The organism is Sorangium sp. So ce448, from assembly GCF_051520915.1.
Taxonomy (GTDB): domain Bacteria; phylum Myxococcota_A; class Polyangia; order Polyangiales; family Polyangiaceae; genus Sorangium; species Sorangium cellulosum_B.
Genome location: NZ_CP150343.1, coordinates 458,968 through 516,638 on the forward strand (window position 1 = coordinate 458,968; position 57,671 = coordinate 516,638).

The 57,671-nt window shown below is 72.8% G+C and carries 33 protein-coding genes and 2 tRNA genes (2 of these 35 only partly in view); 21 read left to right on the forward strand and 14 right to left on the reverse strand.

Going from position 1 to position 57,671, the window contains the following annotated elements:
- The 3 genes from WMF45_RS01790 to WMF45_RS01800 all read right to left on the reverse strand — a co-directional run.
- Positions 1 to 373, reverse strand: the beginning of a protein-coding gene (locus WMF45_RS01790) for a DUF4139 domain-containing protein (RefSeq protein WP_437715252.1). The gene continues 1,349 nt to the left of window position 1, outside the view; only the first 373 of its 1,722 coding nucleotides appear in the window; its start codon is at positions 371 to 373; its stop codon lies beyond the left edge, outside the window.
- Between the two features lie 19 nt (positions 374 to 392).
- On the reverse strand, positions 393 to 2,645 hold the full coding sequence (locus WMF45_RS01795; protein ID WP_437715253.1) for a DUF4139 domain-containing protein: 2,253 nt from the start codon (positions 2,643 to 2,645) through the stop codon (positions 393 to 395).
- A 74-nt stretch (positions 2,646 to 2,719) separates the two neighbouring features.
- Complete coding sequence (locus tag WMF45_RS01800) at positions 2,720 to 4,447, reverse strand: Eco57I restriction-modification methylase domain-containing protein (RefSeq protein WP_437715254.1); 1,728 nt, start codon at positions 4,445 to 4,447, stop codon at positions 2,720 to 2,722.
- A gap of 366 nt (positions 4,448 to 4,813) precedes the next feature.
- Between WMF45_RS01800 and acpS the strand changes: the two genes are divergently transcribed.
- From acpS to WMF45_RS01855, 11 genes are all read left to right on the forward strand, one after another.
- On the forward strand, positions 4,814 to 5,338 hold the full coding sequence (gene acpS, locus WMF45_RS01805; RefSeq protein WP_437715255.1) for a holo-ACP synthase: 525 nt from the start codon (positions 4,814 to 4,816) through the stop codon (positions 5,336 to 5,338).
- Positions 5,335 to 7,131, forward strand: coding sequence for an NAD(P)H-hydrate dehydratase (locus tag WMF45_RS01810; RefSeq protein WP_437715256.1), 1,797 nt, complete (start codon positions 5,335 to 5,337; stop codon positions 7,129 to 7,131). The genes acpS and WMF45_RS01810 overlap by 4 nt, the downstream gene beginning before the upstream one ends.
- A 258-nt stretch (positions 7,132 to 7,389) precedes the next feature.
- Positions 7,390 to 8,091: an RNA polymerase sigma factor gene (locus WMF45_RS01815; protein ID WP_437715257.1), complete on the forward strand. Its 702-nt coding sequence runs from the start codon at positions 7,390 to 7,392 to the stop codon at positions 8,089 to 8,091.
- Positions 8,092 to 8,195: 104 nt separating this feature from the next.
- Positions 8,196 to 9,539, forward strand: coding sequence for an NAD(P)/FAD-dependent oxidoreductase (locus WMF45_RS01820; protein WP_437715258.1), 1,344 nt, complete (start codon positions 8,196 to 8,198; stop codon positions 9,537 to 9,539).
- A 58-nt stretch (positions 9,540 to 9,597) separates the two neighbouring features.
- The gene (locus WMF45_RS01825) at positions 9,598 to 10,272 is read left to right on the forward strand and encodes a helix-turn-helix domain-containing protein (protein ID WP_437715259.1); all 675 of its coding nucleotides are present in this window, start codon (positions 9,598 to 9,600) and stop codon (positions 10,270 to 10,272) included.
- 159 nt (positions 10,273 to 10,431) lie between these two features.
- Positions 10,432 to 10,755 carry a DUF2325 domain-containing protein gene (locus WMF45_RS01830; RefSeq protein WP_437548971.1) on the forward strand — a complete coding sequence of 108 codons (324 nt, stop codon included), beginning with the start codon at positions 10,432 to 10,434 and terminating at the stop codon, positions 10,753 to 10,755.
- 35 nt (positions 10,756 to 10,790) lie between these two features.
- Positions 10,791 to 11,807 carry a sulfate ABC transporter substrate-binding protein gene (locus WMF45_RS01835; protein WP_437715260.1) on the forward strand — a complete coding sequence of 339 codons (1,017 nt, stop codon included), beginning with the start codon at positions 10,791 to 10,793 and terminating at the stop codon, positions 11,805 to 11,807.
- A 56-nt stretch (positions 11,808 to 11,863) separates the two neighbouring features.
- A complete protein-coding gene (gene cysT / locus WMF45_RS01840; RefSeq protein ID WP_437715261.1) occupies positions 11,864 to 12,718 on the forward strand; it encodes a sulfate ABC transporter permease subunit CysT in 855 nt (284 codons plus the stop codon).
- Complete coding sequence (gene cysW / locus WMF45_RS01845; RefSeq protein ID WP_437715262.1) at positions 12,718 to 13,623, forward strand: sulfate ABC transporter permease subunit CysW; 906 nt, start codon at positions 12,718 to 12,720, stop codon at positions 13,621 to 13,623. Before cysT ends, cysW begins: the two co-directional genes overlap by 1 nt.
- A 265-nt stretch (positions 13,624 to 13,888) precedes the next feature.
- Positions 13,889 to 14,689 (forward strand): hypothetical protein, encoded by an 801-nt coding sequence (locus WMF45_RS01850; RefSeq protein ID WP_437715263.1) that lies wholly within the window; start codon positions 13,889 to 13,891, stop codon positions 14,687 to 14,689.
- A gap of 246 nt (positions 14,690 to 14,935) precedes the next feature.
- Positions 14,936 to 15,007: transfer RNA gene (locus WMF45_RS01855), tRNA-Cys, on the forward strand.
- Positions 15,008 to 15,169: 162 nt separating this feature from the next.
- Here the strand turns inward: WMF45_RS01855 and WMF45_RS01860 are convergent.
- Positions 15,170 to 15,580, reverse strand: coding sequence for an SET domain-containing protein (locus tag WMF45_RS01860; RefSeq protein ID WP_437715264.1), 411 nt, complete (start codon positions 15,578 to 15,580; stop codon positions 15,170 to 15,172).
- Between the two features lie 213 nt (positions 15,581 to 15,793).
- Here WMF45_RS01860 and WMF45_RS01865 point away from each other — a divergent pair, with 213 nt between their 5' ends.
- From WMF45_RS01865 to WMF45_RS01875, 3 genes are all read left to right on the forward strand, one after another.
- On the forward strand, positions 15,794 to 18,457 hold the full coding sequence (locus WMF45_RS01865; RefSeq protein ID WP_437715265.1) for a penicillin-binding protein 1A: 2,664 nt from the start codon (positions 15,794 to 15,796) through the stop codon (positions 18,455 to 18,457).
- Between the two features lie 144 nt (positions 18,458 to 18,601).
- Complete coding sequence (locus tag WMF45_RS01870) at positions 18,602 to 18,964, forward strand: c-type cytochrome (RefSeq protein ID WP_437715266.1); 363 nt, start codon at positions 18,602 to 18,604, stop codon at positions 18,962 to 18,964.
- Positions 18,961 to 19,428: a hypothetical protein gene (locus tag WMF45_RS01875; protein WP_437715267.1), complete on the forward strand. Its 468-nt coding sequence runs from the start codon at positions 18,961 to 18,963 to the stop codon at positions 19,426 to 19,428. Before WMF45_RS01870 ends, WMF45_RS01875 begins: the two co-directional genes overlap by 4 nt.
- Before the next feature lie 54 nt (positions 19,429 to 19,482).
- On the opposite strand, the gene WMF45_RS01880 is transcribed toward WMF45_RS01875, so the two are convergent.
- From WMF45_RS01880 to WMF45_RS01890, 3 genes are all read right to left on the reverse strand, one after another.
- Positions 19,483 to 23,145, reverse strand: coding sequence for an AAA family ATPase (locus tag WMF45_RS01880; RefSeq protein ID WP_437715268.1), 3,663 nt, complete (start codon positions 23,143 to 23,145; stop codon positions 19,483 to 19,485).
- A 26-nt stretch (positions 23,146 to 23,171) separates the two neighbouring features.
- A complete protein-coding gene (locus tag WMF45_RS01885; protein ID WP_437715269.1) occupies positions 23,172 to 26,759 on the reverse strand; it encodes an AAA family ATPase in 3,588 nt (1,195 codons plus the stop codon).
- A gap of 72 nt (positions 26,760 to 26,831) precedes the next feature.
- Entirely contained in the window at positions 26,832 to 27,950 is a 1,119-nt protein-coding gene (locus tag WMF45_RS01890) for a cytochrome-c peroxidase (RefSeq protein WP_437715270.1), read from the reverse strand.
- 514 nt (positions 27,951 to 28,464) lie between these two features.
- On the opposite strand from WMF45_RS01890, the gene WMF45_RS01895 reads away from it, so the two are divergent.
- Together WMF45_RS01895 and rd are read left to right on the forward strand one after the other, a co-directional pair.
- The gene (locus tag WMF45_RS01895) at positions 28,465 to 29,304 is read left to right on the forward strand and encodes an SDR family NAD(P)-dependent oxidoreductase (protein ID WP_437715271.1); all 840 of its coding nucleotides are present in this window, start codon (positions 28,465 to 28,467) and stop codon (positions 29,302 to 29,304) included.
- 159 nt (positions 29,305 to 29,463) lie between these two features.
- Entirely contained in the window at positions 29,464 to 29,628 is a 165-nt protein-coding gene (rd, locus tag WMF45_RS01900; protein ID WP_437715272.1) for a rubredoxin, read from the forward strand.
- Between the two features lie 455 nt (positions 29,629 to 30,083).
- Here the strand turns inward: rd and WMF45_RS01905 are convergent.
- Both WMF45_RS01905 and WMF45_RS01910 read right to left on the reverse strand, forming a co-directional pair.
- Positions 30,084 to 30,156, reverse strand: a tRNA-Ala gene (locus WMF45_RS01905).
- A gap of 162 nt (positions 30,157 to 30,318) precedes the next feature.
- Positions 30,319 to 32,469, reverse strand: a complete 2,151-nt coding sequence (locus WMF45_RS01910) for a hypothetical protein (RefSeq protein WP_437715273.1) — start codon at positions 32,467 to 32,469, stop codon at positions 30,319 to 30,321.
- A gap of 194 nt (positions 32,470 to 32,663) precedes the next feature.
- On the opposite strand from WMF45_RS01910, the gene WMF45_RS01915 reads away from it, so the two are divergent.
- A complete protein-coding gene (locus WMF45_RS01915; RefSeq protein ID WP_437715274.1) occupies positions 32,664 to 32,954 on the forward strand; it encodes a hypothetical protein in 291 nt (96 codons plus the stop codon).
- Here the strand turns inward: WMF45_RS01915 and WMF45_RS01920 are convergent.
- Positions 32,906 to 33,382, reverse strand: a complete 477-nt coding sequence (locus WMF45_RS01920; protein WP_437715275.1) for a hypothetical protein — start codon at positions 33,380 to 33,382, stop codon at positions 32,906 to 32,908. The genes WMF45_RS01915 and WMF45_RS01920 overlap by 49 nt on opposite strands.
- Before the next feature lie 79 nt (positions 33,383 to 33,461).
- Complete coding sequence (gene argB / locus WMF45_RS01925) at positions 33,462 to 34,316, reverse strand: acetylglutamate kinase (RefSeq protein WP_437715276.1); 855 nt, start codon at positions 34,314 to 34,316, stop codon at positions 33,462 to 33,464.
- A gap of 209 nt (positions 34,317 to 34,525) precedes the next feature.
- Here argB and WMF45_RS01930 point away from each other — a divergent pair, with 209 nt between their 5' ends.
- Both WMF45_RS01930 and WMF45_RS01935 read left to right on the forward strand, forming a co-directional pair.
- Positions 34,526 to 35,641 carry a M20/M25/M40 family metallo-hydrolase gene (locus WMF45_RS01930; protein WP_437719480.1) on the forward strand — a complete coding sequence of 372 codons (1,116 nt, stop codon included), beginning with the start codon at positions 34,526 to 34,528 and terminating at the stop codon, positions 35,639 to 35,641.
- A gap of 174 nt (positions 35,642 to 35,815) precedes the next feature.
- On the forward strand, positions 35,816 to 40,876 hold the full coding sequence (locus WMF45_RS01935; protein ID WP_437715277.1) for a protein kinase domain-containing protein: 5,061 nt from the start codon (positions 35,816 to 35,818) through the stop codon (positions 40,874 to 40,876).
- Between the two features lie 22 nt (positions 40,877 to 40,898).
- Here the strand turns inward: WMF45_RS01935 and WMF45_RS01940 are convergent, their stop codons facing one another.
- The 3 genes from WMF45_RS01940 to WMF45_RS01950 all read right to left on the reverse strand — a co-directional run bounded on the left by WMF45_RS01940 (position 40,899) and on the right by WMF45_RS01950 (position 55,442).
- A complete protein-coding gene (locus WMF45_RS01940; protein WP_437715278.1) occupies positions 40,899 to 52,463 on the reverse strand; it encodes an amino acid adenylation domain-containing protein in 11,565 nt (3,854 codons plus the stop codon).
- A 554-nt stretch (positions 52,464 to 53,017) separates the two neighbouring features.
- Positions 53,018 to 53,599 (reverse strand): cupin domain-containing protein, encoded by a 582-nt coding sequence (locus tag WMF45_RS01945; RefSeq protein WP_437715279.1) that lies wholly within the window; start codon positions 53,597 to 53,599, stop codon positions 53,018 to 53,020.
- A 601-nt stretch (positions 53,600 to 54,200) separates the two neighbouring features.
- The gene (locus WMF45_RS01950; RefSeq protein ID WP_437715280.1) at positions 54,201 to 55,442 is read right to left on the reverse strand and encodes a class I SAM-dependent rRNA methyltransferase; all 1,242 of its coding nucleotides are present in this window, start codon (positions 55,440 to 55,442) and stop codon (positions 54,201 to 54,203) included.
- A gap of 30 nt (positions 55,443 to 55,472) precedes the next feature.
- Here WMF45_RS01950 and WMF45_RS01955 point away from each other — a divergent pair, with 30 nt between their 5' ends.
- The gene (locus tag WMF45_RS01955) at positions 55,473 to 56,558 is read left to right on the forward strand and encodes a hypothetical protein (RefSeq protein ID WP_437715281.1); all 1,086 of its coding nucleotides are present in this window, start codon (positions 55,473 to 55,475) and stop codon (positions 56,556 to 56,558) included.
- Positions 56,559 to 57,080: 522 nt separating this feature from the next.
- On the forward strand, positions 57,081 to 57,671 hold the 5' portion of the coding sequence (locus WMF45_RS01960; protein ID WP_437715282.1) for an FIST signal transduction protein. Its footprint extends 603 nt past the window's final position; the window shows 591 of its 1,194 coding nt (coding positions 1-591); it begins with the start codon at positions 57,081 to 57,083; its stop codon lies beyond the right edge, outside the window.

Sequence of the window (57,671 nt, forward strand, 5' to 3'; positions counted from 1 at the left end):
GCTCCTCGCGCTCGAGCGCGTCGATCGCCTCGCGACCGAGCGCCGCCTCCCTGTGCGCCCTCCACCGCACGCGCGCCGCCGTCACGCGCACCTCGCCCGCGCCCGCGCCCGCGCCCGCGCCCGCGATGCGCGCCTGCACGGTGCGCTCGTCGACGAACACCGAGACGCCGCCGATCGCGATCCACTGCGCCCCGGCCTGGATCTCGACGCGCGCCGCGCGCACGACCTCGGCGCGATCCTCGAACAGCGTCACCGCCCGCGCCACGCTCGGGTGCGGCGCGCGGGCGCCCTCGTGGCCGCCGCTCCCGTCGCCCCCTCCGCCGCCGCTGGCGCTCCGCCCAGCCCGGTCCGAACCGCTCGCATCCGTTGCCATGGTGCGCTCGTTTCCTTTGTTATTCCCGACGGTTACCGCCGACAATCTCGTTCTTGGACGAGAACACCACGCGGTAGGTGAAGGCGACGGAGGCCTTGCCGCCCGGCGCGATCGGGACGCGCCAGCGCAGCCCGCCGCGCACCGGCTCGCCGAGCTCTTCCTGCGTGTAGGGCTCGGCCTTCGGCTGCGACGAGAGGAGCTTGATCTCGACGTCCTTGTCGTCCGTCACCGGGATGCGATCGAGGACCTCGACCTCGACGCCCATCCCGAGCGACGAGGAGAGGTCGATGACGACCGCGTGCTCGACGGCGAGCGAGCCGCCGAGCAGGCCGGCGCTCGACTCGTCCACGCGCGCGTTCCTGGCGACCCGGATCCGCTCCTCGACGCCGAGGCCGGCGCGGAGGAGGCCGCCCCGGTCCACGCGGCCGAGCGCGGACTGCGCCGCGAGGGCGCCGTCGACGAAGATGTCGACCGGCCCCGCGAGCAGCGGGGCGTCGAACGGGTTCTCGACGCGCGCCTCGCGGTAGACCTCGGCTGCCTCGCGCGGCGCGGTCACGAACCGGGGCGCGGCGGGGGCGCGCGCGGCGCCCAGCGCGACGCGGTGGAGCCTGCCGTTCGACGGCACGTCGGCGGCGCTCTCGCCGACGTAGAGGTGGTCGAACTGCCCGCGTGAGTCGCGCGGATCCACGGCCCGGGGCGGGGCGCCGAGGTCCGCGATGTCCTGCTCCGCCCGACGCGCGTCGCGCCGCGAGGGCCCGGGCTCGTCGCGCGCGAGCCGGCCGCGCTGGTTGCCCGCGCCGGGGAGGTGCAGCGCGTCGAAGTCGAGCCACTCCTCGACCTGCGCGGGCTCGAGCGCCGGGGCGGCCCCGGCGCCCTCCAGCGCCTGCTCGGGAGCGAGCCATTCCTCCTCGAGGCTGGCCGCGGCGTCGACGCTCGCCGCGGAGCCCAGGGCGCTCCGGGGGGCCGGGGGCGCGCTCGCCTGGGGAGCCGGCGGGGGCGGCGCCCCGGAGCCGCCGAACGACGGGAGCGACAGCCCGCGCGACTTGCGCGCCGGCGCGGCGAGCGGCATCGGCGCGGCCGCCGGCATCGGGGGCGGCGGGGCGAACGCCATCGGCGCGGCGGCCTGCACCGGGGGCGGCAGCGCGCCCGCGACGGACGGCGCAGGCGGCGCCAGCCTCTTCATGGCCGCGAGGGGCTCCGGGCTGGCCCGGTTCCGCGCGGCCTCGTCGCCCCCACGCGTGCGCGGGAGCTTTCCAGGCGCGGCGGTGGTTCGCGCGGCCGGCTCGGGGAGGGCGGCGACGAAGCTGTCGAACCCCTCGAACATGGCGTCGAGCCCCTCCGGCGCGGGGCGGTAGCCGCGGCGCGGTGGGCGCTGCGCGCGGCTGAGCCGCAGCGAGGCGAGCTCCGGCAGCCGCGTGTCCTGCACGAGATCGGCTGTGGCGAGCGCGAGGCGCACGTCCTTCCAGTCCTCGCCCGAGGCCTGCGCGACGAGGGCGTCGAGCTGCAAGGCGACCTCGGTCGCGCCGCGCGAGAACCGCGCCGCGTAGGCGGGCCACCAGCGCGCGGCGAACACGGCGTACTCGAGCCGGAGCGCGGGCTCCCCGGCCGCGTCGCCGCGCTCCGGCGCGAGCCGCACGACCACGTCGAGGCGCGCCGGATCGCGCTCCTCGACCTCGCCGCTCGTGGCCTGGGCGGCGTCGATCTGGGCGGCCAGGAGCTCCTTCCGGGCGCGCTCGATCTCCGCGTCGAGCGCGGCGGCGCGGGCGTCGAGCGCGGCCAGCTCGTCCGAGAGCAGGCGGCTCACCGCGAGCGCGTCGCGGATGCGGGCCGCCGGGTCGCCCGGCCGGAAGCGCCGCGCGAGCTCCGGATCGAGCGCGACGGCGCCGAGCTGGTCGCGCCAGAGGCGAAGGTGGTCGCGCTCCGCCGACAGGCGCGCGATCGCGAGCTCGAGCTCGCGGAGCTCGGCGGAGAGCGCCGTCCTCGAGACGGGCGCCGGGGGCACGACGAGCCGCGCGCGCACGCCGATCACGTCGCGCACGTCGCGCGCGGGCCCGGAGGCCGCCGCCGCGCCCGCCGAGGCGCCTCCGGCGGCGTCGATGAGCGCGCGGAAGCTCCCCGGCTCGGCGAGCGGCGTGATCCCCGGCACCGAGATCTCGACCGCCCCCCGGGGGAGCGGCGCCGCGAGCTCGACGCGGCGGGTGACGATCGCCCCGCGCGCGTACACGACGACCCCCTCGATACGGCTAGCGCACTCGATCTTCTCGGCCGTCATCGCTCGTCCCCTCGCCCGCGAACGCCCCGTGAGAGCGCGACGGTATCACGCGGCGCGTGGGCCCGGATAGCGGGCTATCTCCTCGTGTCGAGGAAGCCGAACCCGGGGAGCGCGTCGATGCCGTAGGCGCGCAGCGCCAGCTCGTCGAGCTTGCCGAAGTCGCGCCGCCGGAAGGAGCTGCGGAGATCGCTCATCATCTCCTCCGCGACGCTCTCCGGCGGGGGCAGGCGGATCCGCCGCAGGTACTGGGCCTGGAAGCGGAGGTAGCCTCCGCGCATCTTGACCGCATAGGACCACACGAAGAAGAGGGCGACCCTGGAGGCGAGCAGCCCGCCGAGGGCCTCCATGTCCCAGCCCTCCGAGGTGATGAAATAGAGATTGTGGTGCGGATAGAACCTGCCCTCGTCATAGACCACCTCGTTGGAGCCCGCGATGTCGGGGACGAGCAGCTTCGGGGCGTCGGTCAGCCCCGGAACCACGCGATCGATGGTGCGGAACCAGCCGGCGCCGCCCCGCCGGGCGATGTAGCGCCTCCTGATCTCGGCCTCGTGCGCGTGCAGGTACCCGGAGAGCCGGGGGTACTCCTCGAGATTGACCACCTTGCCGTCGGATCCGAAGGGATTGATGACGAACCGCCTGGCGTCGCGGATGCGGCCGTCCTCGATATCGCCTCGCATGACGAGCGGCACGAGGCGATCGCGCTCGATATCCACCTCTTCGCCGACGATGTAGATCCTGTCGTTCCCGGTGGCGACGCCGATGCCGACGCGCGTCCCGCCGACCTCCTCGATCGGCGCGAACCGCGCCTCGAGCGCGCGCAGGGCCTCGAGGTGCTCCGGCGAGCCGAGGACCCACGGGTCGTCGCCCTCGAACCAGGAAGCGTACTCCGACACGGCGACGCCGGAGCCGCGCTCCGCCGCGCCCGCCTCCGCGCGCCCCTCCGTGCGTCCCTCCGCGTGTCGAAGCGCGGCGGAGGCGGCCTCGCACTCCTCCGGCGAGGCGGTGCGCAGCGTCGCGACAGGGACGCTCCCCGTCTTGCCGGGCGACACGGCGAATATCGACGGGTAGGCGACGACCTCGGACTCGAAGGGAGACGCGCCGCGCAGATCGACGTAGCACCGCACCCGGAACCACCTCGACAGCATCCGGCGGAGCGGCGCGCCGTAGCGGTTGAGGGTCCACCGGTCGGCGCAGATGAAGGAGAGGACACCGCCGGGCGCGAGGAGCTCGAGGCCGCGCTCGATGAACGCCACGTAGAGATCGGCGCGGTCGTAGAGCGACCTGTACCGGTGTCGATACTCCTCCTGGAGCTCGGGCGAGAGCTGTTCGATCCTGACATAGGGCGGGTTGCCGACCACCGCGTCGAACAGGCGTCCCTGGCCGGTGAGCAGGAAGTCGCCGTGGGCGATCCAGGCCTCGGAGAGGCGCGTCGCGTCGCCGTGCGGCAGCCCGAGCCGCGCGAGGGCCCCGGCGACCGCGAGGCGCGCGCGGTCGACGTGATCTCGCTCGACGTCGTACGACCGGATCGCCGGCTCGATCTCGAGGAGGTCGCGATCGTGGCGGCGCGCCGACTGGATCAGCCGCTCGGCGGCGGGGACCAGGAAGGCGCCGTGGCCGCAGGCAGGCTCGAGCAGCGACAGCGACGCGAGATCCCGGTCCGCGGTGTAGCCCGCGAGATCGAGGATGAGATTCACGACGTGGGGTTTGGTCAGCACCACGCCGTGGGCCTCGCCCGACGAGCGCTCCCCGTAATCGTAGGCGCTCTGCGGGAGCATGACCGTCAGATCGAGGGCTGTCTGCATTGGCGCCGCGAGCATGGTAGCCGCGATCGGCGCGCGCGGGCGACGCTCCACGGCCGCGCTCGCCGTGCGGTCGCAGCGCGCTCGCGACGCTTGAGCCCGCGGCCGGCCGCCTCGCGCCGGGCCTCTTCCCCGCTCGCGTGCCGCCGTCGAGGCGCTTTCTGCGTCTGCTTCTGCTTCTGCTTCCGCGCTCGGGGCGAGGCGCGGATCGCGTTTCAGGGGGCGTCGCCATCGAATAGGGTAGAGTCGCCACATGGCCTTCCCCGTGTCTGTCCGTCCCGCCAATCGCATCGCGGCGAGCGTCGCCTGCGGAGGCGCCGTGCAACCGCCGGCCGCCGGCCCGGACGCTGGGTCGAGCGAGGGGAGCGCGTGATCCTCGGCATCGGCATCGACGTCTGCGGCATCGGACGCATGGAGGAGGCGCTCGCGCGGTGGGGGGAGCGGTTCTGGGAGCGGGTGCTGTCCGAGCCGGAGCGCCGCTCGCTCGCGCACCGCGTGGACCGGGCGACGGCGCTCGCGGGCCGCTTCGCCGCGAAGGAGGCCGTGGTGAAGGCGATGGCCGGCGCGCCGGGCGTCAGCTGGCACCACCTGGAGGTGCGCGGCGCGCCGCGCATGCCGCCGACGATGGCGCTCCACGGTCCGGCGCGCGCGCTCGCCGAGCGCATGGGCGTCCAGCGGGTCCACCTGTCGATCACGCATGATGCAGGCGTGGCGGCGGCGGTGGCTATCCTGGAAGGGGACGGCGAGAGCCGATCCCCGACCGAGGAGGACGAGGACGGCGAGAGCCGATCCCCGACCGAGGAGGACGAGGACGGCGAGAGCCGATCCCCGACCGAGGAGGACGAGGACGGCGAGAGCCGATCCAGCCTGGACGAAGGGAAAGAGCGCTCGTGATTCCGGTCCTATCGCGCGCGCAGATGCGCGCCTTCGACAAACACGCGATCCACCAGTGCCACGTCCCCGGCGTGGTCCTCATGGAGAACGCCGGCCGCGGCGCCGCCGACGTGATCTCGGCGATCATCGAGGGGCGCAGCGCCGGGCAGCCCGGCGACGCCGCGCACAGCCCGCCGCACCCGCTCGCGTCCGGCCTTTCGCCCGCGCGGGCGTTCTGGCCGGCGACGTTGCCCTCCGGGGCGGGTCTCCGGGGCCGCCCCGGGAGCGTCCCGCCGCCGCCGAACGGCCGCCGCGACGCCGAGGAGGCCCGCGCCGCGCGCATCCGATCGTTCCCGGTCCGGCACGTCCCGAGCCCGGGGCAGCCCGCGACGTACCCCCTCCACGCCCGCGTCGTCGTCGTCTGCGGGGCCGGCAACAACGGCGGCGACGGGTTCGTCGTGGCGCGCCACCTCCTCGCCCGCGGCGCGGAGGTCCAGGTCTTCCTGGCCGCCCGGTCCGAGAAGGTCACCGGCGATAGCCGCATCAACCACGACGCGTACGTGGATCTCGGCGGCGCGCTGACCGAGCTCCCCCCGGGCGCGTCCCTCGCCCCGCTGGAGGTCGCGCTCGCGGGGGCCGACCTCGTCGTCGACGCGATCTTCGGCACGGGCCTCGACCGCCCCATCGAGGGCCACCTCGCCGACGTCATCGGCGTCCTCAACACGGCGACCTGCCTCTGCATCGCGCTCGACGTGCCCTCGGGCCTCGACGCCGACAGCGGCGCGCCGCTCGGCGCCGCGGTGCAGGCCGACGAGACCGTCACCTTCGGCCACCTCAAGATCGGCCTGCTCACGCCCGAGGGCGCGCGGCTCGCGGGCAACGTGCACGTCGTCGATCTCGGGGTCCCGGACCGGCCGATCCTCGCCCACGTGGGCCACGTCGCGGAGGTCCTCCGCAAGGAGACGATCGGCTCGTCGCTGCGCCCGCGCGAGGCGAGCGTCTACAAGCACCAGGCGGGCAACGTGCTCGTCATCGCCGGCTCGTCGGGCAAGCTCGGCGCCGCGCTGCTGACCGCGCGCGCGGCGATGCGGACGGGCGCGGGCCTCGTGACGATCTGCACCTGGGCCGACACCGCGCGCGCGATGGAGTCGCGCGTCGTGGAGCTGATGACGACCTCGATCGATCCGGACCGCATCGCGGCGTCGCTCGACGGCGCGCTCGCCGGGCGGCGGGCGGTCGCCATCGGCCCGGGCCTCGGCCTCGACGAGCGGGCGCGGGCCGCGGTGGATCACGTCGTGCTCGGCTGGGACGGCCTGAAGGTCGTCGACGCGGACGCCCTGACGCACTTCGTGGGCCGCCCGGAGGCGCTCGCGACCGCGCGCGGGAGCCTCATCATGACGCCGCACTCGGGCGAGCTCGGGCGGCTCCTGGGCCGGAGCGCCCGGGCCGTCGAGGAGGACCGCTTCGGCGCCGTGCGCGAGGCCGTGGCGCTCACCCGGGCGATCGTCGTGCTCAAGGGGGCGCGCACGATCATCGCGCTCCCGGACGGCCGCATGTTCATCTGCATGGCTGGCAACCCTGCGCTCGCCACCGCCGGCTCGGGCGACGTCCTGACCGGGATGATCGCGGCCCTCCTGTGCTCGATGGATCCCACCGCCGCGGCGAGCGCCGGGGTGCTGATCCACGCGCTCGCCGGCGATGTGTGGCGCGCGCAGACGGGCAGCGATCGGGGGCTGCTCGCGAGCGAGATCGCCGAGCTGGTCCCGGGCCTGATCGCCGCGCTGGCCGCCGGGAGCGACCCGCTCTCGACGTGACGCGAGCGCCTGCTCCACCGGACGCCCAGCCCGGCGCTCGCTCTGCTGGGCGCCTCGCCCGGCGCTCGCGCGGGTGGGGCCGCCGGGCCGGGCGCGCCGCGGGGCGGCTCGCCACCCTGGCGCGCCCGTGCTCCCTGCTGTCGATTTGACACGCGCCCGCGTGTCTCCGCCCGCGCCGTTCGGCGCGATCCGCGGCCTTCGCGAGGTCCGCGCGGTGGCACCTGCCTTGCCAGTACCGGTGACGCAGGAGGTCCCGTCATGCTCGTCCACGCCGCTCATGCCCCCGCCCGGTCCTCGAACCTAGCGCCGCCGCCCGGCGCGTCGCGCGCGCTCGGGCGCGGGCCGTCCTTCGGCGTGGCGCGCGTGGCGCGCGTGGCGCGCGCGGCGCGGACGGCGCCGGGAGAGGGCTCGCGGGGAGCGGTCGACGAGCTGCTCCGGGGCCTTGTCGAAATGACACCGGAGCTGTTCGGCCGCGCGCTGCGGCTCTCCCGGACGCCCGCGACGGCCGAGGATCTCGTGCAGGACACGGTGGAGCGCGCGATCCGGTTCGCGGGGAGCTACGAGCCCGGGACCAACCTGCGGGCGTGGGTGCACCAGATCCTCTTCAGCGTCTTCATCACCCGCTGCCGGCGCAGCCGTCGCGAGCGCAACGCCCTCGACGTGCTCGCGACCGACCCGTGCGCCTGGACGGCGCCGGAGCGCTGCGCCGACATGCACGCGCTCTCGCCCGGCGTGCGGCGCGCGCTCGCGACGCTCCCCCCGACCTTCCGTGACACCCTGGTGCTCGTGGACCTCGAGGAGATGTCTTACAAGGACGCAGCGACGCGGCTGGGCGTCCCGGTCGGCACCGTCATGAGCCGCCTGCACCGCGGCCGGAAGCTGCTCGCAGAGGTGCTGCGGGGCGAAGCGCCGGACGGCAAGACCGAGGCGAGGAGCGACGTGAACGCCGCGGCAGCATGAGCGATCGCGGCGCCGCGCCCGCGCGCTGCGCCTGCTTGCCGCGGTGATCCGCGCCCCCTACCATCGTCGTGCCACCGAGGAAGCGTTCCTCGCCAGGAGGCACCATGGCAACGACCGCGAGAGAGCCTCACGTCGTGATCGTCGGCGGAGGGTTCGGCGGCCTGAACGCGGCAAAGGCGCTCCGTGACGCGCCCGTCCGGGTCACCCTCATCGACAGGACCAATCACCACCTGTTCCAGCCGCTGCTCTATCAGGTGGCGACGGCCAGCCTCTCGCCGGCCGACATCGCGGTCCCGATCCGATCGGTCCTGTCGCGCCAGCGCAACGTCCGGGTCCTGCTCGGCGAGGTGACGGGCGTGGACCTCGCCGGCCGGCGCGTCACCGTCGACGGCGACCCGCTGGACTACGACTTCCTGGTCCTCGCCGTCGGCGCGACGAACAACTACTTTGGCCACGAGGAGTGGGCCCGGTTCGCGCCGGCGCTCAAGAACCTCGACGAGGCGCTCACCATCCGCGAGCGCATGCTGCTCGCCTTCGAGGCCGCCGAGCGCGAGGAGGACCCCGCGGCGCGGCGGCGGCTGCTCACGTTCGTCGTCATCGGCGGCGGCGCCACGGGCGTCGAGATGGCCGGCGCCTTCGCCGAGCTCGCGCGCTACATCCTCGCGCGCGACTTCCGCTCCCTCGACCCTTCGCTCTCGCGGGTGCTGCTCGTCGAGATCGGCGCCCGCATCCTCCAGGCCTTCCCGGAGAGCCTCTCGGCGAGCGCCGAGGAGCAGCTCACGTCCCTCGGGGTCGAGGTCATCAAGGGGCGCCGCTTCCGCAGCATCGACGAGTACGGCGTGCAGTTCGAGGACGGCGAGCGCCTCCCCGCCGCGACCGTCATCTGGGCCGCGGGGGTCCGCGGCACCCCGCTCGCCCGCGCGCTCGGCGTCGAGCTCGATCGCGTCGGCCGCGTGAAGGTCGGGCCGGACTGCTCCCTCCCCGGGCACCCGAGCGTCTTCGCGATCGGCGACATGGCCACGCTCCGCGACCGGAACGGCGTCGACGTGCCCGGCCTCAGCCCGGCCGCGATCCAGGAGGGGCGCTTCGTCGCGCGCTGCATCCTCGACGATCTCGAGCGCCGCCCGCGCGGGCAGTTCGCCTACCGCGACAAGGGGACGATGGCGACCATCGGCCGCTCGCGCGCCATCGCGAAGGTCGGGCGCCTGCAGATGTCGGGCACGCTCGCGTGGCTCGCCTGGCTGGCCGTCCACGTGCTGTTCCTTATCGGCTTCAGGAACCGCTTCACCGTCATGTTCGCGTGGATGTGGCAGTACATCACCTTCAAGCGCGGCGCCCGCCTCATCACCGGCCATACCTCGCCGGTGCTCCTGGCGGCGCCCGCGCCTTCGGTGCGCCGCCCGTCGCCCTCGAGACCGGTCGCGGAGGTGGTCTCCGGCGGCCCCTGAGCGCGCCCGTCCCCCGCTCGCTTGACGCGCGCCCTCCACCATGGCGGATACGCGTCCAGTGAAGGCACGCAAAGCCCAGACCCCCGCGCGATCGGCGGCTGCCGAGCCGCCGTCCCCACCCCCGCCCCCGGCGAGCGAGCCTGGCGGGGACGACCCGGCGTTCGACGACGCGTCGGACCTCACGCCGGTCGTCGCCTCCAACCTGAAGCGGTTCCGGGCCGAGCGGGGCCTGTCGCTCGAGCGGCTGGCGAAGGCGTCCGGGGTGAGCCGGGCGATGCTGGGGCAGATCGAGCTGGGCCAGAGCACGCCGACCATCAACGTCCTCTGGAAGATCGCGCGCGCCCTCGGGGTCCCCTTCTCGGCGCTGATGAGCCAGGCGACCTCGCCCGTCACGACCGTCATGCAGGCCTCGCACGCGCGCATCCTGCGGTCTCGCAACGGCGACTTCTCTTCCCGGGCGCTCTTCCCGATGGACCGGCCGCGCAACGTGGAGTTCTACGAGCTCCGCCTCGCGCCGCGCTCGGTCGAGCACGCCGACGCGCACGCCCCGGGCACCGCGGAGAACCTGATCGTCACCGAGGGCTCGGTGGAGATCACCGTGGCCGGCGAGCGGCGCCTGCTCGAGACCGGCGACGCCATCCTGTTCGAGGCCGACAGCCCGCACAGCTACCGCAACCCGGGCAGCGCCGAGGCCGTCATGTACCTCGTCATGACCTACGGATCGCGCGGGTAGCCCCGCCCGCTTTCCGGACCCCGCCGGCCACGTGTCCCTCCGGTATCCAAGACGTGTCCTCCGTTATTTTGGCAGATCTCCCTTGCGTCCTCTGCTTTAGCGTGAGATATGTCCGTTATAGCGGCGGTCACCCGCTGCGAGGAGCAAGGAGGCGGAGCGATGCGGATCACCTGGATTGGTGGGTTGGATCGCAACCAGGCTCAGCTGGAGCGGATGGCGCTGCAGGCGGGGCACCATCTGGAGTTTCACACGGGCAACACGGGCGGACGCGGGGCGTCCGAGCTGCGGGCGGCCATCGAGCGGGCCGATCTCGTGATCGTGCTGACCGACGTGAACAGCCACGGCGGCGTGCTCCTCGCCAAGAAGCTCTGCCAGAAGCTCGGCCGCGCGGCGTTCATGGCCCGGCGCATCGGCGCCTCGCGCTTCCAGCAGCTGCTCGACGCGCTCGCGCAGCGGGAATCGCGTTATCTCGCGACTGGCTAACGGAGTAGGAACGATCGATGCGATGCTTGATGACGATGCTTTGTTGTGTGCTGGCGCTGGCGCTCCCGGCGTGCTCGAAGGGCGACGCGGCCGGCGCCTCGAAGTCGGGGTCGGTGCAGATACTGAATGTCTCCTACGACCCCACGCGCGAGCTCTATGAAGAGGTGAACGCCGCCTTCGCGAAGCGCTGGAAGGAGCAGAGCGGACAGGACGTCACCATCAAGCAATCGCACGGCGGCTCGGGCAAGCAGGCCCGGTCGGTGATCGACGGGCTCGAGGCGGACGTGGTCACGCTCGCGCTCGCCTACGACGTCGATGCGGTCGCGTCCGCCGGGCTGATCAAGGAGGGATGGCAAGCGCGCCTCAAGGACAACAGCGCTCCTTACACGTCGACCATTGTCTTCCTGGTGCGCAAGGGTAATCCCAAGGGCATCAAGGACTGGGACGATCTCGTGAAGGAGGGCGTGGCGGTCATCACCCCGAACCCGAAGACCTCCGGCGGGGCGCGGTGGAACTACCTCGCTGCGTGGGGCTACGAGCTGAAGCGGGCGGGCGGCGACGAGGCGAAGGCGAAGGATTTCGTCGGCCGCCTCTTCAAGAACGTGCCCGTCCTCGACACGGGGGCGCGCGGCTCGACAACGACGTTCGTCGAGCGTGGGCTCGGCGACGTCCTGATCGCCTGGGAGAACGAGGCGCTGCTCGCGGTGAAGCAGAGCGGTAAGGAAAAATTCGAGGTGATCGTGCCGTCGATCAGCATCCTCGCCGAGCCGCCTGTCGCGGTGGTCGACAAGGTGGTCGACAGGCGCGGGACGAGGGCTGCGGCGGAGGCGTACCTCGCCTTCCTCTCCACGGAGGAGGGGCAGCGCATCGCGGTGAAGCACTTCTACCGCCCGCGCAACCCGGCGATCCTCGCGGCGGCAGAGTCGGAGGGTGTCTTCCAGAAGGTCGCGCTCTTCTCGATTGACGAGGTCTTCGGCGGGTGGCAAAAAGCCCAGAAGGCGCATTTCTCCGACGGCGGCGTCTTCGACCAGATCTACCAGGCCGGTAAATAGACTTCGTGGCTCTCCTCTGGCGACGACAGAGCGTTCTGCCCGGCTTCGGGCTGGCGATGGGGATTACGGTAACGTACCTGTCGCTGCTCGTGCTTGTCCCGCTGTCGATGATCTTCCTCAAGACGGCGACGCTCCAGCCCGCCGAGATCTGGGCGGTGGTGACCTCGCCGCGCGCCGTCGCCTCGTTGAAGATGAGCTTTGCCGCGTCGCTCATCGCGGCGGGCATCAACGCGGTCTTCGGCGTCCTCGTGGCGTGGGTGCTCGTCCGCTACAGCTTCCCGGGCAAGTCGATCGTCGACGCGCTCGTCGACCTGCCCTTCGCGCTCCCGACGGCGGTCGGCGGCATCGCGCTCACGGCCATCTATGCGCAGCAGGGGTGGGTCGGTCGGTTCCTGTACCCGCTCGGGATCCAGAGCGCATTCAGCCGCCTGGGCGTCGTCATTGCGCTCACCTTCGTTGGGCTCCCGTTCGTCGTGCGGACCGTCCAGCCGGTGATGGAGGAGCTCGAGGTCGACCAGGAAGAGGCGGCGGCGTCGCTCGGCGCGGGCCGCTTCGAGATCTTCCGTCGCATCCTCCTGCCCGCGCTCTGGCCATCGATCCTCACCGGGTTCGCGATGTCGTTCGCGAGGGCGTTCGGCGAGTACGGGTCGGTCGTGTTCATCTCCGGGAACATGCCCCTCAAGACGGAGATCGCGCCGCTCGTCATCATGACCAAGCTGGAGCAGTACGACTACGCGGGCGCGACGGCGCTCGCGATGGTGATGCTTCTCTGTTCCTTCGTGCTCCTCTTCCTGATCAACCGACTCCAGTCCTGGAGCGGCGCGCGCGGGTCGTCGCGGAGCCCTGTCGAGGCGCCCAAGCCCGCGCCCGAGCGGTCCGCGGGGGCCAGCGCGCCCGGGGTCGCGTCGTAGTGGCTGGCGCGGCGGGCAAGCTGCGGGTCAGGTCGCGCGGGGCGGTGCGCGGCGCGACGTCCGAGCCCCCGCTGGTGCGCTGGGCGCTGACGGCGGCGGCGCTCGCGTTCCTCGGGTTCTTCCTCTTCCTGCCGGTCGTCGCGGTGTTCATCGAGGCGTTGAAGGACGGCCTCTCGGGGTACTGGCGGGCGATCACCGCGCCGGACGCCATCGCCGCCATCGAGCTGACGCTCACGACCGCGGTCATCGCCGTGCCGCTCAACCTCGTCTTCGGCGTGGCCGCGGCCTGGGCGATCGCGCGCTTCGAGTTCACGGGAAAGAGCCTCCTCGTCACGCTCATCGATCTGCCGTTCGCTGTCTCGCCGGTGATCTCCGGCATGATCTTCGTCCTGCTCTTCGGGGCGCAAGGGGTGCTCGGCCCCTGGCTCATCGAGCACGACCTCCGGGTCATCTTCGATCGTCCCGGGATCATCCTCGCGACGACGTTCGTGACGTTCCCGTTCGTCGCGCGCGAGCTCATCCCGTTCCTGGAGAGCCAGGGGGCCGACGAGGAGCACGCGGCGCTGTCGCTCGGCGCGAGCGGGTGGAGCATGTTCTTCCGCATCACCCTCCCCAACGCGAAGTGGGGCCTGCTCTACGGCGTGGTGCTCTGCAACGCGCGGGCGATGGGCGAGTTCGGCGCGGTGTCGGTCGTCTCGGGGCATATCCGGGGGCAGACCAACACCATGCCGCTGCACGTCGAGGTGCTCTACAACGAGTTCCACTTCTCGGCGGCGTTCGCGGTCGCCTCGTTGCTCGTCCTGCTCGCGCTCCTGACGCTCGTGGCGAAGCGCCTTATCGAAGGCCGGGCGCAGCGAGACGCCGCTCCGGAGATCGACCCGGCGGCGAAGGCCGGCGCGGGGTGACGCGCGCTCTGTCCGGCGCTCGCGCGGGACAGAGCGCGCGCGGAGGCGCGAGGGCCGCCGGAGGAGTCGGCACGAGCGGCACGAGAGGGAGCGCCGGGGACGCGGCGCTTCCCTGGAATCGCCGTTGCGCGGGAGAACGGATGGCGCGCGGAGAACAGCAGATCTCGACGCCTCGACGCGGGTGAGCGCCGCGGGAGGGGCGCTGTCGGGTCGCGCCCAACTTGCGATTGGCCCCCGGCGCTCCAGGTTCGAGGGAGGGGTCACCATGCGGTTCTTCGAAGCGGTTGGGCGTGTGATCGGGGGAGCGCTGTCTCCTATCGCCGGGGGGGGCAGCTTCATCCGGAGAGCGAGGCTGTTCCATCCCGACGGCGTGGTCTACTGCGCGGGGGTGAAGGCGCTCGCGGTGGAGGGCGAGGTCGGCGCGCTGGCGCAGCGACTGGCGGGGCCGGCGCTCGTGCGGCTCTCGGGCGGGATCTGGCGGTGGCGGGACGGCAAGGGCGAGCGCCGTCCGGACGTGCTGGGGGTCGCGGTGCGCTTCCGGACCAGCGAAGAGGTGACGCCGGCCGCGAGCGCCGGCGATCAGGACCTCCTCTTCGTGAGCGCGCGCCGGCTTTTGCTGCTCCCGTTCGCCCTCTTCACGACGAAGAGGCACGACTTCCTGGACAACGATTACTACGCGCTGGCGCGGTTCGACGTGGCCGGCTTCGGTCGCGCGGAGTTCCGCCTGGTGCCGCTGCGCGCGGCGGTGGTGAAAGGAAACCGCGTGGAGAAGCTGGAGCGCGCCGCTGCGGCGGGGCTCGCGCTGCTGCGCCTCGAGGTGAGGCGAGGGGGCTCGCGCGCGCGATGGATGGCAGTCGCCGATATGGAGCTGTACGAGCCGGTGGACATCGACCAGCGCGCGCTCCGCTTCAACCCGTTCCAGACGGGGAAGGGGATCGTGCCGCGCGGGTTGATCCAGGCGACGCGGCGGGCGGTCTACACGGCCAGCTACATCGGGCGAGCCCTGGGGGGGCGGGAGAGGGTGCCGCGCGCGGGAAGGGCACGGCGCGGCGGGCGCGAACAGTAGGCAGCGCGGGTGTTCTGGAGGGCTGCGGCGGGAACGCGCCGGAGCCCCCTCCGCCGGCTCCGGCATCGGGACGGAGGGAGCCGGAAGCCGGAACGACGCCAGAACGACGCCAGAGCGACGCCAGAGCGACCGCGGCGGAGCGCCCGGCTGACGGGACGGCTCGGCCGCGTGAATGTCGACGGCGGTATCAAAGGCGTTGACAGCCGGGCAGAGATGAGGCATGACCTCCCGCCGCTTCGAACAGTCGGTGAGGTAGCCAAGTGGTTAGGCAACGGTTTGCAAAACCGTTATACGCGGGTTCGAATCCCGTCCTCACCTCCGCAACGACGACAGTCCGGCCCTGGCGTTGACCGAGATGCCGCGGCGCTCACGAGGCGAGCGCAGCGCGCCGGTGAAGCTGGCGGGCGCTCGCCGGCGTGCCGGTATCGTCGATGTGAGCCGGAGCGATACGGCCATCGCCGGGGCGCTGGCGTCCTCGCCTCAGCGAGGATCGAACCAGGTATAGCCGTAGTCGAAGCAGAGCTCCTCGCCCGCGTGGATGTCGCGGAGCGCGATGGCAGCCATCGAGTCCGGCACCGGACCGTCATTCATCTCGACGTTGGGTGTCGCCGAGTGGTTGTAGAGCGCGAGCAGCCCCCACGCATACGCCTTCTCCCGCCCCGGCTCCTCCCCCCACGTGAACACGTGATGGAGCGCCTGGCAGCCGCGGTGCTCCTCGGTCTTCAGATCCGAGGCCGGGAAGAAGCTGACGGCGGCCCACTCGACGACGGCGCCCTTCGGCAGGAACCGGCGAGCGAAGACGCCCCGGCCCTTCCCGGGGATGCGGCGCCACACGACGTTCGGATGGAACTGGTTCTCGGCGATGAAGGCGTCGATTTCCTGGTCGGTCATGGCAGGCGCCACCGACGCTATCACGCCCCGCCATCTCCGCGGCTGCTCGCGGGCAATTCCTTCGAGGACAAGCGGACGAGCTGCGAGCTGAACATCGATTGACCGGCGATTGACCGGCGCCCTCCGCGGCGCCCGTCCTCGTGATACCGTGGCGCGGCTGGAACACCCCCTCCGGACGCCGCGGTGGCGTCGCCGGCTCCGGCGCGCGGACGCATGGCCTCGGATCTCCCACGAAACCCAGCCGCGCCGCCTGAAGGACCCGGCCCACGATCCGCCCCGGCGGAGCCCGCGCTCCCGCGCGACGCGGGCGCGGCGAGCTCCGACCCGCCGCCGAGCGATCGCGCGCCGACGCGGCTCTGGTCGCCTCGAGGCCCGGCGCAGGCGCCGCCCCCGGAGCCTCCGCCCGACGCGCCGGGCGCGACCGTCCCGTGGTCGCCCGGGCCGCACCCGCCGGCGCCACCGGGCCGCCACGCGCAGAAGGGAACGCCGGGAAGAGCGCGCGCCCTCGTCAGGGCGGCGCTCGATCACCCGCGATGGAAGCGCGCGGGCGCCGCGCTCCGCGCGGCCTTCCGGCGGCGGCCCCGGGGCACCGGGCCGAGGCCGCCGCTCCGCGCCCAGCTCGCCCGCTGGGGCAAGGGGCTCGCGATCGCCCTCGCCTGCCTCCTCGCCGCCGCCGTGATCGCGTTCTTCCTCGTCGTCGGCCACTACGAGCGCGACCTGCCGACCACGGCGGAGCTGAAGAATTACAACCCGCCGCAGGTGACGCGGTTCCTCGCGCGCGACGGCACGGTGATCGGCGAGCTCTTCGTCGAGCGCCGCACGCTCGTGCCGGTCACCGAGATCCCGCCGGTGATGAGCCTCGCGGCGCTCGCGGCCGAGGACGCCAGGTTCTACAAACACGACGGCCTCAATTACCTGGGCATGCTCCGCGCGCTGATCGTCAATCTGCGCTCGGCGGAGGCGCGCCAGGGCGGCAGCACGATCACCCAGCAGGTCGTGAAGAACGTGCTGCTCACGCACGAGCGCACGATCGACCGGAAGATGCGCGAGCTCCTCCTCGCCCGCCGCATCGAGCAGGAGCTCACGAAGGACCAGATCCTCGAGCTCTACCTGAACCACATCTACTTCGGGCACGGGCGCTACGGGGTCGAGGAGGCGGCGCGGTTCTACTTCGGCAAGAGCGTCCGGCAGGTCACGCTGGCCGAGGCCGCGCTCCTCGCGGGCATCGTGAAGGGGCCGTCCATCTACTCGCCGCGCGTGAACAAGGAGCGCGCCGAGAAGCGCCGCGCCTTCGTGCTCGGCCAGATGCGCGAGAAGCGCTTCCTGCCCGCGGCGCAGATCGACGCCGCACTCGCGGAGCCGATCCGCCTCGCGCCCGAGCCGGAGCACCTGGACGAGCTCGCGCCCGAGGTCCTCGCCGAGGCCGAGCGCGCGCTGCGGAAGGCCGTCGGGCCCGACGCCAGGTACGGCGGCTACACGGTCGTGACCTCGATCGACCCGAAGATGCAGGCTGCGGCGCGCGCGGCGGTGCGCCAGAACCTCGACGCCTACGCCGCGCGGCACGGGCTCGTCGCGCCGTTCACCCGCGCCAAGGGGGATCCGGCGCCCTTCCAGGGCGCGCCCAAGGACGCGGGCCGCGCCTACCTGGGCGCGGTGACCGGCGCCGACGACGCGCGCGGCACGCTGGCCGTCCGCGTCGGCGCGGCGCAGGGCGCCGTCGATCTGCGCAAGGAGCGCCGGTACAACCCGCGCGGGCTCCCGCCGAGCCGCTTCGCCGAGGTCGGCAAGGTGCTGCGCGTGCGCTTCGAGGGCGACCCCGAGGCCGGCAAGCTCCGGCTCGACCTCGGCCCGCAGGGCGCGCTCATCGCGATCGACGCGCGCACGCGCGAGATCGTCGCGCTCGCGGGGGGCTACGAGGGCGCGCGCGGCGGCCTCGATCGGGCGAGCCGCGCGCTCCGCCAGCCGGGATCGACCTTCAAGGCGATCGTCTATGGCTACGGCATCCATTCGCGCAAGCTCACGGCCGCCTCGATGCTCGAGACCGACCCGGCGGCGCTCGATGGCTATCGGCCCGGCAACTACGACGAGAGCGAGGGGCAGAGCCCGAAGCGCCTGCGCGAGGCGCTCGCCCACAGCGTGAACGTGGCCGCTGTGTCGGCGCTCCGGGACGTCGGCCCCGAGGCCGTCGTCGCGTGGGCGCGCGAGCTCGGGATCACGTCGAAGCTCGGCGCCGACCTGTCCCTCGCGCTCGGCTCCTACGAGGTGACCCCGCGCGAGATGGCCGCCGCCTACGCGACGTTCGCCGCGGGCGGCGCGTACCAGGAGCCCGTCCTCGTGACGAAGATCACGGGCCCGCGCGGCGAGGCGCTGCCCCTGCCGGCGCGGCCCCCGCCGCGCCCTGTGATGACCGCGGCGGAGGCGTACCTCACGACGGACCTGCTCACCTCGGTCGTGAAGGTCGGCACGGCGAAGCAGGCGCTCTCGCTGCGCCGGCCGATCGCCGGCAAGACCGGGACGACGAACGACGCGAGGGACGCGTGGTTCGTCGGCTACTCGACCGACATCGCGTGCGCCGTGTGGACCGGCTTCGACGACGCCACGACGCTCGGCGCGCGCGAGGTGGGCGGCAGCGCCGCCCTGCCGGCCTTCATCGCGTTCATGGAGAAGGCGCACGCGGGGCGGCCGGCGACCGATTTCCCGGAGCCGCTCGGGATCGTGCGCCTCCCGATCGACCCGGAGAGCGGGATGGCGGCGTTTCCTGGCCAGGAGGGCGCGGTGGAAGAGGTGTTCCTCGAGGGCACCGAGCCGACCGGCATCGCGGTGCCGGACCCGGCCGCGATCGGGCAGGGGATCCTGGACCTCTTCAAGACGCAGTGATCGTCGCGAGGCGACCGCGCTTCCCCGGCGCCATACGCCGCGGGCTCCAGCTCGGGCTGGCCGGGCGCGCAGGGCCGTGGTGATCCTCGTGGCGCGACGCCGGCCCCACGCGGGCCGCCGCGCGCTATGTTCCGGCCCGCCCGCATGAAGTGGTCACCGATCCTCGCCGCCCTGCTCCTGCTCGCGGCCGCGTGCAAGAGGCCCGATCCCGCCGAGGAGGCGGTCGCGCTCTCGCCGCAGGCCGCGAAGGGCAAGGCCCTGTTCTCCACCCTCTGCGCGGCGTGCCACGCCCCCAGCGCCAAGCTGGTCGGCCCTCCGCTCAGCGAGCTCGCAGGGCTCTACAGGGACGATCCCGCGGGCATCGTCCGCTGGGCCGTGACCCCGGGGCGAAAGCGCGCCGACGTCCCCCCGATGCCCAGCTTCCGCGGCGTCCGGGAGTCGGATCTCGCCGACATCGCGCAGTACATCATCGAGGCCGGCACCGCGGCCGGAAAGCAAGGTCCATGATCTATTCGTTCGTCCTCGTCGCGCACTCGTGGCTGCGCTGGGTCGTCCTGCTGCTCGGGCTCCTGGCGCTCGCGCGGTCGATCCGCGGCTGGGCCCAGCGGGGGCCGTGGACGGCGGCGGATCGCAAGGTCGGCGCCGCGTTCGTGGGCTCGCTGGACGCCCAGTTCCTCCTCGGCATCCTGCTCTACACAGCGCTCAGCCCGCTCAGGCCCACGTCGCTGGCCGCGCTGAAGGCCGCCATGCCCATCGCGGCGCTGCGCTTCTTCGCCGTCGAGCACATCTTCGCCATGATCGTGGCGGTGGTGGTCGCCCATGTCGCCTGGGCCCGGGCGAAGCGAGCCCCGGACCCCACCGCGCAGCACCGGCGCCTGGCGATCGGCGTCGTCATCACGCTGCTCGTGATCCTCGCCGCCATCCCCTGGCCCTCCATGGTCTACGGTCGGCCGCTCTTCCGGCTGCCCTGAGAGGCCGCCCATCGTCGCCTGCGCGTTCCCCGAGCAGCAGCCCGGGGCGCCGGCTCACGCCACGTCCTCCCGGCTCATCCGGAGCAACCACAGCGGCGCCAGCGCCTGCGACAGGCTCCGCACCACCGACGACTCGGCATAGCCCATCACGTAGTCCTCGATCTCGATCGGCGACGTCGCGCCCGGGCGGCGCGGCGGGTCGAACCGGACCCGCCGCACCACCGGGAGGAGCTCGGCCGGGTTCGGCGGGAGCGCGCGCCCGCGCCGCGCCGCCTCGTCGAACGCCGCCTGCAGATCGAGGTGCTCCCGGACCGCGCCCGCCGGCGAGAGGCCCGGCCGGGCCGGCAGGACGCGCACCCGCACCACCTCGGGGCCGCGCGAGAGCGACGTCCAGACGTGCGCGCCCGTCTCGAGCTCGAAGAAGTCCATCACGCACAGGCCCACGACGCTCAGGACGAGGAGCTCCGCCCCGCGCCCGGGGGCGGCGAGCATCGCCTCGAGCCCCGCCGCCCCGCGGCCCTGCTCGACCACGCGCGCGCGCCCGTCGCCGTCGGACGCGCTGCCGAGCGGCGCGCACGCCCACCCCTCCACCTCGCCCCCTGCCTCGCTGTAGGCGCGCGCGAGCGCCTCGAAGAGCCCCTCCTCGGGCTCGTCGCGCGCGCCGGCCGGCCTCTCGTCGAAGCGCGCCGCGCGGAGCAGCTCGATGAGGACCGCGTGCTGGCCCGGCTCGTCCACCTTGCGGAGCGCGCGCCGGAGCGCGTGGCCCTCCGCGATGCACTCCAGGACCTCCTGCTTCGCCGGCCGGCGCAGCGGGCCCGGCAGCTGGCGCCGGTGGAACAGGCGCACCCGGGAGCGGCTCCACTCGTCCTCGACCGTCACGTAGCCGAACCGCCGCACCTCCAGGTCGAGGTGCTGCTGCTCGTCGTCGTCGCCGCTCCGCCGCCGGACGAGGTCGATCCGCTCGCGGAACGCCCGGATCGCGCCGCGCATGGCGTCGAGGTTGTAGACCGCCTCCGCGTGCTCGTGCGCCTCGGGCCCCTCCGCGGCGGTCCGGCCGTGCTCCGCGAGGTGGTAGCGGATCCGCTCGGAGAGGCGCGCGAGGCCGTCGCTCCGCTCGAGCGCGTCGACGAACTCGAGCAGCGGTGAGAGCTCCGCCGTGAGCGCGCCGAGCGGCCTCGCCATGAGCGGCGCGAGGGCCCACGCCGCGGCCGCGGGCTCGGCCTCCGCGAGCGCCTCGCGGTGCAGCGCAAACGTCGGTGGCGCGGGTGACGCGGGTGACGTCGCTGACGCGGGCGACCCGGGCGATCCGGGGAACGCGGCGCCGTCGCCCGCCGCGGCGGCGCCGTCGCCGCGCGCGGTCGTGAAGATGCGGATCACCTGCATCGCGGCGGGCGCGCCGCGGGTGAGCGCGTCGCTCAGCAGCGATCCGATCTCGTCCTCGATGAACCGCTTCACCGAGCGGGCGCCGTCCTCGGCCACGAACGCCTCGCGCGCGATCCGCTCGGCCACGCCGGCGCCCCGGCGCACGAAGACGCTCCGCTCGGCGAGCCCGCGCCGGCCGAGCAGCCGGTCGAGCTCCTTCTCGGCCACCCGCACCGCCACCTCGGGCGTCAGCGGGCGGAACGGCACGACGCGATCGATCCGGTTGAACAGCTCCGGCGGGAAGAAGTCGCGCACCGCCCGCGCGACCTCCTGGGCCGACTCCTCCGCGATCGCGAGCGCCCGCGCCTCCGAGAGCCCCGCGCCGCCGAAGCCGACCAGCGCCCGCGATCGGGCGCCCAGGTTGGACGTCATCACCACGACCGCGTGGTGGAAGTGCGCGGGCCTCGCCGCCGCGTCCGTGAGCCGCCCGTCCTCGAAGAGCTGGAGCAAGAGGCCGTGCACCGACGGGTGCGCCTTCTCGATCTCGTCGAGCAGCACAAGCGAGAACGGCTGCTCCCGCACCCGCTGTGTCAGGAGCCCGTCGGGCGCGTAGCGATCGCCGACGAGCCGCGCCGGCGCGTCCGGGCCGCTCTGCTCGCTCATGTCGAAGCGGAGCAGGCGCGACGCGCTGCCGTAGATGAGCTCCGCCATGCACCTGGCGAGCTCGGTCTTGCCGGTCCCCGTCGGCCCCGTGAACAGGTACACGCCGTACGGGCGCCGCGGATCCACGAGGCCCGCCTTGATGCGCGAAACGAGGTCCGCCGCGGCGCGCACGGCCTCCGGCTGGCCGATCACCCGCCGGCCCAGCTCCTCCTCCAGCGCCCCGGCGTCGAGCGGCTCGTCGCCGCCGAGGAGGAGCCGCGGTACGCCGGTCTTCTGCGACAGGAGCCGCAGCACGTCCTGCGAGCCGACCGGCCGCGGCGCGTGGCCGCGCGCCGGCCCCGGCTCCCCGGAGGGCGAGGGCGTCACGCCCGCGCGGACGACCTCGCGCAGGAGGTCGATGGCCTTGCCCGGCAGCGCCTGCGCCGAGAGCAGCGAGCCGCCGAGGTCGAGGATCGTCCGCAGCACGTACGGGCTCACGCGGGCGGCGTGGCGCTGCTCGAGCGCGCGGACCTCCCGCACCATGAGGCGGAACGTCTCGGAGGGCGTCGCCTCGGGGAGGAAGAGCGGCGTGAACAGGGCCGCGAAGGACGGGGACTCCTGCTCGAGGAGGCGGAACGCCTCGGGGGAGCACTCGCCGACCATCACGATCTCGCGGCGCGAGAGCGGGCCGCGGAAGAAGTCGGCGAGCGAGCGCTCGCTCTCGCGCGACCTGCCGATCCGGCCGAAGTGGTGGAGGTCGTCGATCACGAGGATCGCGCCGCGGCTGCGCGCGTCCTCGACGAGCTCGACGCACCGCTTCTCCCAGTCGCCGAGGTGGCTCATCCCGGCGATCAGCCTGCGGCCGCTCACGGCGAAGACGTCGCGGACGCGGTCGAGGTTCTTGTGCGCGCCGTACCCGTCGGCCGCGAGGAGATCGAGCACCGCCCGGTGGATCAACGTCGTCTTGCCGCAGCCCGGTGGGCCGACGACGACGACGGGCTGCGCCCTGCCCGCGCCGAGCAGCAAGGCGAGCTGCTCGCGCTGCGGCGATCGCGGCACGCCCGCGTCGAGGTTGCCCTGGGCCGCGCGCTGCGTGAGGCTCACGCCGAGGTTCGGCAGGACCTTGAGGCCCCGGCGCTTCTTCCAGCGGAACGCCGGATCGGCGCCGGTGTCGTCGTCGCCCGGTCGATCCGGCAGGTCCGCGAGCGCCGAGCGCGGGGCGCACGAGAACGAAAGCGCCGTGATGCGCTCCTTGCCCCGGCTCCAGAGCCGCGCGATCTCGTCGTCGTCGAGCGCGGCCCACGCGACCTGGAACAGCGCGCGGAGCTGCTCGTCCAGCGGGAGATCCTCGCGGATCGGCGCGGCCTCGCCCTGGCGGGCGGGGTGGTAGGCGAAGACGACGCGCTCGTGCTCCGAGGCCCAGCGCGGCTCGAGCACGACGGGGCAGAGCCCGCTCACCTTGCGCCGCTCGGAAGCGCCGGAGAGCGTGAGCTCGAGGCGCACCTTCTCGATCCGGATGCCGCGGGGGAACTCGAAGCGCGCGAGCTCGGCCGCGCGCACCTTCTCGAAGACGGCCCTGAGCTCCTCGGTGAGCAGGCGCCGGACGCGCTCCGCGTGCCGCCCCTCCCGCGAGCGCGTGCCCGGGCCGAGGCCGAGCGTCACGCACTCGACGTTCGTGGTCCGCCGTTCGAAGAGCGGGATCGTGAAGTGCACGGCCTCAGGGTAGTGGCTCTGCCAGGTCAGGCGTCGTGCAAATCATCCAGCGCCGGGCCGTCCCCGCCCGCGCTGAAGTACTCGCTCCGATCCAGCCCGCTCCCCTCGTCCTCGAACAGGAGCAGGTGCGTCAGCGCGACCTCGTCGAGCCGCTCCCAGTACCACGCCGGATCCATCGCGATCCGCGCCCTGCGCCCCGCGATCAGCGCCGCGCCCTCGACCTCGTCGAGCTCGCGCGCGGCCGCCCCGCGCCGCCGCGCCGCGGCCGATCCGGCCGGCGGCGGCGCCAGCGACCTGTGCTCCCACTGGTCCTCGGCGATGTCCGCCGCGTGCGCGACGAAGTGCACGAACACGTGCAGCCGATCATCGCCAGGCGCCTCGCCCGCGTCCCGCTTGCGCGCGACAACCCGGTGGAGCCCCCGCTCCAGCGAGAGGAACGCCCCGGCGTACGCGCCGGTGCAGCGGAGGAGCACGCTCCGGAACCCGCGCTTCGGCTTGTCGAGCGCGTCCAGCACGTCGCCCGCGGCGCGCGGCGGGCCCCACCGCCGGCTCGCGGGCCACGCGCCGTCGCCGGGCCCGGCCCGGTCGCCGTCGATGTGCAACGTCGCGCCCCACCCGCGCCGCGGGAGCTCCTTGAGGAGCGGCGCGAGCCACCGCTCGAACGCCCCCGCGTCGAGCTCCTCCAGGATCAGCGTGATCGCGTCGCGCCGCGACTCGGTCGCGACGAGCGCGCGGGGCAGCACCTTGCGCACGCCCTCCCACGCCGCGCGCGCCTCGCCCGCGAGCCCGCGCACCTCCTCGCCCTCGAGCAGCGCCATCAGGGCGAGCTCCTCGACGCCGTGCATCTCCTCCTGAGCGCGCTCGAGCTGCCCCCAGAGCTCGCTCAGCCGGTGGTGCTCGGCCTGCAGCGCCGCGGCGTCGATCTCCTTCCGCCGATCGCGCGATGGCCCGCTCGCGAGGCTCAGCTGCGTCAGCAGGAAGTCGAGCTGCTCCTTGAGCTGCTCGAGCGGCCCGAGGTTCATCCACCGGTCCACCTCGCGCCGGAGCTCACCGACCTGCTCGACGCCGAACGCCTGCTGCGCGGCCTTCGCCGCGCGCCGCCGCCGCGCCGCGAGGCGGAGCGCGGGCGTCTCGGCGCGGGCGACGACGGCGCCGTCGGCGGGCGCCGCCGCTTCAGGCTCGCCCGCCTCGGTCACCCACACCGTGAGATCCCGCGCGTCGCCCCCGAGCCTCGCCAGCAGCCGCGCGAGCGGCGCCGCGAGGTGCTCCTCCACGTGGCGCCGCAGCGCCCGCGCCCCGTACGCAGGCGCGTGGCCGTCCTCGGCGAGCCGCGCGAGCGCCCGCTCCGACACCTCGAGCGCGACGCCCGCCTCGGACAGCCCGCGGCGCTGGGCGAGGCGCTGCGCCGTGAGGCGCGCGACCTCGGCGAGCTCCGCCCGGGTCAGCGCCCGGAACGGCACCACGCGATCGATGCGGTTCACGAACTCCTGCCGGAACGCGCCCGCGACGACGCGCTGGTAGTGCGCCTCGTCGAGCGCGGCCTGCTCCTCCGGGGCCTCGGCGCCTCGCTCGCCGGCGAACCCCGCCCGCGCGCGCCGCTCCGCCGCGCCGAGGTTCGACGTCATGATTACGATCGCGTTGTGGAAGTACGCCGTCCTGCCGCGCGCGTCGGACAGGCGCCCCTCGCCGAGCACCTGCAGCAGCAGATCGAACACGGCCCGGTGGGCCTTCTCGATCTCGTCGAGCAGGAGCACGCAGAACGGCTGCTCGCGCACGCGCTGCGTGAGCAGCCCGCCCGCGCCGTCGGTCCCGCGGATCAGGCGATCGGCCGCGCCCTCGCTCGAGAACTCGCTCATGTCGAACCGCGAGAGCCGATCGGGCGAGCCGAAGAGCAGCCCGGCGAGCGCGCGGGCGAGCTCGGTCTTGCCGACGCCCGTCGGCCCCACGAAGAGGAACGCAGCGAGCGGCTTGTCCGGCGGCGAGAGCCCCGCCTTCACCACGGCGATCGTCTCGGCGAGCGCGCGCACCGCGCGCTCCTGCCCGACAACGCTCGCGCCGAGGTCGCGCGCCACGCGGCCTTCGCGGAGCGGCAGATCGTCGCGCAGCAGGAACGCCGGCATCCCCGTGCGCATCGAGAACAGCTCGTAGAGATCGCTCCGCCCGAGCGTCACCGGCTCCCCCTGCGCGGTCCGCTCCCGCTCGTGCACGGCGCGCAGGTCCTCGTAGAGGCGGACCGCCTTGCCCGGGAAGGCGCTGTAGGGCAGGTAGCGCTCCGCGAGATCGACGAGCGCCGTCAGCGCGTCGGCCGCGACCGCGGGGCGGTGCGGCTCGACGCGGCCGTCGCGCTCGGCGCGCGCGGCGAGCGCCTTCCGGGTATCGGCGGCCGAGAGCGGATCGATCCGGATGCGGCTCAGGCCCGCGAAGAACGCCCAGTGCCGCCCCTCCAGCGCGTCGAGCCGGTCGTCCCGGAGCTCGCACAGGACGCGCACCCGCCCCTCGTCGAGGTAGGGCCGCATCGCGCCGGCCAGGTCCACGTGGCCCCCGTCGACGCGCTCGGCCAGGAGATCGTCGAGGTTCTCGAAGTAGAGCACCGCGTCGAGCGCGGCGGCGGCCTCCATCACGCCGTGGATGCGCTCCTGCCACTGCCCGAGCCCGCTCATGCCCGCGATGAGCTGCGCGCCCGACGTCGCGTAGACGAGCCGCGTCTGGCGGGCGACATACGCCAGCGCGAGCGCGGTCTTCCCGGCGTGCTCCGGGCCCACGAGCAGCACGCCGAGGCGCTCCTCGCCGTCGAGCAGCGCCGCGAGGCGCGCGAGCTCCGCGTCGCGGCAGGCGAGCGGCGGCGTCGCGAGCGGGCTCCGCTGCGCCGCCACGTGGAGCGGCGTCGCCACCGCGACGAGCGTCTCCACGGCCTTCTTCCGCCGCGCGCGCTCCACGATCGACGCGCCGCGCGGCCCGTGCCCGCCCGCGCGCTCGGGCTCGGGCAGCGGCGCGTGGAGCACCTCGAGGCGGTGCGCGCTCCCGGGCAGGAGCCCCAGGTGCTCCCACGTCGACAGGACCTGCGACGCGAGCAGCCGGCGCACCTCGTGCCGGATCGCCGCCTCGATCGGCTCGCCCGCCTCCACGTAGAACGCGTGCCCGAGGCTCGGCACGAGCACCCACGCGTCGCTCTCGCCGCGCCCCGCCGCCGGCGTCTCCGTCTGCCCGCGCGCGTCGAGCTCGCCGGCCGGCACGACGACGCAGGGGAAGCTCACCGGCACCTCGTTCCGCAGCTTGCGCGGCAGATCGTCGCGCGGGACGGGGACGCTCACGGAGAGGAGCCCTGTCCCGCGCGGGAACGAGAGCCGGGAGACCGCCTCGGGCCGGGCGCGCGCTGCGTGCTCGCGCAGGAAGAGCTGCTGCTCGACGAGGACGTCCTCGTCGCGGCCGAAGCTCGCGACGCCCGGCGCCGCGACGGGGAAGGCGAGGCACGCGCCGTCGAAGCGCTCGCGCACGAAGACGAGCGCCCTCGCGGTGCGCCCGTCGCTCGCGTCGCGAGCCCCTTCCGCGGACGCGCCCGCTCCGTCCTCTGGAGCGGGCGCGGATCGTCCGTCGTCGCTGGAGCTCGTGCTCATCCGAGAGGGCGGAGCAGAGCCGATCCGCCCTCCCGGCGCAATCCGGTGATCAGCGTGATCCGCGTGATCAGCTCACGTCGGGTCGGCCTTGGGCGTGGTCGGCCCGCTCGGGGGCAGCTCGGGCTGCTTGATGTAGTCGGTCGGGAGATCGCCGGTGAGCGACTTGAGGAACGCGACGATCGCCTTCACCTCTTCGGGCTTGGCCTCCACGCCGAGCTGGTGCCACGCCATCTTGGTCACCGTCTCGTCGAGCGTCGCGATCGAGCCGTCGTGGAAGTACGGGAAGGTCTTCTCGACGTTCCTGAGGCTCGGGACGCGGAAGAAGAACTTGTCCTTCTCGTCCTTCGTGGCGTCGAAGCGCCCATTGTCCTTGAGGCCGGGGAACTCCTTCACGAGGCCGAGCTTCTGGAACGTGGAGCCGCCGACGGCGACGCCCGTGTGGCAGGTCGGGCACCCGAGCGAGATGAACTTGTGGAACCCGGCCTTCTCCTCGGCGCTAAGGGCCTTGTCGTCGCCGCCCAGGTACTTGTCGAAGCGCGACGGCGTGACCAGGCCGCGCTCGAACGCGCCGATCGCCTTGGCCATGTTGTCGTAGGTGATCGGCTCCTTGTCGTCGGGGAAGGCCGTCTTGAAGAGCTTCACGTACTCGGGGATCGACTTCAGCGTCGTGATGACCCGCTTCTCGTCCGGCATGGCCATCTCGACGGGGTTCAGGATAGGCCCTTTGGCCTGGTCCTCGAGCGTGGCCGCGCGGCCGTCCCAGAACTGGGCGATGTGGGGGCCCGCGTTGTACGCAGAGGGCGAGTTGCGGCCGCCGAGCTGGCCCTTGTGCCCGGAGGAGAACTGCTTGTTGTCGACGCCGTAGCTCGAGAGGCCATGACACGAGTTACAGGAGATATCGTGGTTCTTCGAGAGGCGCGTCTCGTACCACAGCATCCTTCCCAGGGTCACCTTGTCATCGGTGATCGTGTTCTTGTCCGTCTCAAATTTTGCGGGCAGGACCTTGAAGGACTTGACGTCCTTCTGATCGAAGACGAGCGGCTTCACGTCGCTTGTCGCCGCGGCGGTCGCGGCGGGCTTCGCCGTGTTCGAGGCCGGGGCGGCCTTGTGCTCGTACTCCGCGGATCGTTCGCAGGCGCCCAGCCCGGCGGCGATGAAGAGCACACTGATGAGAGATGAGGGCCAACGCATGAGGTCTCCTGGCTCGTGAGGACGCCGTCCACGGTATGAGAGAGCCGCCGCGGACGTCAACGCGCGCCGCGGGCGCACCGTCGCCGCGCTCGCCGGCCAAGGCGCGGTGCTGGGGGCGGTCGCGGGGGCGCCCCCGAGGTGATGCGTGTTACCGGCCGGTTGCGACTCGTGGTCTCGAAGGTAGCGCGATGGATGTCGAAGTGCCTCCTGCGCGCCTATCTCCCCCGAGGTGCGCTTCTCCGTTTCGCCCGATTTCTCCGAGGTGCTGCGCGGCGTGCTCGCGCGGCCTGCGGGGTAGCGGGCGAGCTGCGGTAGGGCGGAAGCGTGGAGGCGCGGAAACGCCGGAGGGCGGAAGCGTGGAAGCGCGGAAACGCGGGAGGGTGGAAGCGCGGAAGCGTGGAAGCGCGGAAACGCCGGAGGGCGGAAGCGTGGAAGCGCGGGGCGTGGACGATGGGAGGCCGACCGGCGAGGGGGCCCTTGCGCGCCCGGGGGGCGCCGGGCAACCCTTTCGGCCGTGCACTCGCCGATCGACAGCGGGGTCGTGCTCATCACCGGCGCGTCGTCGGGCATCGGCCGCGCGCTGGCGCTCGAGATCGCCCGGCGCGCCCGGGCGCTCGTGCTTGTCGCGCGCCGCAAGGATCGCCTGGAGGCGCTGCGCGCCGAGCTCGCCGCGGCGCGCCCGGAGCTCGCCGTGCTCGCCTTCGGCTGCGATGTCACCGATCGGGCGGCGGTCGACGCGATGCTGCTCGCCGTCGAGGCCGAGGTCGGGGGGGTCGACGTCCTCGTCAACAACGCCGGGTTCGGCGACATCGGCGTGTTCGATCTCTCCGCGTGGTCGCGCACCGAGCAGATGATCGCACTGAACGTGACGAGCCTCGCGTACCTCACGCACCGGCTCGTCGGCCCGATGGTGTCGCGCGGGCGCGGCGCGATCGCGAACGTGAGCTCCGGCTTCGGGATGACGTTCGGGCCCGGGATGGCCTCGTACGTCGGCACGAAGCACTTCGTCACGAGCTTTACCGAAGCGCTCCGCCTCGACCTCGCCGGCACCGGCGTGCGGGTGACGCAGGTCTGTCCGGGGCCCGTGCGGACCGAGTTCAACGAGGTGGCCGGCAACTTCACGGGCCTCGAGCCGCCCGCGCTCCTGTCGATCTCCCCGGAGCGCTGCGCGCGCGCGCTGGTCCGCGCGGTGGACCGCGGCCGCGCGCTCGTGGTGCCCGGGGTGGTGGCGTGGCTCGTCATCCATCTCGGCGTCATCTGCCCGCGGTGGCTGCTCCGGCTCGCCTACTGGCCGATCGCGCGCGTGCTGCGGAAGAAGCAGCTCGCGGTGCGCGACGCTCCGGCGCCGCCCTGAGGCGCGCGTCCTGGCGGCCACGGTCGCCGAGGCGGCGCGCCGGGGCGCAGGACATGGGCGCCGCGGCGAGAGCTGCGGACCAGAAGGTTCATCTGCGGCCGTGTCCGCCCTCGTGGTAGCGTCAGGCGCCTCTCGTCGAGCTCCTGAGGAGAACCACGGATGAAGAAATATCGGTGTCTGGTCTGCGGATTCGTCTATGACCCGGCGGTCGGTGACCCCGACACCGGCATTGTGCCGGGGACCTCGTTCGAGGACCTGCCCGACTCCTGGATGTGCCCGGAGTGCGGCGCGACCAAGGCCGATTTCGAGCCGATCGACGAGTGAGCGAGCCGCTCCTCCGCGCCGCCTCGGCGAGCCGAGCGCTGGACAGCGCGGAGGCGCCGGCAGCGTGAGCACATCGGCTGCGTGGTCGCCGCGCACCGATGTGCTCCTCGGGATCGCGCCACGCGCGGTCCCCGTGGGCTCTCCACCCCATCCACCGCGGATCGGCCTGACGCACGCGGCCGGGTGAGCGCCAGCCGCAGCCGTGCGGGCGCTCAGCGCAGCGAGGCACAGGGCGACGTCGATGAACGTCGCGGCGCGCGCTCAGCGCAGCGCGCTGCCCCGCGCACCTCATCGCAGTCACCTCGCGCCCGATCCAGGCGCTGGCCACGCGCCTGAACGAGCTCACGCGCTCTCCGCGGACCGCGTCTCATGCGGTCACACGCTTTCGAGAGCGTGGCAATGGCGTGGAGGAAGAAGAAGAACGGCTAAGAAAGAGAATTGAGCTGCTTCGAGGGTGGACCTGACAGGGATCGAACCTGCGACCTCTAGAGTGCGATTCTAGCGCTCTCCCAACTGAGCTACAGGCCCTCGCTTTCGAGAGCGCGGACTCTACTCGCCGGGGCGCCGCTGTCAAGCATGGATCGCGGTTTTCTCTCCGCCGCGTGCCTGTCGTTGGGGGGGGGACCCTGGGCGTGCCACCAGGTCCCCTTGCTTGCCTTGTTTCCCCTGGTCCCCCGCGTTCCCCGCGCCCTAGTTGGCAGGGCTCGGCGGCTCCGCGGGCGCGCCGGGCGCCGGCTCCGCCTGCGCGCGCGCCTGGGCCTTCGGGTTCTGGAAGACGAAGAGCTTCTCGCGCTCCTCGCCGTAGCTCTCCGTGCTGCCCCACTTCGGGTTCCAGTCCTTCACCCAGTACACCTCCCCGGAGACGATCGCGTCCTCGGGCCGGCCCGTGCGCTCCGGGTAGCGGTAGATGTACTCCTTCATCGCGTCCCGGTACGCGGTGTTCGCCGGCAGCTTGATGCGGGCGAAGTAGTCGCACCAGATCTGGGTGTACGCGAAGCTCTTCGTGTGCAGGAGGTCGAAGTTCGGCGGCTCGCCGGTGAAGGGGTTGATGTGGCGGCCGTCGACCGTGATGGCGTCGACGACGATCGTCCCGTCGTCCATCACGGGGTTCGGCGAGAACATGAACCAGCCCTGGAGGAACCGGAGCTTCTGCGAAAGGACACGCGTCGGCTCGGGGTGAGGCACCTTCCAGCGGTTCTTGATGACCCAGAGCTCGACCGCCGCCTGGTTGACCGCGCCGACGAACATCACGAGCACGGCGAGCTCGCGGAACGTCGCGAGCACCTTCCAGCCGGCCAGCCGGAGCGGCGCCGGCGGGGGCGCGATCTCGGAGCGCTCCGGGATCCGCGCGCCGAGCGCCCGGCCCAGGCTGCGGCGGTGTGCCGCCGCCATCGCCGCGGTCGCCGCGTCGCTCACGAGCGGCAGGCGGAGCGCCCACGCCACGGCGGGGCCGAGCGGGATCGCCGCGACGATGTCGGCGAGCGCCGCGGCCCCCTCGGCCGCCTCGCCGCCCGGACGCCGCACCGAGAGCCCGTGGGGCGCGGAGCTCGACGCCTCGAAGGTGAGCAGGCCGAACCGGTCCATCCGCTTCAGCAGGCGGCAGGCGAGCACGGCGCCCGGCGAGCGCGGGTCGAACAGCACGACGCGGGCCCGGTGCATGCGCCGCATCGTGCGCGCGGCGATCTCCCAGTCCTCGCGGCTGATGAGGAGCGTGGAGAACACGCAGAGCGCCCACGCGAACGGGCCCAGCACGAACGTCATGCCGAACCCGACGTGGAGCAGGTTCATCATCACGAGCGTGAGCCGCCGCGCCCACACCCGGCCTATCGGCGACAGCAGGCACACCGGGATGGCCGCCTCGAACGAGATGACCATCCTCGTCATGAACAGGATGAGGAAGTTCGGCGCGTAATCGCGGATGTCCGCCACGATCGGCGTCACCATCCGGTCGACGTAGAGAACGAAGTGGACCGCGGTCCCGTTCTTCCAGGCGGGGCCGGTCTTGTGCACAACGTTGAAGAAGTAGATCGCCGAGAGCTGGATCAGCAGGACGGGCCCGAGGACGGTCACGTAGGCGTCCGGCTTCCGGGGGTCGTCGAGCGTGGAGCGGTCGTTCAGATCGTCCGCGGTCCGCTCGCGGCTCCGCTTCATCGACGCGAGGAGCGCGTCGAGGGAGAAGCGATCGCCCAGCGGCAGGAAGCACGTCCAGAGCAGCAGCAGGTTGTGGACGACGTAGCCGCCGTTCTCGATGAGCAGGACGCGCCCGTTCATGCTCGTGACGAACACGAGCGAGAGCACCTGCATGAGCTTCGTCTTCCAGCCGAGGAGCAGGCAGACGTAGGTGGCGAAGATCACGGCCCAGAGGACCCAGAGCTCGCCCGGCGTGGAAAAGGCGTTGACGAGCGAGAAGTTCCCGCCGCCCTGCGGGCGCCAGAGGTTCACGTGGTTCGGCAGGACGCCGATGTCCGCGAACATGTCGGACCACGCCCAGCTGCGGCGGAACAGGTCGCCGATCAGGAAGAAGCCGAGCAGGATGCGCGTGAAGCCGAGCGTCCGCCGGTCGAACGTGAAGAAGGCGTCCCGGAGGATGTCCCACATCGACGGCCCGCGCGGCCGAGGAGGCGGCTCCGGCTCCGCGCCGTCTTCCTCGTCCTGCTCGCCCTCCGCGGCGCCATCGTCCTCGGCGGCCCCGTCGTGCTCCGCCACGCGCGCGGCGCCGTCGCCCGCGCCGGAGCCTCTCGCGGCGGCGGCCTCCGGGCCTGCTTCGCGGCTCTCGCCGGGGTCCTCGTTCCGGGGCGCGCCCTCGGGCCCACCCTCGTCGCGATCGTCTTTTGCGTTCATAAGGCGTCGAGATCGATGCTGCGCGAGCGGAGCGCTCGCCGTTCCCATCCCCTACCTACCGCAACCGCGCGGGCGCCGCACGAGGCGACCAGGGGCGCGACGGGCGAGCGCGCCCCGTCACGCCCTGTGGGCAGGATCGCGACCGCACGGCGCGCTTGATGCGCGCGGCGCGGGACGGTAACGAGGAGGGCGACGTGCGCCCCATGTCCAACGCGCCCGACGCGCCCGACGCGCCCGACGCGCCCGACGCTGAAGAGCGCCTCGCGCTCGCGAGCTGCGCCTTCGTGGCCGGCTGCATCCTGCTCGCGCCGCGCGAGTGGATCTCGGCGGGGCTCTCGCTCGCGCTCGCTGCGGCGCTCTTCGGGTGGCACCTCCGGCGGCGCGCCGCGACCCCGAAGGGAGGGCCGGCGGCGCTCGCGCAGGGCGCCCGCGGCGCTCAGGGCGCGCCGGGTGAGCCGGGTGAAGAGCCCCGGGCGCCCGCCTGAACGCGCAGCGGAGGGCGGCCGAAGCGGGCGCGCACGCGGTCGGCGACGGCGCGCACCCGCGGCGCCCCGAGGAGCCGCCGCTCCAGGCGCCGCTTGCCGGGGACGTCGAGGAGCATCACGCCGATCAGGATCACCAGCGCGCCCGGACCGGGGACGCCGGGCAGCGACAGCAGGATCCCGAGCGCGACGGCCATGACGCCGAGCAGGTTCTTTCCGACGCGCGCCGCCATGCGCACCCAGGCCGGGTGTCTTTCCAGGAAGGGCGCCTCCTCCTGCCTCTCCAGGTAGTCCTCGGGCAGACGGACGAGCACGACAGTGACGAGCGCCATGCCCGCGATGAAGCTGACGATGCACACGCCCACGCCGATGGCGAGCTGCTGGCGGTGCGCGTCGACGAACGCGCGCGCTGCTCGGGCGGCATCCGTCATCGATGAGGCGGGGAGCATACGGCGGTGAGGCAGGGAGCATACGGCGCGCGGCCGGCCCGGGCGAGTCGGGCCGCGCGGTTCAGGGGACGAGCACGGTGCCGATCGAGCCGGGCTCGCTCGCTTCACGCGCGAGATCGCCCGGCTTGAGCCGCCCCAGGATGTGGATGCGGCGAACCCCTTCGGCGAGCGCGGCGAACGACTCCTCGAGCTTCGGGATCATCCCGCGGGTGACGGCGCCGCTCGCGATGAGGGCGCGCCCCTCCGCGACCGTGAGGCTCGGGATGCGCGAGGCGGGATCGGCGACGTCGCGCAGCACGCCCGGCACGTCGCTGACGAGGAAGAGCCCCGCCGCGCCGAGCTCGATGGCGACCCGGTTGGCGACCGTGTCGGCGTTGATGTTGTACGCCTGCCCGTCCGCGCCGGCCCCCAGGCAGGCGAGGACGGGCAAGTAACCGCCGCTCCCGAGCAGCTCGAGCAGCGCGCGATCGACGCCCGTGATGTCGCCGACGAGGCCGAGGTCCACCGGCTCGGGCCCGGCGCCGGCGTAGACCTGCGGCGGCCGCTTGACCGCCGAGAGGGCGGGCCCGCTCGCGCCGTGGAGCCCCACCGGCCTCGCGCCCGCGGCGACGAGCGCGGCGCAGAGGTCGACGTTGAGCTTGCCGGCGACGACCATCTTCATGACGTCGAGCGTGTCCGCGTCGGTGACGCGCTGACCGGCGACCTGCCGGACGGGGATGCCGAGGCGCTCCTGCAGCCGGGTGGCCTGCGCGCCGCCGCCGTGGACGACGACAGCGCGCGCGCCCGCGCGGGTGAGCGCCGCGAGGTCGCTGGAGAGGATGGCGAGGGCAGGGCCGCCCACGACCTCGCCGCCGAGCTTGATGACGAGCGGGCCCGTCGCCGTGGTCACGGGTGCCTCCGCGCTGCTCTGGGACATTTCATGAAGGGCACACGTACCACTTCTGCTGCGGCCAGGGCAGAGGTCGCCGGGGCGCGCGAGGTGGTGGCGGCGTGGCGGCGGCGTGGCAGCGCGAGCGGGCGCCGGCGACCTCGGGCGGGGCGGCGCTCGGCCCTCCGTGGCTTTCGTGGCATGCTGGCGCGGTGATCCAGGCCCTCCGACAGGCGCTGTCCAGCCGCGCGGAGCCGATGCTCGCGCTCCTCGAGCGGCTGGTGAACCTCAACTCGTTCACGGACAACCCGCGCGGCGGCGACGCCGTGGGCGAGGTCCTTGCCAACGAGCTCTCGACGATCCCCGGCCTGTGCGTGCGGCGGTTCGCGAGCGCGCGCTACGCGGCGCACTGGGTGGCGGAGAGCGAGGCGGCCAAGGCGTCGCCGGCGGGGCACGTCGCCCTCGTCGGGCACCTCGACACGGTGTTCCCCCCGGGGGTCTTCGAGGGCTTCCGCCTGGACGGGGAGCTCGCGCGCGGGCCCGGCGTGCTCGACATGAAGGGCGGGCTCGTCGTGGTGATCGAGGCGCTCAGGGCGCTCGAGCGGATCGGCGCGCTGCCGGCGATCCCGGTGCGGTTCGCGATCGTGGCGGACGAGGAGGTCGGGTCGCCCGAGGGGCGCCCGCTGCTGCAGCGCGAGCTCGCGGGCGCCGCGTGCGCGCTCGTGTTCGAGGCGGGGCGCGAGGGGGACCGCATCATCACCGCGCGCAAGGGCACGGGGGGCGCGACGGTGAGGGCCACGGGCAAGGCGGCGCACGCCGGCAACGCGCACCGGCAGGGCGCGAACGCCATCTGGGCGCTCGCGCGCTTCATCGACCGGGCGCAGCAGCTCACCGACCACGGGCGGGGGGTGACCGTCAACGTCGGCAAGGTGAGCGGAGGGCAGGGCAGGAACACGGTGCCCGACGCGGCGGAGGCGCAGGTCGACCTCCGCTTCGTGAGCCGCGCGGACGGCGAGGCGATGCTGGCGGCGCTCGCCGCCGCGGCGCGCGAGGCGGCCGCGGAGGTGCCCGGCACCGCCGTGCAGGTCGACGGCGAGATCGCGCGGTCGCCGCTCGCGCGGACCGACGCGAGCGCGGCGCTCTGCCGTGAGTACGCGGCCTGCGCGCGGGCGGCGGGGCTCGGCGACGCCGAGGCGCCCCTCCTCGGCGGCGGATCCGACGCCAGCTCGACGGCCGAGATCGGGATCCCGTCCATCGACGGGCTGGGGCCGCGGGGGAGCGGCTTCCACACGAAGGACGAGCTCGTCGAGGTGGGAACGCTGGTCCCCAAGGCGGAGGCGCTGGCGGCGTTCCTGCTGGGCCGGCGCGCCTGAGGGCTGACGGGCGGCGCGCGCGACTCCGACGCTCGCCTGCCGCGGGCTGCCACGTGCGACCCCAGGGGCTCACCTGGGCGGCTGCCGCGTGCGCCGCGTGCGCCGCGTGCGCCGCGTGCTGACCCTGTCAGGGATCCCCTTGCTGTGATGACGCGAACCCGCGAGAATGTATTTATGGCAAGTGGGGCTGCTTACACATTGACCGGCGTCATCCACGAATCCTCGGCGACGACGGTCTACCGGGGAGTTCGAGAGAGCGACGGCTCGCCGGTGGCGATCAAGCGGCTCAGGAGCGAGCGCCCGCTGCCGGTCGAGATCGCGAAGCTCAGGTACGAATACGCCATCGCCCGAGACCTCGCGCTGCCCGGCGTCGTGAGGGTCTATGGGATCGAGAAGGTGGGCAGCGGCCTGGCGCTCATCATGGAGGACGCGGGCGAGCGCCCGCTCAACGAGATCATCGGCGCGAGCAAGCTGAAGCTGGAGGACGCGCTCCGTATCGCGATCTCGATCGCGGACGCCCTGGAGTCCGTCCATCGACGAGGCGTCACGCACATGGACGTCAAGCCGCACAACATCCTCGTCAACGCGGAGACGCTGGAGGCGAAGCTGACGGATTTCGGCAGCGCGACGCGCCTGTCCCAGGAAGCCCACAAAGCGAACCGCTTCGCGTCCTTCGAGGGGACGCTGGCCTACATGTCGCCGGAGCAGAGCGGGCGGCTGAACGTCGTCATCGATCGCCGCACGGACCTCTACTCCCTGGGCGTCACCCTGTACGAGATGGTGACGGGCGTCCTCCCGTTCCGGACGACGGACCTCATGGACCTCGTGCACAGCCACATCGCGCGGACCCCGCCGGCGCCGAACACCGTGTCGCCCGCGGTGCCGAGCGCCGTCTCCGACATCGTGATGAAGCTCCTCGCCAAGAGCCCCGACGACAGGTACCAGAGCGCCCACGGGCTCAAGCTCGACCTGGAAGAGTGCTCGTCGCAGCTCTCGTCCAAGGGCAAGATCGAGCCGTTCCCCGCCGGCCGCTACGACTACGTCGATGAGCTGCGGGCGCCTCAGAAGCTCTACGGCCGGGAGACCGAGGTCGCGCTCCTCTCCGACGCGTGGGTCCGCACGAGGCAGGGTGGGAGCGAATCCGTCCTGGTCTCGGGGTACTCCGGGATCGGCAAGTCGGTCCTCGTGAACGAGCTCCAGAAGAGCGTCGTTCGCGAGAGAGGGTATTTCGCGACCGGCAAGTTCGACCAGCTCAACCGCACGACGCCGTACGCGGCCGTCGCGCACGTCTACCAGGAGCTCATCCGCAACATCATGGCGGAGCCCGCCGAGGCGCTTGGGCAGTGGAAGCGCAGGCTCTCGGCGGCGGTCGGCTCGAACGGGCAGCTCCTCATCGACCTGATACCGGAGCTCGAGCTCCTCATCGGCCCTCAGCGGGCCGTCCCGGCGCTCGGCCCCACCGAGTCGCAGGCGCGGTTCCAGCTGACGCTCCAGAACTTCTGCCGCGCCTTCCCCTCCCAGGAGCGCCCCCTGGTCCTCTTCTTCGATGACCTGCAGTGGGCGGACGCGGCGTCGCTCAAGTTCCTCCAGACCATCGCGGCCGAGGCGCGGATCGCCTACATGCTCATGATCGGCGCGTACCGCGACAACGAGGTGGACGCGAGCCACCTGTTCTCCGTGGTCCTCGGGGAGCTCCGCAAGAAGGCGGCCGGGGTCAGCGAGCTGACGCTCAAGCCGCTCGTCTTCTCCGACGTGAAGCAGCTCGTCGCCGACACGTTGAGCTGCGATCCTCAGCGCGCGGAGCCCCTCGCGCGGCTCATCTTCGACAAGACCCGGGGCAACCCGTTCTTCATGAGCCAGCTCATGAAGAGCCTGCACGCCGAGAGGCTCCTCTCGTTCGACCCCGGCGGCTTCTCGTGGACATGGGATGTCGATCGCATCCGCGAGGCGAAGGCCTCGGAGAACGTGATCGAGCTCATGGTGGGCAAGATGCGCCGGCTGCCCGAGCGCGCCCAGCGTATCCTCTCCCTCGCGGCGTGCGTCGGCCACCAGTTCGATCTGACGACGCTGGCCATCGTGACGAGGCGGTCGCGCATGGAGGCGGCCCGCGAGCTCTGGGGCGTGCTCCGCGAGGGCTTCATCCTCCCCGTGGACGCGGAGTCCAGGTTCTTCGATATCGCCATGGACGGTGAGCTCGCCGTCGCCGAGGACGGCTCCGGCGAGGAGCTCAACGTCTCTTACAGGTTCTTGCACGATCGCGTGCAGCAGGCCGCCTACGCGCTCATGGACGACGCGGACAAGCAGGCGGCGCACCTCCAGGTCGGGCGGCTGATGCTGGAGGACAGCAAGCGAGATCAGTCCGAGGCCGAGCTGTTCGACATCGTGGGCCACATGAACAGGGGCGTCGCCCTGATCACGGACGAGCGCGAGAAGCGGGCGCTCTCGCGGCTGAACCTCGACGCCGGCAAGCGGGCGAAGCTGGGGGCGGCCTACGACGCCGCCGTCCATTACCTCGAGATCGGGACATCGCTGCTCGACGCCGAGAGCTGGAAGAGCGACTACGAGCTCGCGTTCGGGCTCCACGCCGAGCTCGCGGAGTGCAGGTGCCTGAGCGGCGGCTTCGAGGCGGCCGAGCCGCTGTTCGACGTCCTCTCGACCCACGCGAAGACCACGCTGGATCGCGCGAACGTCTGCGTGCTGCGCATGACCTTCTACCTGATGCTCGGCCAGATCAACCGGGTGATAGACCAGGGGCTGGAGGCGCTCGGGCTGCTCGGGGTCGAGCTCCCGCAGGCCGCCGAGGCGCGCGAGGCGATGCTGCGCGCGGAGCTCGCCGCCCTGCGGGCGAGCCTGGAGACGCGTGAAATAGCCAGTCTCATCGACCTGCCGCAGGCCTCCGGCGCGGAGACACAGATGATCCTGGGCCTCCTCGGCGAGCTGGCGACGCCGGCGAACGCCGTGGATCCCACCCTCGGCCTGCTCGTGGTGGTCAAGCAGATCAACCTGTCGATACAGCACGGCAACTCGGCCATGTCCGCCCTGGGGTACGTCTCGTTCGGCAGCATGCTAGGGAACGATCTGCCCCTGTTCCGGGACAACCCTCAGCGCTACGAGGAAGGGTACGAGTTCGCGAAGCTCGGGATCGCGCTCAACGAGAAGTTCAACAACGTCCGCCTCACCTGCAAGCTGCTGATCTACTTCGCGGCGATACTCCACCTGTTCGAGCATCTCTCGGAGACGATCGACTGCTTCGGGCGTTCCCGCCAGGCCGGGCTGGCGAGCGGCGACCTGGTCTATGCGTCGTATTGCTGCATGCACATCGCGGCGGCGAAGCTGAACCTCGGCGACGACCTGGACGCGCTCGCGGACGAGATCGAGCAGAACCTCGCGCTCGTGCGGCGGATCGGCGATCTGACCACGATCCACGCCCTGGTCTGCGCGAAGCAGGTGGTCGCGAACCTCACGGGTCGAACCGAAGGGGGGCACTCCCTGAGCGGCGGCTCGTTCGACGAGGCCGAGTTCACGAGGTCGATCGAGGGGTCGGAGCTCGCCTATGTGGTCAGCTGGTACAGCGCCTTCAAGCTTCAGCTGAGCTACCTCCACGGGGACCACGCGTCCGCGCGCTCGTTCCTGGCCGCGGCCGAGCGGCAGAGCGTGGGGTGGTCGAGCCACGCCTGGGCGACGGAGATCGTGTTCTTCGGCTGCTTGACGCTCGCGGCGTCGTGCGACACGGCGCCGGCGGACGAGCGGGAGCAGCACATGGAGGCGATCGCGAGGCTCGAGGCGAAGCTGAACCACTGGGCGGAGCTGAGCCCGTCCAACTACGCCCACAAGAGCACCCTCGTGGCGGGCGAGGTGGCGCGCCTCTCGGGGAGGACGCGGGACGCGATGATGCTCTACGAGAAGGCGATCGACGGGGCGAGGGCGAGCCGGTTCGTGCGCGACGAGGCGATCGCGAGCGAGCTCGCGGCGAAGCTGTACGAGGCCGAGGGGCTGCTCCGGTCCGCCCGGGCCTTCATGACGGACGCCTACCACGCGTACCTCCTGTGGGGGGCGACAGCCAAGGTGGAGAGCCTGGCGCGGGTCGCTCCCCACCTCGTGCCCGCCGACGGAGGGCTCCTCGGGCCGCGCAGCGTTGTCGCCTCCTCGCGCTCCGGCAGGGCGCAGACAACGTCGACGACGCGGCTCAGCACCAGCATCCTCGACGTGGAAGCGGTCATCCAGGCTGCGCAGGCGCTCGCGGGCGAGGTCGTCCTGGAGAGCGTCGTGAGCCGGCTGATGGAGATCGTCATCAAGAACTCCGGCGCGCAGAAGGGCGCCCTCATCCTCGAGCGCGAACAGCACCTGCTCGTCGAGGCGGTCGTCACGGCGGAGCCGAGCTCGCTCCGGGCAGGCCTGGCCGCCCCGCTCGAGGGGAGCGCGGACGTGCCGATCTCCATCGTGCAGTACGTCGCGAGGACGAAGGAGCCCGTGATCCTGGCGGACGCGACCCAGGAGCCCCGGTTCGCGGGCGACCCGTACATCGCCGCGTGCGCCCCGAGGTCGATCCTGTGCCTGGCCATGGTCCACCAGGGCCGGACCAAGGGGATCATCTACCTGGAGAACCGGCTCGCCCCGAGCACCTTCAAGCCGGCGCGGCAGGAGCTCGTCAGGCTCCTTCTGACGCAGGCCGGGACGGCCGTGGAGAACGCGCTGCTCTACGAGCACCTGGAGCACCGCACGGCGGCGCTCCAGGAGGCCGAGCAGCGGCTCGGGGTCGAGTTCGCCGGGCGAGAGCGGAGCGAGCGGGAGCGCCTGTCCCTGCAGGAAGAGATCATCCGGGTGCAGAACGACCGGCTCGCGGAGCTGTCCACCCCCATCATCCCGATCACCGACCGGATCATGGTCATGCCGCTGATCGGGATGATGGACAGCGCCCGGGCCCAGCAGGCGCTCAGCACCGCCCTGCACGGGGTCGAGTCGAACGGCGCCGAGGTCGTGATCATCGACATCACCGGCGTGAAGCTCGTCGACAGCGACGTCGCGAGCACGCTGATATCCACGGCGAAGGCCCTCCGGATGCTCGGGGCGCAGGCGGTGCTCACCGGCATCCGCCCCGAGGTCGCGACGACCCTCACGGGCCTGGAGATCGAGTTCAGAGAGATCGTGACGCGGGGGACGCTCCAGAGCGGCATCGCGTACGCGCTGCAGAGGACGGGGAGGACCGACGGCCTCGTGAAGAGCGCCGCGCGCTGAGCGCGGCGCCGGCTCGACCGGCTCAGGTCCTCGCCTGTCCGCTGTCGGGGCTGCTGTCCGGGCCGCTTCTCCGGGAGCTCCATCGGCTCAACCCCGAGCGCGCGGTGCTCTCGGGGATCCTGGCCCGCACGCGGCTCCGCGACGTGATGTGCGCCCGGACGACGCGGGCCACGGACGCGACCTGAGGCGGCTCCATCATGGTGAAATGGTTGCCCGGGACCTGGTGCGTGACGAACCGCCCGCGGGTGAGGTCCCTCCAGTAGTCGACGTCGTCGGGCCCGCTCGCGCCGAGCTGATCGCGCGCGCCGACGAACAGGACGCTGGCTTCCGTCGGGCGCGGCTCGTAGCGCGTCATGGCGCGCCAGGTGCTCAGCACGATGGCGCGGAACGGCGCGTCCTCCCGGAGCGCGGCGACGAAGCCCTGGTACGCCTTGGGGGCCGCGTCCTTGAGCCCGATCAGCTGCCGGAGCACGTCGTCGGCGCTCTCGATCGACGCGCCCCGCACCGACGCCAGGGATCCGGTGTCCAGCAGGAGGAGCTGCACCTTCTTTCCTTCCGCCAGGAGCTGCTGCGCCATCTCGTAGGCGATCACGCCGCCGGCCGAGTGGCCGCCCAGGAGGTACGGGCCCTCCGGCTGGACGGCGCGCAGCTCTTGAACGTACCGCGCCGCCATGGCGGGGACCTCGGTGAAGACGGGCTCGTCGGGCTCCATCCCCGACGCCCGGATCCCGTAGATGGACAGCTCGGCGCCCATCTGCCGCGCCAGCTCGCGGTAGATGAAGATCGTGCCGCCGATGGGCTGCACGAGGAACAGCGGCGCCCTGCGGTGCGACCCGACGTGGAGCGGGACGATGAGCCGGCCGCGCCCGCGCCCCGACGCGACGCTGGCGCTCCTGTAGGTGGGCGGCGCGGAGGCGCTGGAAGGCTGGCTCTCGTGGATGTGCTCGGCGAGCGCCGCGACGGTGCGGAGCTCCAGCAGCGCGTGCACCGGGAGCTCGACCTTCAGCCGCTCCTTGATCAGGGTCCGCACCGCGATCGCGCTCAAGGAGTCCCCGCCGAGGTCGAAGAAGTTGTCGTGCGGCCGCACCTTGGCCACGCCGAGCACCTCCCTGAAGATGTCCGCGAGCGCGCGCGCCGCGTGATCCGCGGGCGCCCCCGCCCTCGGATCGGAGCTCGCGGCGCCCCGGTCCGTCGCAGGCGCCGGGAGCGGCGCCGCGTCGGCGCTGTCGAGCGCCGACGAGGGCGCCGCCATCGTCGCGGGCGCCGGGCGCGAGGCGCCGAGCATGTACGGCGTGCGCTTGAACGGGTACGTCGGCAGCGGGACGCGCCGGCGCCGCTCGTCCCGGGAGAACGCCGCCCAGTCGACGTCGGCGCCGGCGCACCAGAGCTGGCCGACGGCGGCGAGCAGCGCCTCCAGGTCCGTCCGATCGGAGCCCGAGCTCGCCATCGTCGTGAGAATGAGCCGCCCCGCGCCGGCGTCGTGGTGCTGGCTCGCCAGCGTGGCCAGCGTCCGCCCGGGCCCGACCTCGACGAAGACGTGATCCGGGTCGAGGAGCAGCGCCGCGAGCCCTCGCCCGAAGCGGACGGTCCCCCGGAGGTGCCGGGCCCAGTAGGACGGATCCTGGGCATCGGCGTCCGTCATCCACGTGCCGGTGAGGTTCGAGAGCATCGGGATGCGCGGCGCCCGTCGCTCCAGCGAGGCCGCCAGCTGGGTCAAGCGGTCCGCGAGCGGGCCGACGAGCGAGGAGTGCGCCGCCGTGGCGATCGGCAAGCGCCGGGTCTCGTGGCCCTCGCGCGCGCACTCCCGCTCGAGGCGCTCGATCGCCGGCAGCGTCCCCGAGACGACGCACACCTCCGGGCCGTTGACGGCGGCCAGGGAGAGGTCGTCGCCGAGCCGATCGAGCAGCGCGTCCTCGGAGAGATGCACGACGAGCGTCGCAACGTCCCTGGGCAGCTGCTCGTACAGGCGCCCGCGCGCCGCGATGAGCGTCACCGCGGCCTCGAGCGACAGCACGCCCGCGACGAAGGCGGCCGTGTACTCGCCCAGGCTGTGTCCGCTGACCGCCGCCGGGCGGATGCCCCACGACAGGAGGAGCCGCGCCGTCGCGACCTCGGTCGAGAAGATGGCCGCCATGTTCGCGCAGGGGGCGCGCAGCTGCTCTGCCGCGCGCTCCCGCTCCTCGGGGCCCGGGTAGAGCAGCGCCCGGATATCCATGGAGAGCGCGCGCTGGAACAGCGCGGCGCACTCATCGAGGCTCTCCCGGAAGACGCGCTCGCTCCCGTACAGCTCTCGCCCCATGTCCACCCGCTGGGAGCCTCCGCCGGGGAAGAGGAACACCACCTTCGGCGCGCGGCCCTCGGCGACGTCGCTGAAGGCGTGGGCGGGATCGCGCGCTCGCAGGCGGGCGGCGGCCGAGGCCGGATCGCGGCAGACGATCGCCCGGCGATGCGCGAACCGCGCCCGGCCCTGCTGGAGCGTGAAGGCGACGTCGGGGAGGGAGACGCGCGCCGCGTGCCGCAGGTGCCCGGCCAGCCGATCCGTGATGCCCTCGAGCGCTTCGCTCGTCTGCGCGGACAGGACGAGCAGCTGGCAAGCCCGCGACGGGCCGGACGGCTCCATCGGGGGCGCCTCCTCCAGGACCACGTGGGCGTTCGTGCCCCCCATCCCGAAGGCGCTCACCCCGGCGCGGCGCGGGCCCGCTCCGCGCTTCCAGGCGAGCGGCGCGGCGTTGACGAAGAACGGGCTGCTCTCCAGCTGGAGCTCGGGGTTCGGGCGCCGGAAGTGGAGCGTGGGCGGGATCAGCTCGTGCTCGAGCGAGAGCGCGGCCTTGATGAGCCCGGTGGCCCCGGCGGCCGCCCCCAGGTGCCCCAGGTTGCTCTTCAGCGAGCCCAGCGCGCAGAACCCGACTTTGTCAGTGCCCTTTCTGAAGGCGCGCGACAGGGCGGCGACCTCGATCGGATCGCCGAGCCTCGTGCCCGTCCCGTGGCCCTCGACGAAGGTGACGCTCTCCGGGTCCACGCCCGCGGCGGCGTGCGCCCTGAGGATCGCCTGCGCCTGTCCGTCCGTGCCCGGCGCGGCGTAGCCGACCTTGCGCGAGCCGTCGTTGGTGATCGCGGATCCGAGGATGACGGCGTGGATGTTGTCGCCGTCGCGGAGCGCGTCCTCCAGCCGCTTGAGCACGACAACCGACACGCCGCTGCCGGCCACGGTCCCCTGCGCGTCGGCGTCGAACGGCCGGCAGTGCCCGTCCGGCGACGCGAGCGAGCCCTCCTCGTGGACGTGGCCGAGCCGCGTCGGCGGGAGGACCACGACGCCGCCCGCGAGGACCATGTCGCACTCCTTCGTGGCGAGGCTCTGGCAGGCCAGGTGCACCGCGACGAGCGACGTCGAGCACGCGGTCTGGACCGTCACGGCGGGCCCGCGGAGGCCCAGCTTGTACGCGACCCGCGTCGTCAGGCCGTCGGTGACGTTCCCGGTGAAGACCCGGTAGTACTCGGCGCTCAGCGGCGCCTTGGGGATGCCGACGCGCTCCAGCCAGTACAGCGGGGCCTCGCTCCCGGCGAAGACGCCGACCGGCTGCTCGCACGAGAGCGGATCGTAGCCGGCCCTCTCCATCGCCTCCCAGGCGCACTCGAGGAAGATCCGGTGCTGCGGGTCCATGAGCATCGCCTCGTTCGGGCTGTAGCCGAAGAACCGCGCGTCGAAGCACATCGCGTCGTCCAGCACGCCGCACGCCGGCACGAGGTTCGGCGCGCGGATCAGCTCCAGATCGACGCCCGAGGCCTCCAGCTCCTCGGGCGTGAAGAAGCGGATGCCCTCGACGCCGTTGCGCAGGTTGAACCAGAGCGTGTCGACGTCGCGCGCCCTGGGGTAACGCCCGGCCATCCCGACGATCGCGACGGCGTTCGCCGGCGCCGCCTTGCGCTCCGGCGCTGGGGCCCGGCGGCTCGAGGGGCGCGTCGGCGGCGCCGGCGCCGCGGTCTCGTCTGCCTCCGCGGCGCGCGAGGCCGCCCCGAGGTGAGCGGCCAGGCTGCGGATCGTCGGGTGCTGGAACAGCTCCACGATCGGCACGTTCCGGCCGAGGCGCGCCTGGAGCGCGGCCTGGACCTGCACGAGCAGGAGCGAGTGGCCGCCGATCTCGAAGAACCGATCATCGAGCCCCACGCGGTCGAGGTCGAGCACCTTGCGCCAGATCTCGCTCAGGACGGCCTCGATGTCCGAGGCCGGCGCGGCGGTCCTGGGCTCGGCGCTCGGCGTCGGGCGCTCGGGCGCGGGGAGCGCGCGCCGATCGACCTTCCCGCTCGCGTTGAGCGGCAGCGCGTCGAGCTTCACGAAGATCGCCGGGACCATGTACTCGGGGAGCTTCGCCGCAAGGAACGCCCGCAGGGCCGGGAGGAGCGCGCGCGCCTGCTTCGCGCGGAGCGGGTCGTTGACGAGCGGCGAGCGCGCCTGTCCCTCGGCGGCGCTCGCGCCGAGGAGGGCGCGCGGCCTCCGCGGATCCCCGTCGCGCTCGAAGAGGGCGTCCATGCGCTCCGGGCCTCCGGTCCGCGACCAGGTGACGCGGACCGCGTAGCCCAGCCTGCCGCCGAGCTCCCAGAGCGCCTCCGGCTGGATCGCGGCGCCGGCGCGCGCGGGGCCCGCGGCGCAGAGGTCCTCCTTGGTCCCGCTCGCCGTCGAGAGCGCCGCTGCCAGGGCGACGTCCGCGTGCACGCGCGCGTTCGGGATGCCCAGCACCTCCAGCGCCTCGGGGCGGTCCTTGCGCAGCGATCGCTCGATCTCGTCGAGGTCCGCCGCGGCCGGCACGCCGATCGATCGAGCGATCGCGGCCGGCTCCGCCGCCGCGCCCACGAACAGCACGACGTCGTACCGGTAGCGGGTCATCTCCTCGGCGCCGTGGCCGCGCTTGAGCCAGATCTCCACGTGGCTCACGCCCGGGATCTGGCCGCGCAGGGCGCGGAAGTAGTCGGGCGCGACGACGAGCTCTTCCTCGGTCGAGATCGCCCGCCGCACCCGGCCACGCAGCTCCTCGGCCGTGGCGTCCGGCGCCGCGCGGTGGAGCTGCACCGACGCGTGGAACGCCGCGAGCAGGGGGAGGCTCCGCACGTCGCCGATGAACACGAGCCCGCCGGGGGCGACCGAGCGGACGGCGCCTTCGATCACCGATCGCAGGTAGTCGGCGCCGGGGAAGTACTGCACGATCGAGTTGAGGACGATCGCGTCGAAGCTCCCGGGCTCGACGTCGCTGAAGTCGTTGGCCTCGCGGCGCGCCAGCGTTACGTGGGTATACCCCCTGGCGGCGAGCCTGGGGCGGAGCAGGGAGATGGCCTGCTCGGAGAAGTCGGTCCCCAGGTAGGCTTCGCAGCGGGGCGCCGTCTTCAGGAGCAGGAGGCCTGTCCCGCAGCCGATCTCCCAGACCCGCTTCGGCTGGAAGGACAGGATCCGCTCGACCGTGAAATCGCGCCACGCGCGCATCTCCGCCGCCTCGATGGGCGCGCCGGTGTAGCTGCTGTTCCAGCCCGTCGTGTCGAGGTCCGGATCGGCGGCGGCGACGTCCTTCGCGTAGGTATCGTCGTACAGCGCGCGCCACTCCGTGACGTGGCCCGCCTGGAGGCCCGCGTCGCGCGCCGCGGGCTGCCCGCCGCTCGTCGGGACCACGTAGGCGACGAGGCGCTTGTCGCCGTGGGCGTCGTCCGTCGCGAGGACGACGGCGTCGTCGAGGGCGGGGTGCTGCCTGAGCGTGGCCTCGATCTCGCCGAGCTCGAGGCGGAAGCCGCGGATCTTGACCTGGTGGTCGATCCTGCCGAGGAACTCGATGTCGCCGTCGGGCAACCAGCGGACGAGGTCGCCGGTGCGGTACATGCGGGCGCCGGGCGCGTCGGAGAAGGGGTCGGGGAGGAAGCGGTCCTCTGTGAGCTGCGGGTCGTGGAGGTAGCCGCGGGCGAGGCCGTGGCCGGCGATGTAGAGCTCGCCGGGGACGCCGACGGGGACGGGCTGGCGTCGGGGATCGAGGACGTAGACGCGCACGTTGTCGATGGGCCGGCCGATGGGCGGCTTTCGCGAGGCGTCGCGGTCGGCGGGGGCGCCCCGCAGGAGCGAGCAGGAGGTGGTGACGACGGTGGCCTCTGTGGGGCCGTAGTTGTTGACGACCTCGAAGGGGATGGCGCGGTGAGGCCAGCGCCGTAGCCTGTCGCCGCCGGTGAGCAGGGCGCGCAGGGAGCAGCGAGCGGGCCAGTCGAGGCGCAGCAGCTCCTCGGCGATGGGGGTAGGGACGAAGGAGACCGAGATGTGCTGTTCCAGCAGCCACTGCTGGAGCTCCAGGGGCGAGCGGCGGAGGGGCTCGGAGGGGATGTACAGGCACGCGCCGGAGCAGAGCGAGGGCCACATCTCCCAGACCGAGGCGTCGAAGCCCGGGCTCGCGATGAGGGTGGTTCGATCGGTGCTGGACAGGGCGAACCGGCGCCTGTGCCAGGCGACCAGGTTGGTGAGCCCGCGGTGCTCCACGAGCACGCCTTTCGGGCGGCCCGTCGAGCCCGACGTGTAGATGACATACGCCAGGTCGGAGGGGCCTGTGCTCCTCGGCGGCGCCGGATCAGGCTGCCCTGTGGGCGCCCGCCCGTCGGCGTCGAGGCGGATCACCACGCCGCCGAACGCGGGGATGCGGTCGGCGAGGCGCGCCCCTGTGATGAGCACCGGCGCCCTGGAGTCGTTCAGCATGAGCTCCAGCCGCTCGCTCGAGCTCTCGGGGCCGAAGGGGACGTACGCCCCGGAAGCCTTGAGGATCCCGACGATGCCGACAAGGAGAGCGAGCGACCGCTCTGCGTGGATCGCGACCGCCGTCCCCGGCGCCACGCCGGCCTCGCGCAGGCGGTGGGCGAGCTGGTTCGCTCGGCGATCGAGCTCGCCGTACGTCAACGAGCCGCGCTCGGCCACGGCGGCCAGGGCATGCGGCGCGCGCGCCGCCTGCTCCTCGAACAGGTCGAGGACGCACCGGTCTCCTGGAAGGTCGACCGCGGTGTCGTTCATCTCGATCACGAGCCTCCGCTGCTCGACGCGCGTGAGCAGCGGCAGCGACGACACCGGCTGATCCGGCGCCGAGGACGCGGTGGAGAGCACCGTCAGCAGGTGCTCCGCCATCCGCTCGATCGTCGCTCGGTCGAAGAGATCGGTGCTGTACTCGAGCATCCCTGTCACGCCGTCGGGGCTCTCCCAGGAGTACAGCGAGAGGTCGAAGATCGTCTTCTTGGCGTCGGCCTCGATGGGACGGACCTCGACCCCGGCGAGCGCGAGATCGCGCTCCGCCGGGCTCTGCGGGGCGAAGACGATCTGCACGACCGGGTTGTAGCCCGGGCTGCGCTCGGGCCTCAGCTCCTGCACGAGCACGTCGAAGGGCAGCATGTCGTGCTCGTAGGCCTCCAGGCACAGCTGCCGCACCCGCTGGAGCAGCTCGTCGAAGCTCGGGTCGCCGGACAGATCGACGCGCAGGGGCACGATGTTCACGAAGAAGCCCATGATCTCCTCGAGATCCATGCGCGCCCGGTTGGCGCTCGGCATTCCGATCAAGAGGTCGTCGCGCTGCGTGTAGCGGTGCAGCAGGACGGCGAATGCGGCCATGAGGACCATCGTCAACGTCATCCCCCGCTGGGCGCTGAGCTCCCCGAGGCGCTCCACGAGCGGCGCGTCGAGCCGGAAGGAGACGGTGGCGCCGCGCAGGCTCTGGATCGCCGGCCGCGGATGATCGCTCGGCAGATCGAGCAGGGGCGGCGCGTGGAGCAGCCGCTCTTTCCACCAGGCGAGCAGCTCTGCTCGGGCGCTGTCCCTCATCTGCTCGCGTTGCCACGCGGCGAAGTCGGCGTACTGGATCGCGAGCTCGGGCAGCGCCGCGGGGGCGCCCCGGCGGTGGCCGTCGTAGAGCACGGCGAGCTCACGGAACGCGAGCTCGATGGACCAGCCGTCGGTCGCGATGTGATGGAGGTGGAGCCAGAGGATGTGGTCCTCCGGCCCGAGCTCGAGCAGGCAAGCCCGGAGCAGGGGGCCTCGCTCGAGGTCGAAGAGGGTCTGCGCCTCCGCGTTGATGCGCTGGTGCGCCGCGACCTCCCGCTCTTCCGGGGAGAGGTGCTGGAGATCCATCACGTTGAGCTGCGACGAGCTCTGCGGGGCGATGATCTGGACCGGCCGCCCGTCGCGCTCCGCGTAGGTCGTCCGCAGGATCTCGTGCCGCTGCGCGAGCTCGCGGAGGCTCCTGTCCAGCGCTCCGATATCGACGCGCCCGCGCAGGCGGAACGGGAACAGGCAGTTGTAGGCCCGGCTCTCCGGCGCCAGCCGCTGGAGGAACCAGAGCCGCTCTTGCCCGAAGGACAGGGGCAGCGGCCCGAGGCGCGGGACGGGCGAGATCGCGCGCTCGGCCCCGCGCGCCGCGCGCTCCTGCCTCACGAGGGGCGCGAGCTCGGCGATGGTCGGGCGGCGGAAGAGCTCCTGGAACGCGAGTTCGACCCCGAGCGCGCTGCGCACGCGGGAGAGCAGCCGCACGGCATGGACAGAGCTGCCGCCCAGCTCGAGGAAGCTGTCATGCACCCCCACGCGCTCCTGCCGCAGCACCTCCTGCCAGATTTCGGCGAGCGCCCGCTCGACGGGAGAGCGAGGCGCGACGAAGGCGTGCGCCAGCGCGGTCCGCGCGGGGCCGGGGGCCGGGAGCGCCGCTCGGTCGACCTTGCCGTTCGCCGTCATCGGCAGCGCGTCGAGCGCGACGAAGGCGGACGGCACCATGAACTCGGGCAGCCTGCCCAGGAGGTGAGCGCGGAGCGCTGCCGGCGACGCCTCCACTCCCTCCACGCCTCGCGCGGAGGCTCCGTCGCCGCTCGTCGGGACCACGTAGGCGACGAGGCGCTTGTCGCCGTGGGCGTCGCCGGTCGCGAGGACGACGGCGTCGTCGAGGCCTGGATGCTGCCTGAGCGCGGCCTCGATCTCGCCGAGCTCGAGGCGGAAGCCGTGGATCTTGACCTGGTGGTCGAGCCTGCCGAGGAACTCGAGATTTCCGTCGTGCAGCCAGCGGACGAGGTCGCCTGTGCGGTACATGCGCGCGCCGGGCGCGTCGGAGAAGGGGTCGGAGAGGAAGCGGTCTTCTGTGAGCTGCGGGTCGTGGAGGTAGCCGCGGGCGAGGCCGTGGCCGGCGATGTAGAGCTCGCCGGGGACGCCGACGGGGACGGGCTGGCGTCGGGGATCGAGGACGTAGACGCGCACGTTGTCGATGGGCCTGCCGATGGGCGGCTCGCGTGAGGGGCCGCGGTCGTCGTGGGCGTCTCTGGGGAGGGCGCAGGAGGTGGTGACGACGGTGGCCTCGGTGGGGCCGTAGTTGTTGACGACCTCGAAGGGGATGGCGCGGTGAGGCCAGCGCCGTAGCCTGTCGCCGCCGGTGAGCAGGGCGCGGAGGGAGCAGCGAGCGGGCCAGTCGAGGCGCAGCAGCTCCTCGGCGATGGGGGTGGGGACGAAGGAGACCGAGATGTGCTGTTCCAGCAGCCACTTCTGGAGCTCCAGGGGCGAGCGGCGGAGGGGCTCGGGGGGGATGTACAGGCAGGCCCCGGAGCAGAGCGAGGGCCACATCTCCCAGACCGAGGCGTCGAAGCCCGGGCTCGCGATGAGGGTGGTTCGATCGGTGCTGGACAGGGCGAACCGGCGCCTGTGCCAGGCGACCAGGTTAGTGAGCCCGCGGTGCTCCACGAGCACGCCTTTCGGGCGGCCCGTCGAGCCCGACGTGTAGATGACATACGCCACGTCGTCCGGCGCCTGGCCAGCGGCCGGAGGCACCTTGTCCACGGGCTCGCGATCGAGCATCGCCCGATCCGCGTCGAGGCGAACGACGCTGAGCCCGCCGCTCGGCACGCGGCAGACGAGGTGGTCGCTGGTCAGGAGCGCCGACACCTTCGCGTCCTCCAGCATGAACGCGAGCCGAGCCGGTGGATAGGCCGGGTCGAGCGGGACGTACGCGCCCCCCGCCTTGAGCACGCCGAGCGCGGCCACGATCATGTCCGGCGAGCGCTCCAGGCAGATGCCGACGAGCGCGCCAGGCCCGGCGCCGCTCTTCCTGAGGTGGTGGGCGATCTGGTTGCTCCGCCGATCCAGCTCGGCATACGAGAGCCGCTCGCCCTCGAACGCCACCGCGGCGGCGGAAGGGGCGCGGCGCGCCTGCTCCTCGACCTGCTCGTGGACCAGCTCGCGCGGCGGGGCCTTCGCCGCGCCGCTGCTCCAGTCGACGAGGAGCTGCCGCCGCGCGTCGGCCGACAGGAGAGGCAGATCCGAGATCCGCTGATCAGGGCCCTCGGCAGCGCCGCCGAGCAGCGCCTGCCAGCGCTCGAGCAGCCTGACCGCCGTCGCCTGCTCGAAGAGATCGCGGCGGTAATCGAGCCTCGCGACGACCCCTTCGGCGGCGTCCTCGACGCTCACCACGAGATCATGAGCGACGTACGGCAGATCGAGGTCCGTTCGGGTCAGCGTCAGCAGCGGCCCATGGCACGGCGGGGGGCAGGGGGGCGTCGCCGCGAAGAGGACCTGGACGATCGGCGCCCGGCCCGGGTCGTGAGGCGCGGCGAGCTTCTCCAGCAGCGCCCCGGCGGGAACCTCGCTGTTCGCTCTGCCCTCCTCGATGGAGCGGTGGACCTGGCGCAGGAGCTGTCGGAACGAGGGCTGTGCGCCGAACCTGCCCCGCACGATCACCGGGCCGCCGAAGAGGCCGATGAGCTCCCGGACGTCCGGCGTATCGCGCCCGGGCAGGGGCGTGCCGATCAAGACATCCTCCTCACCGGAGATCCGGTGCAGGACAGCCAGCATCCCCGCGAGCAGCGCGGTGAACAGGCTCGCTCCTTCGTCCCGGGCCGCCGCTTCGAGGCGCAGGAGGAGCGATCGGTCGAGCGCGCGCTCGACCGACCCTCCGTCGAAGGCATGCACGGCGGGCCGCGGCCGGTCCGTCGGGAGATCCAGGGCAATCGGCGCGCCGGCGAGCTCCCGTGTCCAGTGGTCGAGCCGCGCGTCGAGGCGATCGCCGGCGGCGCGATCGAGCTGCCGCCGGACGTGGTCCTGATAACGCATGGGCAGCGCCGGAGGCGTCATCGAATGGTAGAGGGCGCAGAGCTCCGAGAAGAACAGCCCCACGCTGAAGGCGCCGTCGCAGACGAGGCCGTGCATGGACAGCGCGACCAGGTGGCGGCGCGGGTGCGCCCGGATGAGCGTCACCCGCCAGAGCGGGGCACGCTCGAGATCGAAGGGGCGAGCGGCCTCCTCGCGGGCGGCCGCGAGCGCCGCCTCGTCCGAGGTGGGCTGTAGGTCCGGGGCCAGGTCCACCTCTCCGAGGTCGATCTCCACCGCGGGCCTGACCACCTGCGCGGGCTCTCCCTCGCGCTCGACAAAGGAGGTCCTGAGCGGCTCGTGGCGCGCCGATATCGCCTCGATGGCGCGGCGCAGCCTGGGTACATCGAGATCTCCGTCGAGCCAGGCCGCGCCGCCTTCATGGATGACCGGCGCGGGACCATGGACTCGAGCGAGGAGCCATTTCGTCTCTTGCTCGAAGGAAAGTGGCGCGTAAGTCAGCTCAACCATGGCGCATGCCCTCCTGTCCGTTGATGTCAGAGAGCACCTCCCTCCTCCCGCTCCGAGCGTTCGGAGAGGCCCTCGCAATGGGCTCACGCGCGCCGTGTAGGCGGCACCCATGCAGGTCGTCAGGCACTCCATTCGCTCGCACGCCGGCTGTCGGCTCAGCGATGTCCTCGGTGACATGACGCTCCTCGTCCCGAGCGCGCAATTCATCCCCGAGCGCGCATCAGGCGTACGCCTGTCACGGAACCATCACGCGAGAACTCGACGTCTTCGCCTCCCCCGGCGACACGTTTCCTTGGTCGACAGAATTAATAATGATCCTTTATCGAAATGTTGCCAAGCGGAATGATCAAAATCGTTCGTTCGATAAGCGGAAGGCTCATCTCGATCCTCTCCGAGCTCCTGCCCGAGCCAGTTCATCTGTGCCGCGCCCTGCGCTGGTCGGCGCGCCGCCCCACGCCGCGCCGACCAGCGCAGGGGACCGGGTTTGGCCCTGAACAGCCAGCGCCTCCGTGGCTCGGCGGGGGCTGTCCGCGGATGGACCGCGAGGGCGGGCGCTACTCTGTGGGGGGATCGGTGAAGAGCATACCAGTCGTCGCCGTGAGCTTCTCCAGGACTGCGGGCCCGAAGCGCTCGGCGAAGCGCGCCCTGTCCTCGGGCGCGATGACGATGTCGCCCGGCTCGTCTTCGTGCTCGTCCGTGATGATGGCGAGGAGCAGCCCGGGCTCCTGGCCGACGTTCTCGAACTGCCGGTAGACGCCCACGGGCACGTCGATCATATCGAAGGGCTCGAGCGTCGTCTCGTCCGTGGCGCCCTCGTTCCAGCGCAGCGCGAAGCGTCCAGCGAGGCACAGAAATACCTCCCTCGAGCGACGGTGTGCGTGCAGAGGGACTTTGTCGCCAGGCCTGCAGCTGACGATGCCCACGCTCATGCCTTTGGGGCCGACGATGGCCGGCCCCGTCCCCTCGCGCGCGTCCCCCGCCGCGTGCGCCATCAGGAGATACAGAGGAGGGTTCACGGCGTCGAACGCCTCCTGTGGGATGCTGGTGTCAACGGTGTGATTCACGTAAGCCCGGAGCTCGCCGAACCGCGCGATGCGCGAGCGCATCTGCTCCGGGGTGATCTTCAGCGTCGTCATGAGAGATCCCCCTTGTCTGCCGCGCCCGAGCTCCTGGACCGCTCGGCGCGGCTCTTCTCCAAAGATACCTCGGGCCATGGCGGTACGCTCGATCGATTCCCTGCTTCGAATCGACTTTATCGCTCGCCATCGTCACGTGTCGCGTGTCGCGTGTCGCGCGAGTGGCGCGCGTGAGCCGTGTGTTGGCTGAGCAATGGACAATACTGGGCCAGTGTAGTAGCGTGGCCCGGGAAGGCCGATCTCTGGAGGCGCTCGGAGACGTCGAGGCGCGCTGCTGCCTGTCCCGCGGAGCGCCGGACGGTGAGGCCGATACGGCCGCGGCGCCTGTCGGTCATGTCTTTGTGAGCGACATTGAATTCCAGGGATAGCCATTTCCGCTGCGCCGGCAGCGCCGTGGTCATTAGCGAATTCCACGGACAGCCGTTTCCGCCATGCCGGCAGCGCCTGCGTCACTGGCCGTCCGATGGTCAATCGCCTCGACCCGCAGGTGATCTCCGGCGGAGGTTTCGCGGCGGCCGGCTCCGGCCACCTCTCCTGCGCCGTGGCCCGTCCGGACGCGCACCCCTGGACGCGCGGCGAATCCGGCGGGCGCGTCAGCGCGTCACTCCAGCACCACGAACTTCAGATACCGCCCCTCCCACCACGCCGGCAGCGTCGGGTGGTCCTCCGGCTGCCCGTGGATCGCCCGGATCCGCAGGTCGTCCCGCTCCAGCGTGGCGTCGTCCAGCGTCGCCAGGAAGTCCTCCGCCGTGATGTGGCTCGAGCACGACGCCGCGCACAACACGCCACCTCGATCCAGCACGCGCGCGACCGCGGCGTGCAGCCGCCGGTAGGCGCCGAGCGCGCGCGGCTTGGCGCGCTCGCTCGGCGCGAAGCTCGGCGGGTCGCAGATGATGAGATCGTACCGGTCGCCGCGCGCGCGGGCCTTCTCGAGGAAGTCGAACGCGTCCGCCGTCACGAACTCGTGGGCCGCCGGGTCCACGCCGTTCTCGCGGAACGTGCGCTGCGCCGACGCGTGCGCGGCCGACGCCGAGTCGACGGAGGTGACCCGGCCCGCGCCGCCGAGCGCCGCGGCCACCGAGAAGCCCCCCGCATAGCTGAACAGGTTCAGCACGCGCCGGCGTCCGGGCGCGAGCGCGCGCACGCGGGCGCGGTTGTCGCGCTGGTCGAGGAACGCCCCTGTCTTCTGCCCGCGCGCGAGATCGACCTCCATCGCGACCCCCGTCTCCCTCACGAAGAGGCGATCCGGCAGCGGCGGCCCGTGCAGGTGCGCGAGCTTCTTCCCGTCCGCGTCCTCGCCCGCCGCCGACGCGCGCGCGCGCAGGCCGATCGAGCGCACGCCGCGGGCGCCCAGCGCGCGCGCGAGGTGCGGGAGCAGGCGCTCGAGCCAGGGCGCCAGCATGTCGCCGTCGAGGCGGAGCACCGCGGCGCGGTCGTACCGATCGATGACGAGCGACGGCACCCGGTCCCCCTCGCCGTTGCACAGCCGGTAGGCCGTCGTGTCGCGGCCGTCGAACCAGCCGTCGCGCAGGGCGAAGGCACGATCGAGCCGCTCCGCGATGGCCCGCTCGTCGAGCTGCGGCGCCTGCGTGCGCTGGAAGACGCGCACGGCGATCGCCGAGTCCGCGTCCCAGAGCCCCCGCCCGAGGAACGGCGCCCCCTCGGCCGACAGCTCGACGACGTCGCCCGACGCCGCGGCGCCGCCGCGGTGCGCGCGCTCCCCGCGCTTGCCCTCGCCGCGCTTGCTCCCTTGCCCGCCGCCGTCCGCGATGCCGTCTCGGTAGACCCATGGGTGGCCGCGGCGGACGGCGGCGGCGGCTGTCGCGGTGAGATGGACCCGCATCGACCCCGCCTAGCACGGTAAGCTCGCAGCGTGCTGCACCGAGTTCGTTCGTCCGGATGGGCATGCCTCGGGGGGATCTCGCTTGCCGTCGCGGCAGCCTGCACGCAGGACCACGGCGTCCTCGGCCGCGATCCATCGAGCGGGGCGAGCACCTCCGGCGCCGGCGGCGGCCCGGGAGCGACGACGAGCGGCCCGACGACGACGACCACGGGCGCGGGCGGCGGCGCGGTCGAGCCGCCGGGGCCGACGAGGCTCACGGTGGTGAACGGCATCAGCGATCACGACGCGGTCCGCTTCTGCTTCCTCGCCTACCCCGACGGGACGGGCGTCGGCGTGGACCCCTGGCCGGGCGCCGCCGCGGGCCTCGCGTTCGCCCGGGCCCAGGAGGTCGAGCCGCTCGGCGCGGCGATCCCCGAGGGGACGAGCCTGCGCGCGCACGTGATCGCCGGCGACCTCCGCGCGACGGAGGGGCTCGACTGCGCGGAGATCCTGGCGCTCGGCGGCAGCACGGGGAGCCCCGCGGCCCCGATCGTGGCCGCGGGGCTCCCCGTGCTCCCGGCGCCCGTGTTCGCCGAGCAGAAGAGCCTCCTCGTGGTCGCCACCGGATGCCTCGGCGGCGAGGGGCACACGCACGAGAGCGAGAAGGAAGGCTGCGGCGACGCCTACACGATCGACACGCCGACCGCCGGCCTCGTCGCGGTCGCCATGTCGCGGCGGACGACCTTCGACAGGGTGAGCCTGCAGGTCGCGCACGCGAGCGCGGCGACGCCGGTGGTCGATGTGGAGCTGACGCCCGGGCGCGGCGACGCGACCGGGGTGACGCTCGCTCAGGACCTCTCCTACGGCGCGATCGCGCCGTTCCCGCCGTCCACCGCGTTCTCGGTGGGCGACCTCGGCGCGCTCGACGAGGTCGCGATCGAGACCCGCGATCCCATCGAGGGGACGGTGACGTCGTCGGTGCCGATGCGCGAGATCCTGGCGAACAGCGACGTGCCGGCCGCCGACATCGGGGACGGTCAGGGGTTCGTGCTTGTCGCCGTCGGGGCCGCTCCGGGGGCGAAACAGGGCGGGTTCTGGCACCCCCTGACGTACTCGCTCTTGCGGGCGAATCCCTGAGCTTGTTCCCGAAACATCCCATGACCGGCGAGGTTCCGGGGTTCACCGTCTCTCGTCGGACGGAACGACCACGCCTCGCCTGGCAGCGCGCGCCGTGGACTCGCCTTGATTCCGCCTCGGGCATCAAGGCCCCATCGAGCGCGGTTTGCAATGCCACGATCCTGCCGTGTGGTGCCGTGTTGTCCAGGTTTTGCTCAAGCCCCTGATTGCTCCTGGTTGGCCGACTCGAGTGTGTCCGGCGTGTCTGCCGAGCTTGCGGCGCGCGTTGTCTTATTGGAGGATGAGGGTCCTGCCCCCCTCGGTCTCAGGCGCCTCCCTCTCTCCTCGCAGATCAGCGCTCCGCGGGCCTCCTCACGGCTCTGTCTGGCTCTTCGGCGAGGAGCGTCGCGCCGGGAAAATCGTGAGTCGCTCGACGGAGGGGAGCGCCCTGTACGGATGACATCACGGGACAATCACCCGCCGTGACGATCGGATGAATCTCCAGTATAACGCGAGTGCCGAAATTCCGAGGGGGGAGGGAACATGGCGACACAGGTATTTGTCGGGGCGAGCTCCGCGGCGGATCCGAGAGAGGCTGCTTCAGAGGCCGTGGCGACGGCGCTCCACGGGGCTTCCCGCACGGAGCATGCGGCGCGACCGGCGTTCGCCCTCGTCTTATCGACGGACCAGTACGACGCCGACGCGCTCGCCGCGGCCGTGACGAGCCAGCTGCCGGGCGTCCCCTGGGCGGGGTGCTGCACGGCTGGGGTCTTCGCCGGCAGCCGGCTGCTCCGGCAGGGGCTCGTGGTGGGGCTCGTCGCCTCGGAGACCGTGCGAGTCGGCGTCGGGGTCGCGCAGCCGGTGAGCCAGGACGGGCGGCGCGCCGGCGTGCTCGCCGCCTCGCGCGCCCTCGAGGCGTTCCCGTCGTCCGTCGCTCCCGGGTGGAGCCGCGCGCTCATCGTGCTGCCGGACGCGGTCACGGGCAACGCGGCCGACGTGGTGCGCGGCGCGGTCGAGGTCGGCGGGACGGGCGTCGTCTGGGCCGGCGGCGGCGCGGGCGACAACCTCCGCTTCGTGCGCACCGCGCAGTTCGCGGGCGGCAGCGCCTACTCGGACAGCGTTGTCGTCGTCGCG

What these genes read in the sequence shown, in the direction of transcription:
- WMF45_RS01795 (WP_437715253.1), bottom strand. Translation starts at nt 2,645, where the DNA reads ATGACGGCCGAGAAGATCGAGTGCGCTAGCCGTATCGAGGGGGTCGTC.
- WMF45_RS01800 (WP_437715254.1), bottom strand. Translation starts at nt 4,447, where the DNA reads ATGCAGACAGCCCTCGATCTGACGGTCATGCTCCCGCAGAGCGCCTAC.
- WMF45_RS01815 (WP_437715257.1), top strand. Translation starts at nt 7,390, where the DNA reads ATGCTCGTCCACGCCGCTCATGCCCCCGCCCGGTCCTCGAACCTAGCG.
- WMF45_RS01820 (WP_437715258.1), top strand. Translation starts at nt 8,196, where the DNA reads ATGGCAACGACCGCGAGAGAGCCTCACGTCGTGATCGTCGGCGGAGGG.
- WMF45_RS01830 (WP_437548971.1), top strand. Translation starts at nt 10,432, where the DNA reads ATGCGGATCACCTGGATTGGTGGGTTGGATCGCAACCAGGCTCAGCTG.
- WMF45_RS01835 (WP_437715260.1), top strand. Translation starts at nt 10,791, where the DNA reads ATGCTTTGTTGTGTGCTGGCGCTGGCGCTCCCGGCGTGCTCGAAGGGC.
- cysT (WP_437715261.1), top strand. Translation starts at nt 11,864, where the DNA reads ATGGGGATTACGGTAACGTACCTGTCGCTGCTCGTGCTTGTCCCGCTG.
- WMF45_RS01850 (WP_437715263.1), top strand. Translation starts at nt 13,889, where the DNA reads ATGCGGTTCTTCGAAGCGGTTGGGCGTGTGATCGGGGGAGCGCTGTCT.
- WMF45_RS01860 (WP_437715264.1), bottom strand. Translation starts at nt 15,580, where the DNA reads ATGACCGACCAGGAAATCGACGCCTTCATCGCCGAGAACCAGTTCCAT.
- WMF45_RS01865 (WP_437715265.1), top strand. Translation starts at nt 15,794, where the DNA reads ATGGCCTCGGATCTCCCACGAAACCCAGCCGCGCCGCCTGAAGGACCC.
- WMF45_RS01870 (WP_437715266.1), top strand. Translation starts at nt 18,602, where the DNA reads ATGAAGTGGTCACCGATCCTCGCCGCCCTGCTCCTGCTCGCGGCCGCG.
- WMF45_RS01875 (WP_437715267.1), top strand. Translation starts at nt 18,961, where the DNA reads ATGATCTATTCGTTCGTCCTCGTCGCGCACTCGTGGCTGCGCTGGGTC.
- WMF45_RS01885 (WP_437715269.1), bottom strand. Translation starts at nt 26,759, where the DNA reads ATGAGCACGAGCTCCAGCGACGACGGACGATCCGCGCCCGCTCCAGAG.
- WMF45_RS01890 (WP_437715270.1), bottom strand. Translation starts at nt 27,950, where the DNA reads ATGCGTTGGCCCTCATCTCTCATCAGTGTGCTCTTCATCGCCGCCGGG.
- rd (WP_437715272.1), top strand. Translation starts at nt 29,464, where the DNA reads ATGAAGAAATATCGGTGTCTGGTCTGCGGATTCGTCTATGACCCGGCG.
- WMF45_RS01910 (WP_437715273.1), bottom strand. Translation starts at nt 32,469, where the DNA reads ATGAACGCAAAAGACGATCGCGACGAGGGTGGGCCCGAGGGCGCGCCC.
- WMF45_RS01920 (WP_437715275.1), bottom strand. Translation starts at nt 33,382, where the DNA reads ATGACGGATGCCGCCCGAGCAGCGCGCGCGTTCGTCGACGCGCACCGC.
- argB (WP_437715276.1), bottom strand. Translation starts at nt 34,316, where the DNA reads ATGTCCCAGAGCAGCGCGGAGGCACCCGTGACCACGGCGACGGGCCCG.
- WMF45_RS01930 (WP_437719480.1), top strand. Translation starts at nt 34,526, where the DNA reads ATGCTCGCGCTCCTCGAGCGGCTGGTGAACCTCAACTCGTTCACGGAC.
- WMF45_RS01935 (WP_437715277.1), top strand. Translation starts at nt 35,816, where the DNA reads ATGGCAAGTGGGGCTGCTTACACATTGACCGGCGTCATCCACGAATCC.
- WMF45_RS01940 (WP_437715278.1), bottom strand. Translation starts at nt 52,463, where the DNA reads ATGGTTGAGCTGACTTACGCGCCACTTTCCTTCGAGCAAGAGACGAAA.
- WMF45_RS01945 (WP_437715279.1), bottom strand. Translation starts at nt 53,599, where the DNA reads ATGACGACGCTGAAGATCACCCCGGAGCAGATGCGCTCGCGCATCGCG.
- WMF45_RS01950 (WP_437715280.1), bottom strand. Translation starts at nt 55,442, where the DNA reads ATGCGGGTCCATCTCACCGCGACAGCCGCCGCCGCCGTCCGCCGCGGC.